The sequence below is a fragment of the Pseudoxanthomonas sp. PXM04 genome, assembly GCF_014851695.1.
Lineage (GTDB): Bacteria > Pseudomonadota > Gammaproteobacteria > Xanthomonadales > Xanthomonadaceae > Pseudoxanthomonas_A > Pseudoxanthomonas_A beigongshangi.
On the sequence record NZ_JACVAG010000004.1, the window covers coordinates 281214 to 337806 of the forward strand.

A 56593-nucleotide genomic window follows, 5' to 3' on the forward strand; every position below is an offset into this window, starting at 1 on the left:
GACGCGTTGGCCGGCACCCATTCGTTGAGGAAGGCCACGGTCAGCGCCTCGGCCTGGCCCAGGCTGACCTGGCTGTCCAGGACCCGCTGCCACAGCCCGGACTTGCGATGCTGGTTGCGGTTCCAGTCGTCCATGGCTTCCAGCGCCTCCAGCGGATGGGCGATGGCCAGTTCCGGCCCCTCGGCCAGCACGTTCAACTGCGAATCGGTGACCACCGTGGCGATCTCCAGGATGGAGTCTCCGCCCGTGTCCAACCCGGTCATTTCCAGGTCGATCCAGATGAGTCGGTCGTTGTTCGCGTTGCTGGCTGTCATGCACCTGTCCGTCGGGGAATGAGGCCGGGAATCCGGCGCGTTGCGGGAAATCCGCGTGATGTCATCATAACGCAGACGCCCACCACGACCGGCCCATGAACAATTTCGCGCACTATGCCGTCCTGACCGCGATGCTGGCGCCCGCGTTCTTCCTGACCGCCACCGCCTCCCTGCTGCTGTCGGCCAACAACCGCCTGGCCCGCATCATCGACCGCGCCCGCACCCTGCTGCGCGAGCTGGTCGACGTCGAGGACGAGCACGAACGCCAGCTCTACGAGATGCGCATCCGCCTGCAGCGCCGCCGCAGCCTGATCATCCTGCGCGCCGGCCAGCTCCTGTACGCCGCGATCAGCTGCTTCGTCGGCACCAGCCTGGCCGTGGCCGTCGACACCTTCCTCGAACACCGGCTGGGTAGCCTGCCCACCTGGCTGGCGGCGGTCGGGGTCCTGGCGATGCTCGCCGCCAGCCTGTTGCTGGCGCGTGAATCCACCCTGGCGGTGACCGCCATCAACGAGGAAATGGACCACCGCCACGTCAAGCGCCGGTAGAGCGGAGCTTGCTCCGCTGACGCGGTGCTCTTTCCTCCCGGACAAGCTGCGGAAAGCAGCGGAGCAAGCTCCGCTCTACAGGAGCGGGCGGCCGCGCTTGGCGCGGAAATAGTTGGTCAAGCGACGGCTGGCTTCTTCTCCCAGCACGCCGCCCTGCACTTCAACGCGATGGTTGTGGCGCGGGTTGGTCAGCAGATCGAACACGCTGCCACAGGCGCCGGTCTTCGGATCGGCCGCGCCGTAGACCACCCGCGCCACCCGCGCGTGCACCAGCGCCATCGCGCACATCGCGCAAGGCTCCAGGGTGACGTACAGGGTCGTGCCGATCAGCCGATGGTTGCCCAGCGCCTGCCCGGCGCGACGCATGGCGACGATCTCCGCGTGCGCGGTGGGGTCGTGTTCGGCCAGGTTGCGGTTCCAGCCCTCGCCCAGCACCTGCCCGTCGGCATCCACCAGCACCGCGCCCACCGGAATCTCGTCATCCTCGCGTTCGGCACGCTCGGCCAGCGCCAGCGCATGCTGCATCCAGCGGATATCGTCGTCGGGCGTGGCCATCTTGCGGGGTGGATTTCGGCGAGAAGTGCGCCATCGTGGTCGAAGCGGGCCACGAACGTCAATGTGATGGCCGGTACGCGGCCCATGGCGCGCGCGCCATGCCATCCCCTATATACGCAGGTATATCCCGGCCAAACCACCGCAGCCTAGGCGTGCCGCGATGGCGCGCGGATAATTCCACCATCACGCAACGGCGGTCGATGACCGCGCCGATGCGTCTCCCGCTTCCGCGCACAGGTGCGCTTCCCGGAGATTTCCCATGGACCCCGACCCTGACGGGCGCTTCGCCGCGTCCCCAACCACATCGTCCCGCACACAACCGGCGCCGCTGCCGGGGTCCCTTCGCGCCTGATCGCCTGTGACCCCGCGGGCGTCGTCCCGGAGGTCACCATGAATCGCACGTTCCTCTATCCCGCGCTGCGCGGCGCCCTTTGCGCACGCGATGTCGTCGCCTTGCGCCGCCTCTATGCAGAGCATGGCGCCGCCGCATTCGCCGGCGCGCTCTCCACCTGTTCCTCGCGCGTCTCGGCCGATGCGTTGTCGTTGCTGCCGTTGCGGGGCCGGATCCGCGTCCTGCCGCATCTGCCGCCGCCAGCCCGCGCGCAGTTGGAATCGCTGTGCCGTCCCACGCGCGCCACCGCATTGCCAAGCGCGTCCATCCCGCTGTCCGGTGGATATGGCCCATGAAGACGCGCCCCTCGCAGGCGTCCGTCGCCCCGCCGAACTTCCATTTCTTCCGTGTCAGCCTGCGCCTGCGCACCGGCTGGAGCGACACGGTCGAAGCCCGCATCCGACGCGCGCGCGGCCTGCATCTCAGATTCGTGCACCGGCGCGAACAGGCCATCGTTCTCGGCATCGACGCGCCCGGGGAAGGACGCCGCGAGCTGGCCCGGCTGGTGCGGCTCATGTCCTGCCATCCCGGCGTGCGCGCCGTGCGCTGGGAAGTCGTGCCCACCACCGCCGATGCGTTCGAACCCCTCGCCTGAATCGTCCGGCCGACATCGCGTCGTCGTGCGGTTGCCCTTCCCTTCCAGGAGTTTCCCATGAACCTGCTCAAGACCTGGTTCGATGCCTTTCTGCGCAGCCGCCGCGCCGCCGGCCTGTTCGGCCGTCGCGCGATGCCCGAGGCCGGCTTCGGCCGGGCCGATGCACGCACGGCTCCCCTGCTTCCGTCCCGGACCCTGTCGCAGGTGGCGCGGGACGATCTGCCCGCCGCGCTGTCGCGGCTGGCGTCCCACGAGGACGGCCTGAGCCTGGCCGAAGCCGCGGAGCGCCGCGCGCGCTTCGGTCTCAACGAGGTCGATCACGAAAAACCGCTGCCGTGGTGGCGACACCTGTGGCAGTGCTACCGCAATCCCTTCAACCTGCTGCTGACCGTGCTGGCGGCCGTTTCCTACCTCACCGAGGACGCCAAGGCGACCGTTGTCATCGGCATCATGGTGCTGCTGTCCACCCTGATCCGGTTCTTCCAGGAAGGGCGCTCCAACCGCGCGGCCGAGCGACTCAAGGCGCTGGTCGGCAACACCGCCACCGTGATCCGGCGCGACCTGGGCACCGAAGCGGCCGATGTCGCCGAGCGCTACTTCGGCACCCGACTGCATTCGCGCCGTCCGCCCAGCCGGCAGGAAGTCCCGATCCGCGATCTGGTGCCCGGGGATCACATCGTGCTGTCGGCCGGCGACATGATTCCCGCCGACTGCCGGGTGCTGGTCGCCAAGGATCTGTTTGTCGCCCAGGCGGCGATGACCGGCGAATCGCTGCCGGTGGAAAAATTCGCCGAGGCCAGCAGGGTCGAAGGCGGCGCGCTCGAACAGAACAACCTGTTGTTCATGGGCACGAACGTCGTTTCCGGCACCGCCACCGCACTGGTGGTGGCGACCGGTGCGGAAACCTGCTTCGGCGCCGTCGCGCATCGGGTCACCGCCAGCGACCATGCGCCCACCGCGTTCCAGGCCGGCGTCAACAGCGTCAGCTGGCTGCTGATCCGTTTCGCCCTGGTGATGGTCCCGTTCGTGCTGCTGATCAACGGCTTCACCAAGGGTGACTGGATGGAGGCGTTCCTGTTCGCCCTGTCGGTCGCGGTCGGGCTGACCCCGGAAATGCTGCCGATGATCGTCACCTCCACCCTGGCCAAGGGTGCGGTATTGCTGGCGCGGCGGAAAGTCATCGTCAAGCGGCTGGACGCGATCCAGAATTTCGGCGCGATGGAGGTGCTGTGCACCGACAAGACCGGCACCCTGACCCAGGACCGGATCGCGCTGGAACGCCACACCGACGTGTTCGGGAACGATTCGGAGGACGTGCTCAAGTTTGCCTACCTCAACAGCCACTACCAGACCGGATTGAAGAACCTGCTGGATCGCGCGGTGCTGGAGCACGTGGAACTGCAGACCGAGCTTCGGCTCGCCCAGGACTACCGCAAGGTCGACGAAATCCCGTTCGACTTCGAACGCCGCCGGATGTCGGTGGTGGTGTCCGAACGCGAGGATCACCACGAACTGATCTGCAAGGGCGCGGTCGAGGAAATGCTGGCGGTCTGCACGCAGGTCCGCGACGGCGAAACCGTGGTGCCGCTGGATTCCCGGATGCTCGCGCGGGTCCGCCGGGTCACCCAGGAGCTCAACGAGGAAGGCCTGCGGGTGGTCGCGGTGGCGATGAAGGAAACCCCGCCCGCCCGCGACGCCTATTCCGTCACCGACGAACGCGATCTGATCCTGGTGGGCTACGTGGCCTTTCTCGATCCGCCCAAGGAATCGGCGGCGCCGGCCCTGCGCGCCCTGGCCGACCATGGCGTGGAGGTGAAGGTGCTGACCGGCGACAACGAACTGGTCGCCGCCCGGGTGTGCTCGCAGGTCGGCCTGGAAGGCGACGCGGTGATCACCGGTCCGCAACTGGACCGGATGACCGACGCCAGCCTGACCGCCGCCGTCCAGCGCTACCGCGTGTTCGCCCGACTCACCCCGCTGCACAAGGAGCGTCTGGTGCGCGCCCTGCGCGGACAGGGCAAGGTGGTCGGCTTCCTCGGCGACGGCATCAACGACGCGCCGGCGCTGCGCGCGGCCGACATCGGCATCAGCGTGGACGGCGCGGTGGACATCGCCAAGGAGGCCGCCGACATCATCCTGCTGGAAAAGAGCCTGATGGTGCTGGAGGAAGGCGTGATCCAGGGCCGTCGCACCTTCTGCAACATGCTCAAGTACATCCGCATGACCGCCAGTTCCAACTTCGGCAACGTGTTCTCGGTGCTGGTGGCCTCGGCGTTCCTGCCGTTCCTGCCAATGTTGCCGCTGCAACTGCTGGTGCAGAACCTGCTGTACGACGTGTCGCAGATCGCGATCCCGTTCGACCACGTGGACGAGGAACTGGTGCGCCGGCCGCTGAAGTGGAACCCGGGCGACATCGGCCGCTTCATGGTGTTCTTCGGTCCGATCAGCTCGATCTTCGACATCACCTGCTTCGTGGTGATGTGGCATGTGTTCACCGCCGACACCGTGGCCGAACAGGGCCTGTTCCAGTCCGGCTGGTTCGTGGTCGGCCTGCTCACCCAGACCCTGATCGTGCACATGATCCGCACGCCGCGGCTGCCGTTCGTGCAGAGCTTGGCCGCGCCACCGCTGCTGGTGATGACCGGCGTGATCATGCTCATCGGCGTGCTGTTGCCCATGAGTCCATTGGCCGGCTACTTCAAGTTGCAGGTCCTGCCCACGGGCTACTGGCCGTTCCTGGTCGCGATCCTGCTGGGCTACGCGATCCTGACCACGCTGCTGAAGCGTTTCTACATCCGCCGCTTCGGTTGGCAATGAGCGGGCGCGAACGCCGCCCGCGAGGAAGTCCCCATGAATCTGGACCTGAATCTGCCCCCGTTCGACCCGGGGGCCACCCTGAGCTCGCTGATCAGTCTGGCGACGGCATTCCTGCTCGGTTCTCTGATCGGCTTCGAGCGCCAGGTGCGGCAGCGCACCGCCGGGCTGCGCACCAACACCCTGGTCGCCGTGGGCGCGGCCGTGTTCGTGGATCTGGCCGTGCGTTTCCATGCCCTGTATGGCGGCACGCCGGGACCCTTGCAGGTGGTCGCCTATGTCATCTCCGGCATCGGCTTCCTGGGTGCGGGCGCCATCATGAAGGAAGGCGCGCAGGTATCCGGCCTCAACACCGCGGCCACCCTCTGGGGTTCGGCGGCGGTCGGCGCCTGCGCGGGCGCCAAGCTGCTGCCGGAAGCGGTGATGGCCGCGCTGTTCGTGCTCGTCGCCAATACCGTGCTGCGACCGGTGGTCAATCGCATCAATCGCCGCCCGTTGCAGGAGGAGTTCAGCGAAGCGATCTATGCCATCCACGTGATCTGCGAGCGGGCGGCGCAGGCCGGCGTGCTGCAGCGGACCACCGATCTGCTGGAGGACGCGCACTATCCGATCCGTTCGCTCGAACAGCAGCCCTTCGGCACCGATGAGGTCGAACTCGAAGCGGTCCTGTATGCGACCGCCGTCGAGGCGGACGAACTGGATGCGGTGATGGCCACGCTTTCACGTTTGCCCGGCGTATCGCAGGCCTTCTGGAACGCCAGCGCCGAGGAATGAATCCCAGCTCGGTGCCCGCGGGGCGGTGCTATCCTGCGCTGCCGGCCGCGCCTGTGGCGCCGCCTCCGGGACACTGATACCAAGGATCATGCGCTCCCCCTCCTCCCGCCTGAGCCTCAGCATCGCCATCGCCCTGGCGATCATGGCGGCCATTTTCATCGCCGATACTTCCACCGACTACGCGGTGGCCGCCGCCGGTTTCTATACCGTGGTCATCCTGGCGGTCGCCCATCGCCTGTCCGCGCGCCAGCTTGTCCTGCTGGCCAGCGCCTGCATCGGGCTGACCATCCTCAGCTTCGCTCTGACCGGGTTCGGCAGCTACCGGGTGGGCCTGATCAATTCCGCCATCGGCATCGTGACCATCGTCGTCACGACGTACCTGGCGCTGAAGATGGAGGCCGCCCGCGCCACCGCGCAGGAAGCACAGGCCCAACTGTTGCGGGTAGCGCGCGCATCCACTCTGGGCGAGTTGACCGCGTGCATCGCCCACGAGGTCAACCAGCCGCTCGCCGCGATCGTCACCAGCGGCAACGCCTGCCAACGCTGGCTCGCGCAGGCGCCCCCCAATGTGGACAAGGCGCAGCAGGCGGTCGAGCGCATGCTGGGCGACGCCCAGCGCGCCAGCGAAGTCATCGTCCGCATCCGCGGCATGACCCGCGGCCAATCGCTGCAACCGCAGGCATTCGCGATCAATCCGGCCATCGAGGAGATCCTCTCGCTCTCGCGCGCCGAGCTGGAGCGCCATCAGGTGGACATCGCCCTCGATCTGGCCGACGACTTGCCGCCGGTGTTCGCCGACCGCGTGCAGGTGCAACAGGTACTGGGCAATCTGGTGCTGAACGCGGTGGAGGCGATGTCAGGCCTGCCCGACGGACCGCGCACCCTGGGTCTCGCGACCGCACGCGGCGCGGCCGGTCATGTGCTTGTCAGCGTTTCCGATACCGGCGGCGGCCTGCCCTCCGCGGCGGCCGATCAGATTTTCGAGGCGTTCTGGACCACCAAGGCCGATGGTCTCGGCCTGGGCCTGAGCATCAGCCGCAGCATCATCGAGGCCAACGGTGGCCGGATCCAGGCGCGCAACCAGGCCGAAGGCGGCGCGCTCTTCCAGTTCGAACTGCCCGTGGTACCGGGGGCCTCCGCATGAATCAGCGACGTTCCAGCACGCCCGCCGAACCCGCCCCGCTCGTCCACCTGATCGACGACGATCGTTCCGTGCGCGCGGCGCTGGAGGATCTGCTGGCGTCCGTTGGTCTGCGCGTGCGCGCTTTTGGTTCTGTCAGCGAGTTCCTTGGCGCCCCGCGCGAGGATGTGCCGGGCTGCCTGATCCTGGACGTGCGCATGCCGGGCCAGAGCGGCATGGATTTCCATCGGCAGATGGGGGAGCTGGACATCCATCTGCCGGTGATCTTCATCACCGGCCACGGCGATATCGCCATGGGCGTGGAAGCGATGAAGAACGGCGCCGTGGAGTTTCTGACCAAGCCGTTCCGCGATCAGGATCTGCTGGACGCGATCCAGCAGGGCATCGAACGGGACCGACAACGCCGCCGGGAGGAAGGGGCCATCGACGAGCTGCGCCAGCGCTGGGCTTCGCTCAATGCCGGCGAGCTGGCCGTGGTACAGGGCGTGGTGCGCGGGCGGCTCAACAAGCAGATCGCCGCGGACCTCGGGGTCAGCGAGATCACCGTGAAGGTCCGCCGCGCCCAGGTCATGCGCAAGATGCAGGCCAGAACGCTGGTCGATCTCGTACGGATGTACGACCGCCTGCAGGCGTCGTAGCGATTCACTTCCGCGCATCCGGCGCTGCCGCATCCACATGGTTGCCGGACCGCCGTTGCCCGCCTGGACCGGCCACGGGCACGGAGGCATCACCGCGACCTCCCAGCCTCCGCGCCCGCCGCCGCCCCGGCTTTCTCGTCAAGGCGCGCGGCGTGTTGGCGACATCAGGCGACGCCCAGCTTCCCGCGTTCTCCCTCACGGGGCGCGGCGAGTTCCTCGGGGCTCACGAATTCGGCCAGATCCGCCGCTTCGTAGAACGGCCGGATTTCGATTTCGCTCGGGCCCGACATCGGCGCGCGCCTCGCCCAGGCCATGGCCTCGTCGATGTCCTTGACCTCCCAGATCGAGAAGCCGGCGATCAGTTCCTTGGTCTCGGCGAACGGTCCGTCGGTGACCGTCAGGTGGGCGCCGTCGTAGCTGAGGCGCTTGGCCTCGTCGTTGTTCTTGAGGCCGGCGGCGGCCACGAAGACGCCGGCCTGGACCAGTTCCTCGGTGAACCGATCCATCGCCGCGAAGGCTTCAAGCGCCTCGGGGGTGGGATCGCCAATCCTGTCGCCACCCTCGATGGCTTTCACGAAAACCAGTACGCGCATGTCTGTCTCCAGATGTAGTCCGCCCCATTGGCGTCTCATCTGGACGACGAACCAGCGGAGCGGCTATCGACGCACCTCGAAATCTACCCAACAACATGTAGCAAATGATTGTTTCAGAACGTTTCTTTAGGGAAACCCTCATTCCCACTCGATCATCAACGGGGCTTATAAATCCGCGCATTTGAAAGGATTTGCGGTGATTGACATAAGCTTTAACGTCGCCGTATACCGTCAAAAAACCGCGCTTAGCACTCGCGCGGGAGATGGATCGATTTGCGGGAGGAGCAGGGTTTTCGACTGCATCGTCAATCGATTCCTACATTACCTCGCCAAGACCCGAAACCACCGCGCTACACCACTTACTTCGACCATGCGTTCGACAGTGATTCCGCCTGCTTCAGCACCAGTTCGATTGCGGCATCCTCACCTACCGGCGGGTACTTCCATTTCTTCAGGGTACGTCGCACCAGAATCCTCAGCTTGGCGCGGACGCTCTCGCGCACTTGCCAATCCACCGTGGTGCTGTTGCGCAGTTTTTCGGTGATTTCGACAGCGATCTTTTTGAGGATATCGTCGCCCAGCTCCCGCACGGCGCTTTCGTTGTTGGCCAGAGCATCGTAGAAGGCAATTTCGTCCGGGTTCAGCCCCAGCGCCGCTTCGCGTTCCAGCGCAGCCTGGAAGTCCTTAGCCATCTGGATCAGTTCCTCGATGACCTGTGCCGTCTCCACCGCCCGATTGTGGTATTTGCGTAGGGTTTCCAGCAGGCGGTCGCCGTACTTCTTCTCCTGCACCACGTTGTTGCGCGCCCGCGCCTTGATCTCGTCACGCAGTAGCTTTTCCAGCAGTTCCACCGCCAGGTTACGGCTCTTCATCTGCCGAACGTCTTCCAAGAACTCTTCCGACAGCAAGCCGATGTTGGGTTTGTCCAGGCCCGCCAGGGCGAAGATGTCCGCCACCCCATCCGCCACGATGGCGTTGTCCAGGATCTGCTTGAGCGCACTGTTCTTGTCCGCGTCGGAACGCTTGCGGTCCACCGTGGTGAACTTGACGATGGCGGCCTTGACGGCGGCGAAGAAAGCAATCTCCGTGCGCAAGGCGGCGGCCTCGTCCAACGTGCTGCACAGAGAAAACGCCTTGCTCACGGCCAGCATGGCATCAAGGAAACGCTGCTTGCCGTCCTTCAGGCCCAGGATATGGTTGGCTACCGGCACCAGCAGTTTCAATGCATCGGTCTCGAAGCCGCTGTAGTCGAAGCCATGCATCAGCCCGCGCACGATGTCGAGCTTTTCCAGTAGTACCGCCAGGGCCTCGGCTGCGTTGTGCGCCGGGTCGCCCTTGCCCTTGGATTCGGTATAGGTCTTGAGCGCCGCTTTCAGTTCGTTGGCAATGCCGATGTAATCCACCACCAATCCACCGGGCTTGTTGCGGAACACCCGGTTGACGCGGGCAATGGCCTGCATCAGGTTGTGGCCCTTCATGGGCTTGTCTACATACATGGTGTGGCAGCAGGGCGCGTCGAAGCCAGTCAGCCACATGTCGCGCACGATCACCAGCTTCAACGGGTCTGCCGGGTCTTTGAAGCGCTTTTCCAGGCGTTTCTTCACCTGCTGGCTGTACAGATGCGGCTGCAGCAAGGGCTTGTCCGCTGCCGAGCCGGTCATCACTACCTTGATTGCGCCCTTCTCCGGGTCGGCATCGTGCCAGTCCGGGCGCAGGGCGACGATGGCGTTATACAGCTCGGCGCAGATGTCGCGGCTCATACACACGATCATCGCCTTGCCTTCCAGCGTGGCCGTGCGTGTCTCGAAATGCTGCACCAAGTCGGCGGCCACCTGTTCCAGACGCGGCTTGGCGCCCACCAGCTTGGTCAGTGCCGCCCAGTCGCTCTTGGTCTTTTCACGGGCAGTGATGTCTTCCTCGTCCTCGATGACCTCATCCACCTGGGCATTGAGCGCGTCGATCTCGGCCTGGTTCACGTTCAGTTTGGCCAGGCGGCTTTCGTAGAAGATCGGTACCGTGGCGCCATCGTCCACAGCGTCCTGAATGTCGTAGATGCTGACGTAATCGCCGAACACCGCACGCGTGTCCTTGTCTTCCAGCGCGATGGGCGTGCCGGTGAAGCCGATGAAGGTGGCATTGGCAAGGGCGTCGCGCATGTGCTTGGCATAGCCGAACACGTATTTGCCGGTCTTGGTATCCAGCCGCCCCTTCATGCCGTACTGGCTGCGGTGCGCCTCGTCGGAGATCACAACAATATTGCTGCGATCTGACAGCAACGGGTGAAGTGCCTCATCGTCCAGCAGGGCGAACTTCTGCACCGTGGTGAAGATGATGCCGCCGGCCTCACGCGAAGCCAGCATCTCGCGCAGCTCCTCGCGGCTGCCGGCCTGCTCCGGCGCCTGCCTAAGGAGGTCCTCGGCGGCGCAGAAAGTGCCGAAAAGCTGACCGTCGAGATCGTTGCGGTCGGTCACCACCACCAGCGTTGGATTCTTCATCTCTGGCTGCTGCAACAGCTTGCCCGCGTAGCAGGCCATGGTGATGCTCTTGCCAGAGCCTTGCGTATGCCACACCACACCGGCCTTGCGGCTGCCGGGCTGTACTTCCTCACCATAGGTGGCACGCGGCTCTTGCACTTCCAGAAGACCCTTGTTCGGGTTGCTGGCGGCGATCACCGTGGCTTTCACCGCTTCGCGTACCGCATGGAACTGGTGGTAGCCCGCAATCTTCTTGATGATCTGATCGGCATCCTGCTCGAACAGCACGAAGTGGCGGACATAGTCCAGGAACAGTGCAGGTTCAAAGAAGCCACGCACCATGGTTTCCAGTTCGAACTCCAGCAGCGGCCGGTTGTCCTCATTGGCAATCGCCCGCCAAGGCTGCATGCGCTCCTGGTTGGCCGTCAGCGAACCCAGGCGCGCCGTGAAGCCGTCGCTGACCACCACCGCCACGTTGGTGTTAAAGAGGTCGCCGATCTCTTCCTTGTAGGTCTGGATCTGGTTGAAGGCATCCCAGATGTCGGTCTGCTCGTTGGCCGGGTTCTTCAGCTCGATCACCGCCAGCGGCAGGCCGTTGACGAAGGCCACCAGATCGGGACGGCGCGGCTGCTTGGTACCAGTTACGGTGAATTGGCTGACCAGCAGGAAGTCGTTGTTGCGTGGGTCAGCGAAGTCGATCAGGTTAACCAAGTCGGTGCGTTTTTCGTCGCCTATGGAGAACTCGACCGGAATGCCAGCCAGCAGAAGTCCATGCACACGACGGTTGCGTGCGATCAGCAGCGGCTCGCTTACCGTAAGAAGCTCGTGTGCTGCCTGCTCCAGTGCCACAGCGGGGATGTGCGGGTTGATGCGGGTGAGCGCGACTAACAAGCGCTCCCGGAATACGGTCTGGCGATAATCAGTCCGCGCAGGGCCCTCTCCATCGGGCGCAATGCTTGAACCCTGAACGTACTGCCAACCAAGCTCCTGAAACCAAGCGACGCTGTGGTCTTCGAGTTGCTGCTCCGTGATCATGCCCCATCCTCCATCAGCGCCAACAATAGGGCTTCGATAGATTCATCATGCTCTCCTTCCGGATACCAGATGGGAAATATGTTGGCTCTTGCCAAATCCTTTTTCCGCTCCACACGATCGATCCCATCTTTTAACTCAAGGAAAGCGTAGTGCTGTGGAAGCGTGTGGGAACCTTCGGCTGAGACTACTTCTTCCATTGCCCGTAGCGTGCGATCCGTCAAAAGGCTGCAACCGATAAATAACAATGACTTCCCAAACAAGAAGCGTGAAAAGAATCTTTTAACAACCCCTGAGTCGCTATAGGCGTGCTCATACTCACCATGGAGTAGCACGCGATTTGCAATCGATTCACATGAACCATGCAGCTTTAGAAGGTATCTTCCACCAGTACTCAAAATACGCAGTGCCTCTTCCAGGTTAGTGCCAAGCACCACTTGGTCAAAGCCTTGTGATTGTCCAGAAAAGACAGACTCAAGCAATTTGTCGAAATTAGTGGTAATGATATTTGATTCTGGAAACACAAGCGGGAGCAAATTTATTGCGCCAGCAGTCGTGCAATTTCTATCAAAGCACTCATGTAGCTGCTTGCTGAATAACGCAGAGCCAAGATCATCGTAAATCAGCTGAGCTGCGCCTTCATAGTCTCCAGAATTTAACAACAACTCCAGATCATTCTCTTTGACGTGCGACTCAGACTGTAGATCCCATAGAAATTTCGTCCACCCCGGATAGCCACTAGGTATTGATATGCCCGCACCAAGAAATGGAACAACATTCCGAGCCTCATATGCCCTCTTGAGAGCCTTGAAACGGTTTTCGTTGTCGTGTGTCGTCAGTACTTGACCAGCCAACTCATGTAAGCCAGTCTTTCTCTCTTCAACCCAATCTTCAAAAGATAGCTGATAAGTTTCAGGCTCTAAATCTTTGAGTATTCGACTCCGCTGAAAGGTAGAACCAATAATGGTCACATCTCCTTCGGAATTGAGATATTCATGGTACTTGGGGCGCCAAAATTCCATGGTCATCCCTCAAGTGATTCAGAAAGCTCAACTTCACCCGACAGCAATTTAGGCAGTAAATTGTCGCGAGTATCTGCGAGAGTTGAACTTTGTTCCGTCAGTGCCTGCATCATCGAAAAAATCGAGGATGCTTTCCGCTCAAAATCACAACCGACGTCGTGCGACGGACGAACAATAGGGATCTTCTTAAGGTCAGAAACATTGAGATATGGCAAAGCAGTGCCTGAAACCAATGTATTGAAATCAATCGTGCTAAGCATCGAGTACAAAAAATATGCTCCCGACTTACCGTCAACAGGACTGGCTGACATCAAATTGTTGTCAATGATTGTTGGGGTAGTCAGTAATCTTCGACGATTCGAAATCAGCGCCACGCCAATCTTGGCAAAAACTGTCGCCCCTATTGGGTGAAGTTTGGCTTTCATTTCAGACTGCTGTGCTTTGCTCACATAGTTGTTAGCTGACTGAATGAATACATCGTTGCCAGCAAGGTTCATATCACTAACCTTGATGAACGGATAGTCTCCCTCTGTGCTTCCCTGATGTTCCGGCTTAAATGCGCTACCAGCCGTAAAGCTGCAAACATCACCCAGAACACCGTGCGTCCATCCCTTCGGAATATCTCCTAAATCCGACTCTTCCATGGCATCGGGAAACAGTGCGGCGGTGGCGGCAAGTTGGTCATGGTACTCGCGAGGCATCTGGTCGAGTTCGGCGTCGATCTTGCCGCTGATGGCGCGCATGGCGGCGCGTAGCGGGTCTTCGCCTTGTTCGATGGCAGTGATCTTAGCCTTTACCGGATCGAAATCAACAAACCAGGACTTGAAGATGGTCTGCGCCATGGCTTCGAGGTTTTTGTTGATGTGGCGGCTAAGGTATATTTTGTCGTCGATTTTTCGAAGAATTGACCCAATGAATTTCCTCTGATCCGGTGATGGAAAAGAAAATGAAAAATCAGAAAGAGCTTGCCACGAAACACGCTGCCTTCCTGATGTTCCCTCCATCCGCGCTTCGGCAAAAGCTCTGAAATCTGGATGGCGTGCCAAGTAATATACGTAGTCCTCATCGTACTCAGGAGCTTTGGCGGCCATGACAATGAACTCAGTCGATCCATGCGCGATAGATCCCGGAGGCAAAGAAGTCACTTTGGCTGTCTTGCCGTTTTCGAGGCAAGGTGTGATACGAGCGAATAGAGTGTCTCCGTTCTGAAAGCGTGATCCTGCGCCCGAAAATTCGCGTTCAGACACATACGCAATATCGCGTTGGTTCCCGGCTAGAGCCGCCATATCCACGAACGGTGCAACGGCACCTCGCTTGATAACTCTTGGTGGGTTGAAGTCAACCACCTCGGTAATTTTCTGGTCAATGGTCATAGCCCAACCCCGCCAAATTATTCTTAATCTCCTTCTCTAGCTTGGCGCTCTCGGCAAACTGATCCGCGAGTTCTGTCGTCAGCCGCTGCATCTTCTCGGCAAATGGTTCTCCGTCGTCTTCTTGTTCTGCCGCGCCCACATAGCGCCCCGGCGTCAGCACATGCTCGTGCTTGCGCACGTCCTCCAGCTTGGCGGAATAGCAGAAGCCGGGCATATCCGCATAACCCTCGCCCTGTCGCCAGGCATGGAAGGTATCGGCGATTTTCTGAATGTCGTCCAAGGTAAAGTCGCGCAGCACGCGATCCTTCATGTAGCCCAACTGGCGGGCGTCGATAAACAGGAACTCACCGCGCCGGTCGCGCTTCTTCTTGTCCAGCGCAAAGCCGTTCTGCTTATCGCGGGCTAGGAACCAGATGCAGGCAGGGATTTGGGTGTTCGTGAACAACTGGCCGGGCAGCGCGACCATGCACTCCACGTAGTCGTCCTCGATCAGCCGCTTGCGGATTTCGCCTTCGTTGTTAGTGTTGGAACTCATGGAACCGTTGGCCAGCAGCAGCGCCATGCTGCCGGTGGGCGCCAAGTGCCAGAGCATGTGCTGCAACCAAGCGAAGTTGGCGTTGCCTTGTGGCGGCGTGCCGGCGATCCAGCGCGGATCGTTGGCCAGCTTCTCATTCCACCACTCCTTCATATTGAAGGGCGGGTTGGCCATGACGAAGTCGGCGCGCAAGTCCGGGTGCAGGTCGTTGAGCAGGGTGTCCGCTGGACCGCTGCCGAAGTTAAAGTCGATGCCACGGATGGCCATGTTCATGGCGGCTAGCCGCCAAGTGGTAGGGTTGCTCTCCTGCCCATAGACGCTGATCTGCCCGCTCTTGCCGTTGGCTACCTTGCCTCCGTGTTGTTCGATGAACTCCTCGCTCTGCACGAAGAAGCCGCCGGAGCCCATGGCCGGGTCATAGACGCGGCCCTTGAACGGCTGGAGCATTTCCACGATCAGGGTGACGATGCTCTTGGGTGTGTAGTACTGGCCGCCCTTCTTGCCTTCGGCCAGGGCGAACTGGCCCAGGAAGTATTCGTAGACATGGCCGAGGATGTCCTTGGATTTAAGGTCCAGCGGCTGGCCCTTGTACTCCTTGGCGCTGAAATCGGTATCCGAGAAGTAGCTGATCAGCCCGGCCAGCTTGCTGGAGTCGAGCTGCACGCGGGCGAAGTCCTTGTTGAGCACGTTCTTCAGGCGGGCGTTCTCGCGCTCGACGGCTTCCATGGCGTTGTCGATCAGCCAGCCGACCGAGCGCATTTCCTCGGGTTCATCCTTACCGGGCTTGTTCCACGGCAGCGCCGCCTTGGGCGGCAGTTGCGCGCAGTCGCGCAGCGTCTGCCAACGGGCTTCCACCGGCACCCAGAACACGTTCTTCTCGGTGTAGTAGTCGCGGACTTCCAGCTCGGCGGTGATGTTCTCTTCGTGCTCTTGCGTGCCCGCGCCACCGTATTCGTCCGGGTCCATGTAGTAGTCATGGTCTGGATCGGTGAACTGTTCGCGCAGTTCGCGTTGCCGTTCTTCGAAGGCATCGGAAACGTATTTGAGGAAGATCAGCCCGAGCACGACGTGCTTGTACACGGCGGCGTCGAGGTTGGAGCGCAGCTTGTCGGCGGCGGTCCAGAGCTTCTTTTCCAGGTCGTTGAAGAATAGTTGTTCGATGGGTCTCATGTTTTTGTCCCGTGTTGCGTCATGCTTGTCTTCCTTGCGAGCCTCGTTGGCTTGCCGCTTGATGGCCGCTGATGGTTCGGTGGCGGGTTTGGAAAAGGATGAAATGTTCTCGGCCAAGGCAACTGAGCCGCCGCGTCCGCGCCCTGGGCGGATGAGGGCGTCGTCGAGTAGTTGCTGCTTGACGCGTTGGTAGATATTGTCCTGCCAGCCTAGCGCTTCGAGAAGACGTTGATTGCTCGCGCTGCCGCCAAGTGAAACCAATGTGCTGATGAATTGCTCGAACTGTTGTTCTGTGGAAGTCACTTGCTAGTCCTACGGCGTCAGGCAGGCCAGTACAGCCGCTTCAGCGGCACGATTCGTTTGGTTTCGGCATCGGTGGCGTCGTAGTGCTCGATCAGGGCGCGCACCACATGGTCCAGCGTCCACATGGCTAGCGGGATGGATGCTCGATCTGCTTCGTACTGGGCATCTTTGGTGAAGCCACCGGTGCTGACATACAGCCCACGATCATCCTTATGGCGACCGCCGAGGAAGCTACGGATTTCCTGACTGCCCATCTGGCCCTTGCGGTGCTTGACCTCCACCACTATGCGCGGGTGTTCAAAGCCAAAGCCATCCGGTGACGCGACGATATCCTTACCTCGGTCGGAACCCGGCGGCGAAACCTGGGTCTTGTAGCCCATGGCGCGCAGGATGCCAGCGACTAATTGTTGCATGTCGTCCCAGTCGAGTTCGTTGACCCGGTCCTTGATGCGTTCCAATGCCTGGGATTCAATGTCGGCTAGAGGGTCTGATGCAGAGGCTTCTGAATCGTCTACCTCTGACAACGGACGCTCACCTTTCGATACTTCTAGCACTTCGGTAGCAGCATCGAGGGGTACTTCGAACAGAGTCAGCGTCGAACCCAAGATGTTCTTGGTGCTCGTGTTCAACTTATCTCGTGAGATTTCTTGTGATTGCCATTGCACTTTGCGCGCCAATGGCATTCCTTGTTCCGCCCATTCGGGGTGATGCTCGGCTGGTCCCGATACCTTCCCGATTGAGTAAAGGCGATTGGAGGGTGAATAGGTGACAATCCAATCTCCGTCCTGGATATCGTTAACGAAGCGCCAGACTTGTGAAGCGCCCGAAACTATTGTCCCATGCTTTGTTTGTGGCTCGGCGGTTTGATACAAAGCAATCAACTGTTTCCGCTCAACACCAGGCTTGGCATGGGGTGCCAGCTGATTCCAGCCCACGGCGACCACACCGCGCTCTCTGAACGAATCGTACAAACTTCCGCCTTCACCACGAACCATCCACATCCGAGCCATTCTGTTCCCCTTCCTAGTTCTGGCTATTCAATCCAATGCAGCAAGGAACACAGTCACCAGCTGGCCAACCGAATCCCTGATACTTCGTTGCAGCTAAACAAACCTTAGTCTGCTACTGGCTACGTGAGAGTGTTGGACACTTAGAGTCATCCCTGGTCGTTCTGCGGCGACTTGGCTCGTCTTTCGAGAACTCACTCCAGCGGTCGTCAGCTATCGAAAGCACCGCCGCGAGAGAGTCAAATAAGAGAATCAGTTATCTGGAGTTTCACGACCGCACCCGCGGAGCGCGGTCTGGCCTCCGTGCGGCGGATACCGACAATGCGTCGCTTCATGCTAGACCCCGTGGCACTACCGGCCCGAACTATATCAGCGTCTGCTCATCGCTGACTCACCACCCTCTGGATGCGGTCAGCCACAGGTGCGCATGAGGCGAAAATCAAGCTCGCCCATCCAGTATTTGTAGAACTACGCGTTCCTGCACCATGGCGTCGCCCCGGGGCTTACGGTTGCCAACCACTCCGATGACCAGAGCGTATAGATTCAGAATCCCGAAAAGCGCTTTGCCTTCGTGAACTCTTCAAGTCCGCTAGTAACCTGACATCGAGTCGTCAGAAACTCCATCCTGCTCGAACTTTATCCATCTATGCGACGCCAGGGTCTGAGCTTGCGTAGCGGAGTCATGTGCGGGCGAGTTTTACTCCCACTCGATGGTGGCGGGCGGTTTCCCACTGATGTCATAAACGACACGAGAAACGCCGCGCAACTCATTGATAATCCTGTTTGAAACAACGCCCAACAAGTCGTACGGCAGGTGCGCCCAATGGGCGGTCATGAAATCGATGGTCTCGACCGCGCGCAGCGCGATCACCCACTCGTAGGCGCGGGCGTCGCCGACCACGCCGACCGACTTGACCGGCAGGAACACCGCGAACGCCTGGCTAACCTTGTCGTACCAGTCGGCCTTGCGCAGTTCCTCTATGAAGATGGCATCGGCGCGCGCCAGCAGGTCGGCGTACTCGGCCTTGACCTCGCCCAGGATGCGCACGCCCAGGCCGGGACCCGGGAACGGATGGCGGTACACCATCGTGCGCGGCAGGCCCAGCTCCACGCCCAGCCGGCGCACTTCGTCCTTGAACAGTTCGCGCAACGGTTCGACCAGGCCCAGCTTCATGTGCTCGGGCAGGCCGCCGACGTTGTGGTGGCTCTTGATGACGTGGGCCTTGCCGGTCTTGCTGCCGGCCGACTCGATCACGTCCGGATAGATGGTGCCCTGCGCCAGCCACTTGGCGTTCTTCAGCTTGTTCGATTCTTCCTCGAAGATTTCGACGAACAGGTTGCCGATGATCTTGCGCTTGGCTTCCGGATCGCTGACGCCTTCCAGCGCCTTGAAATAGCGCTCGGCGGCATTGACCCGCACGATCTTCACGCCCATGTGCTCGGCGAACATTGCCATCACCTGATCGCCTTCCTGCCAGCGCAGCAGGCCGGTGTCCACGAACACGCAGGTCAGCTGTTCGCCGATGGCCTTGTGCAGCAGCGCGGCCACCACCGAGGAATCCACACCGCCGGAAAGGCCGAGGATGACCTCGTCGGAGCCGACCTGCTCGCGCACGCGGGCAATCTGGTCGTCGATGATGTTGGCGGCGGTCCACAGGGTCTTGCAGCCGCAGATTTCGGCGACGAAGCGGCGCAGCAGGGTCTGGCCCTGCTTGGTGTGCGTGACTTCCGGATGGAACTGCACGCCGTACCAGCGCTTTTCCTCCAGCGCCATCGCGGCAACCGGAATGCGGTCGGTGACAGCGGTAATCGTCCAGCCCGGTGGCGCCTTGGCAACGTGGTCGCCATGGCTCATCCACACGTCGATGCGCGGATCGCCATCATGGTCGGTCAGCCCGCCCAGCAGCGCGTCATGCGCCACCAGCTCGACTTCGGCGTGGCCGAACTCGCGGGCGTCGGCCGCTTCGGTGGCGCCACCCAGTTGCGCGGCCAGCGTCTGCATGCCGTAGCAGATGCCGAGAATCGGCAGGCCGGCGTCGAACACCTGCTGCGGCGCCTTCGGCGCACCCGGCAGCGTGGTGGATTCGGGGCCGCCGGAAAGAATGATGCCCTTGGCACCGAACTTCGCGATTTCCTCGGGATCATGATCCCAGGCCCAGATTTCGCAATAGACACCGATCTCGCGGATGCGCCGGGCAATCAGCTGCGTGTACTGCGCGCCGAAATCGAGGATGAGGATTTTGTCGTCGTGAAGCCGGGATTGGGGATTGGAGATTGGGGATTCGGAAACGCCGGACATACTTCCTCGCACTGGTACTGGTTCTTTTATCGAATCTCGAATCCCGAATCACCTCATCCCATCGGATGGGTTCACCCCATCCGATAGTTCGGCGGTTCCTTCGTGATCTGCACGTCGTGGACGTGGCTCTCGCGCTGGCCGGCGCCGGTGATCACCACGAACTTCGGCTTGCTGCGCATCTCCTCGATGGTCGCGCAACCCACGTAGCCCATGGTGGCGCGCAGGCCGCCCACCAGCTGATGGATGATGCCGCCAACCGAACCGCGGTATGGCACGCGGCCTTCGATGCCTTCGGGCACCAGCTTGTCGGCGTCGCTCGCATCCTGGAAATAGCGATCCTTGGACCCCTTCTCCATCGCGCCCAGGCTGCCCATGCCACGGTAGCTCTTGTAGCTGCGGCCCTGGAACAGCTCGACTTCGCCCGGGGCTTCCTCGGTGCCGGCGAACAGGCCGCCGATCATCACCGTGGACGCACCGGCGGCGATCGCCTTGCCGATGTCGCCGGAATAGCGGATGCCGCCGTCGGCGATCAGCGGGATGCGGTCCTGCAGCGCCTCGGCGACCATGTCGACCGCGGTGATCTGCGGCACGCCCACGCCGGCGACCATGCGGGTGGTGCAGATCGAACCCGGGCCCACGCCGACCTTGACCGCGTCGGCGCCGGCGTCCATCAGCGCCAGCGCGGCGTCGCCGGTGACGATGTTGCCGCCGATGACCTGCAGCGACGGGAAGCGCTTCTTGACCCAGGCCACGCGATCCAGCACGCCCTGTGAATGGCCGTGCGCGGTATCGACGATGACGACGTCAACGCCGGCCGCCACCAGGGCTTCCACGCGCTGATCGGTATCGCCGCCGACGCCCACCGCGGCGCCGACGACCAGGCGGCTGGCGCTGTCCTTGGCGGCGTTGGGATTGTCGGTCTTCTTCTGGATGTCCTTGACGGTGATCAGGCCACGCAGTTCGAAGCCGTCGTTGACCACCAGCACCTTCTCGATGCGGTGCTTGTGCAGCAGTTGCAGCACTTCGGCGTCGCTGGCGCCTTCGCGGACCGTGATCAGCCGGTCCTTCTTGGTCATGATGTGGCGGACCGGATCGTCGAGCTTGGTCTCGAAGCGCATGTCGCGGCTGGTGACGATGCCGACCAGCTGGCCGCCGTCGACCACCGGCACGCCGGAAATGTTGCGCGCGCGGGTCAGCTTGAGGACTTCGGCGATCGTCGTCTCGGGACCGACGGTGAACGGTTCCTTGATGACGCCGGCCTCGAACTTCTTGACCTTGGCCACTTCCGCGGCCTGCTGTTCGACGGTCAGGTTCTTGTGGACGATGCCGATGCCGCCCATCTGCGCCATCGCGATGGCCAGGCGGGCTTCGGTGACGGTATCCATGGCCGCCGAGACGATCGGCAGGTTCAGGCGGAGTTCGCGCGTGAGGCGCGTCCCCAGGCTGACGTCTTTCGGCAGGACGATGGAGTGGGCGGGGACGAGCGAGACGTCGTCGTAAGTCAGTGCTTCAGCCTGGATGCGCAGCATCGGCGGACCCGGAGTGTGGGGAAGCGCGATATTGTAGCCCGTTGCGGCCCTGATTGTCAGCGGCCAGCGGGATTCAGCGTGCCGCCAGCGCGGCTTCCGCCGCTTCCAGGGTGTTCTGCATCAGCGTGGCCACGGTCATCGGCCCCACCCCGCCCGGTACGGGCGTGATCCAGCTGGCCCGCGCGGCGGCGGCGTCGAAGCCCACGTCGCCCACCAGGCGCCCGTCGTCGAGCCGGTTGATGCCCACATCGATGACCACCGCGCCCGGCTTGACCCACTGCCCCGGAATCAGTCCCGGCCGGCCCACCGCCACTACCAGGATATCGGCGTCGCGGACCCGCGCTTCCAGCACGTCCGGCGGGGTGAACTTGTGGCAGCTGGTTACCGTGCAGCCGGCGATCAGCAGTTCCAGCGCCATCGGCCGGCCGACGTGGTTGCTGACGCCCACGATGGTGGCGTTCTGGCCGCGCACCGGCCGGTCGGTGTAGGCAAGCAGGGTGGTGATGCCACGCGGCGTGCACGGGCGCAGGCCGAACTGGCGCAGGGCCAGGTGGCCGACGTTGGCCGGATGGAAACCGTCCACGTCCTTGCGCGGGTCGATGCGCTCGATCAGCCGGCTGGCGTCGGGGATGCCCGGGAGCGGCAATTGCACCAGGATGCCGTGGATCTTCGGATCCGCGTTCAACTGGTCGATCAGCGCCAGCAGTTGCGCCTCGCTGGTGCCTGCGGGCAAATCGTAGTCGTAGGCGTGGATGCCGACCTTTTCCGCCGCCCGGCGCTTGTTGCGCACGTACACGGTGGACGCGGGATCGCCGCCCACCAGCACCACCGCCAGCCCCGGCCGGTCGCCGCCCGCGGCCAGGCGCGCGTCCACCCTCGCCTTCAGTTCGTCGAGCAGGTTTTCGGCAACGCGGCGGCCGTCCAGGATTCGGGCAGTCATCGGGATCGGAGGGGATCGGAGCGGTGTAGAGTCCGCATATTCTCCCCGATTCCGGCATTCCTGTGTGAGCGGCGACGCGGCCGCCCTGAGGAAACGCCGCCACAGGAACCCGCATGAACGACACCACCGCCATCGAAGCCGCCGCCTTCCGCCGCCTGCTCCAACACCTGAACGAGCAGCGCCCGGACGTGCAGAACATCGATCTGATGATCCTGGCCGGCTTCTGCCGCAACTGCCTGGCCGACTGGTACCGGGAGGCCGCCACCGAGCACGGACAGCCGATGGACAAGGAGCAGGCGCGCGAGCGCGTCTACGGCATGCCGTTCGCCGAATGGAAAGCGCGCCACCAGCCGGAGGCCACGCCGGAGCAGCTGGCGGCGTTCGAGGCCGCCAGGAAGCGGCATGGCTGACGCGCGGAGGCGCCGCATGTGGCCGTGGCTGGCCCTCGCCGCCCTGCCCCCGCTGCTCTGGTTGGCACTGTGCGCCGGCATGTACGCGCAGCAGCGCCATTTCATCTATTTCCCGCAGGCCACGCGCACGCCGGTTGCCGGCACCGATTTCGAACTGCGGCGCGGCGATCTGACCCTGCACGGATGGCACCTGCATCCCGGCCAGGCCGACGCGCTGATCTACTTCGGCGGCAATGCCGAGCGCGTGCAGGACAACGCCGCCGATTTCGACCGTGCGCTGCCGGACTGGAGCGTCTACCTGCTGCCTTATCGCGGCTATGGTCCCAATGCCGGTACTCCGGACGAAGCCACGCTGGTGGCCGACGCGCTGGCCCTCCATGACGAAGTCCGCAAACGTCATCCGAACGGCCGCATCGCGGTGATCGGGCGCAGCCTCGGCAGCGGCATCGCGGTACAGGTCGCGGCGCGGCGGCCGGTCGATCGGCTGGTGCTGGTCACGCCCTTCGACAGCCTCGCCGCGGTCGCCGGCACGCACTACCCCTGGTTGCCGGTGCGCTGGCTGCTGCGTGATCGCTACGAGTCGGTCCATCACCTGCCCGCGCATCGGGGCGAATGGCTGCTGCTGCGCGCCGGGCACGATGCCGTGGTGCCGCCCGCGCACACGGACCGGCTGATCGCGGCGGCAGCGACCCCGCCGCGCGTGATCGCATTCGCCGATGCGGGACACGATGATCTGTCCACATCGCCGCGCTACTGGTCGGGCATCGCCGATTTCCTGCGTGAAGGCTCGCAGGCCCCCATGCGCCGGGAAACTACTCCTCTTCCTCTTCGCCGATGACCTGCGCGGCCTCGTCGTTGAGCGCCCGCGCCTCGCGCCGGGGCGGCGTGAACGGCGTGGGGCTCGGCTTGAACGGCTGGTTGCCGCGCATCAGCGGGATGCCGGCGCGCACATCGCCCGCGGCGATTTCCAGTTCGAACCGCTCGGCGTCCAGCCGACGGACTTCCGCGGCGATCTCGGCGGCTTCGTCCTCCGGCACGCCCAACTGGATCAGGGCCGCTTCGCCGAAGTTCACGGCGGACTCGAAGGTCTCGCGGATCTGGTAATCGACGCCAGCGGCGACCAGCGCCAGCGAATGCTCGCGATCGAACGAACGCACCAGCAGCTTGGCCTGCGGAAACTCCTGCCGGGCCAGTTCGACAATCCGGCTGGCAGACTCGCGCTTGTCGATGCAGACCGCGATGGCGCGGGCGCTGTCGGCTCCGGAGGCATGCAGCACATCCAGGCGGGTGCCGTCCCCGTAGTAGATCTTGAAGCCGAATTCCTCGGCGCTGCGGATCATCTCGATGTCGTTGTCGATGATGGTCACGTCCACGTCGCGCGCCAGCAGCGACTGGCTCATCACCTGGCCGAAGCGGCCGAACCCGATGATCAGCACGCTCCCGCTCAGGCCTTCGGCCTTGTCCACGCCCTCCAGGTTGGCCTGGGTCTTGGGCGCGAAGCGGCGAAACAAGGTGGCGAACAACGGTGTCAGCGCCATCGACAGGACCACGATCGCGGTCAGGTTGGCGGCGATCTCCGCATCGATGACATGCGCCGCGGCGGCGGCGCCGAACAGCACGAACGCGAACTCGCCGCCCTGCGCCATGACCACCGCGCGATCCAGCGCCTCGGCATGGCAGGTCCGGGTCAACCGCGCGACCACGTAGATGGCGATGGCCTTGACCAGCATCATCGCCAGCACCGCGCTCAGGATCAGCGGCCAATGGCCCCAGACCACGCCCAGGTCCAGGGCCATGCCCACGCCGAGGAAGAACAGGCCCAGCAGGATGCCGCGGAAGGGCTCGATGTCCGCCTCGATCTGGTGGCGGAAGGTGGATTCGGACAGCAGCACGCCGGCCAGGAACGCGCCCATCGCCATCGACAGGCCGCCCAGTTGCATCAGCAGCGCCGCGCCCAGCACCACCAGCAGCGCGGCGGCGGTCATCACCTCGCGCGCGCGCGCCGCCGCCAGGATCCGGAACAGCGGATTGAGCAGCCAGATGCCGGCCGCGACCAGTCCGGCCACCGACGCGGCGGCGATGCCGATGCCGACCCAGCGGGATTCACCGCCACGGGCGGCGACGTCCGGCGACATCAGCGCGACCACCGCCAGCAGCGGCACGATCAGCAGATCCTCGAACAACAGGATCGACACGATCCGCTGTCCACGCGGCAATGCGATGTCGCCACGCTCGCCCAGCAACTGCATGACCACCGCGGTGGAGGTCAGCACGAAACCCATGGCACCGATGAAGGAAACCGGCAGCGAATAGCCGAAGGCCAGTCCCACGCCGGTCAGGGCGAGCCCGCAGGCCAGGATCTGCAGCGTGCCGAGTCCAAAGATCTCGCCGCGCAGGCTCCACAAATGCGAGGGCCGCATCTCCAGGCCGATCACGAACAGGAACATCACCACGCCCAGTTCGGCCACGTGCAGGATGGCCTGGGCATCGGAGAACCAGCCCAGCCCGAACGGACCGATCAGCAGGCCGGCGGCGAGGTAGCCGAGCACGGAGCCCAGGCCGAGGCGACGGAAGATCGGCACGGCGACAACGGCCGCGCCCAGCAGGGCGACGACCTTGACCAGGTCGCTGGTGGTGGATTCGACGGACATGTGCGCCAGTCTAGCCGCACTCCGCCGGATCAGGATCCCGCGATAGGCGTGGCCGCCCTGCCCCGGCGCAACGCACGCGTCTCCCACACCGCCACGATCACCATCACCGCCGTGGTGCCGATGCCCAGCGCCAGCGCGGAGGGATGCGCCCACACAGCCCAACCGGCCATCAACGCCAGCAGGACGAGTCCGGCCAGGTGCGACAGCGGCGGGAAGCGCCGGTCCCAGGTCAGCCACTTGAACAGCGCGTTGCCGGCCAGGTACAGCGCGGGTCCGCCGAGGATGGCGACGACGCCCGCCGGGGTGGCGTGATCCGGATGCATCAGCACCAGTTCGTCGGCCACCGCGCACACGATGATGCCGGCGACGATCAGCAGATGCAGGTAGGTATAGGCGATCCGCGCGATCCGGCCCGGATCGTCGGAACCGGCGATGCGATGGCTGCCGTGTTCGGCGCCCGAGTCGAAATAGATCCACCACATGGCCACGCTGCCGAGGAACGCGGCCAGGAAGGCCGCCATCGTCGGCGGCGTCCACGCCAGTTGCGAGAAGGTGGCGCCGGTGACCAGCAGCGATTCACCCAGCGCGATGATCACGAACAGCATGCAGCGTTCGGCCAGGTGCGCACCGTCGACGTTCCAGTCGCTGGTCCGGGAGCGACCGAGTCCGGGAACCCGGAAGTACAGCGCGGGCGAAACGTATTCGATGCCCAGCGCGACGCACCAGCAAAGCACGCGCGCCTGTCCCTCCAGCAAGCCGCCGGCGAGCCAGAACGCCCCCGACACCAGCAGCCACAAGGCTACCCGCAGGAAGTTGTCGCGCTGCTCCCGGTGTCCGCGAAAGGCGCGCACCATGAACAGCGAGCGTCCCACCTGCATGATCGCGAACAGCAGTCCGAACGCCAGCCCCGCCGCGCCGAATGCCTGCGGAATCGACGAGGACAGCACCAGCCCGCCCAGCATCAGCGCGAACAGCAACAACCGCACCGCGGTCGTATCCGGATTCAGCCAGTTGGTGCACCACGAAGTGAAGATCCACAGCCACCAGACCGCCAGGAACAGCACCGACGTCCGCAGGAACCCGCCCAGATCCAGATGCTCGAGCAGGGTGTGCGACAGCTGGGTCACCGCGAACACGAACACCAGATCGAAGAACAGTTCGGTCATCGAGACCTTGCCGCTGTCCCGCTGGCCACGCGTGCGCAGCCATGACCCGTTCGTTTCCATGCGGCGCGGCCTCGATGGGTTCAGTGGGGACGCGTGCGCAGCCACCACGCCAGTGCCGCGGCGACGGGCACGGCATAGATGAGCAACTGGATGGGCAGTTCCTCGCCCAGCGAGTAGCCATGCGACAGGCCGGTGCGCAGGTTCCAGCCCACCACGCCCAGCCAGGCCAGCGCGAAACCGCCGGCCCACAGCCCCCGCTTGGCGGCCGGCGCGAAATGCATGGCCAACGTGGCCAGCACCAGTCCCAGCACGATCAGGATCAGCGTACGCATCCCGTTCCCCTTCGAAGTGGAGATTGCCGTGACCGGCCGTGGCGTCCGCCAGGCCCCCACGGCGCGAACATAACCCAAGGTCCACCGCCGCGCCACGGCCGGGGCGGCGGACCTTGTCGGCGCGTCAACGCGTGGTGTAGCCGCCGTTGGCGAAGATCGTCTGGCCGGTGATCCACCAGCCGTCGGTGACCAGGAAGCGCACGATCGGAGCGATGTCCCCGATATCGGTCAGGCCCTTTTTCGAGTAGGCGCTGAGCGCCGCCGCGGTGCTGTGATAGGCGGTGGACTCGGCGGTTTCCTGGCCGTAGAAGAACGGCGTGTCCATCGGTCCCGGGCCGATCGCGTTCACCGAGATGCCGCGTGCGCCGAATTCCTTGGAGGCGGCGCGGGTGTAGTGTTCCACCGGCGCCTTGCTGCCCGGATAGACCGCATAGAACGGGGTATAGGCGGCCAGCAACGAACTGACGATGGTGACGATCTTGCCGCCGTCCGACAGCGACTTGCCGGCCTGCTGGATGAAGAAGAAGGCCGCTTTCGAGTTGGCGGCGAAACTGCGGTCGTAGTCGTCTTCCGTGACCTCCAGGATCGGCTTCTTGATGACCACGCCAGCGGTATTGACCGCGATGTCCGCGCGACCGAAGTGCTGCACGGCGCGCTCGAACAGTTCGACATTGTTGCCGACCACCGACAGATCGCCCTGGAACAGGATGGCGTCGGTGCCGCCGGCTTTCAGCTCGTTGACCGTGCGCTCGGCGTCGGCGCGGGAAGCATCGCTGTTGTAGTGGATGACGATGCCCGCGGCGCCCGCTTCCGCGAACTGGCGGGCAATCAGGGCGCCCAGGTTCTTGCCGCCGCCGGCGATCACGGCGACCTTGCCTTGCAGGGAATGGCTCATGACGTGCTCCAGGAGTGAGGGGGAGCCGGCAGTTTGAATTCTCGGATTTCTCTGATAAACAGAGCGGAATCTCAAAGTCTTTTCGGCGTGACCGAACAATCGATCATGGACCTGCTCCAATCCCTGGCGATCTTCCAGCGCGTGGCCGAGACCGGCAGCTTCACCCGCGCCGCTGACGGCCTGGGCCTGGCGACCTCTTCGGTGTCCGCCGCCATCCAGAAACTGGAGGAGCGGCTGGGCGTGGGCCTGTTCCAGCGCACCACCCGCCGGGTCCGCCTGACCGGCGAGGGCGAACTGCTGTACGAACGCGCCGGCCGCCTGCTCTCGGAGGCCACCGAGGTCGATGGCCTGTTCCGCGCCGAACAGCCGCCCGAAGGGCTGCTGCGGGTGGAGGTGCCGGCGCGCATCGCCCGCCGCCTGATTGCGCCGGCGCTGCCCGACTTCCTGCGCCGCTACCCGGATGTCCGCCTGGAACTGGGCAGCACTGACAAGTTCAGCGATCTGCTGGAGGAAGGCATCGACTGCGTGCTGCGGGTGGGCGAATCAGGTGAGCAGGATCTGGCCAGCCGCCCACTGGGCCGGTTGCCGCAGACCACCTGCGCCAGCCCCGCGTTGCTGGCCGAACACGGCATGCCCACCGATCTGCAAGGACTGGCCCTGTTGCCCGCGGTCCATTTCGGCCGCGTCGCCGCGGGCAAGCCGGAGCTCTGGGAGTACCTCGACGACCGGCACGGGCGCACGCACGAGCTGGCCATGCATGGACGCGTGGCGGTGAGCAACGCGGAGGCCTACATCGCCTGCTGCCTGGCCGGGCTGGGCGTCATCCAGGTACCGCGCTACGACGTGGCGCACCTGATTGCGCGCGGCGAACTGCGGGAAATCTTCATCCCCGGCTTCCAGCCGCCCAGCCTGCCGGTCGCGGTGCTGTATCCCCCGCGCCGGCGCCAGTCACGGCTGCTGCGGCTGTTCGTCGACTGGCTGGAGTCGCAGATTTCGCCGCATGCCCAGCCGCCCTCCTCTTCCGGTTACACCCGTTGAACCCGCGGCGCCATCGCGCTATCGCGGTGGTGCGCGATCACCCCACCCCGCAGAACCTGGCGTAGTCGATGTAGCCGGGGAACGCCACGCCGGGCGCACAGACCGGGCAATGCGGATCGGCGCGCAGACGGGTCTCGCGGAACCGCATGCCGAGCGCATCGAAATGCAGCAGGCGCCCGCTCAGCGGTTCGCCCGCGCCCAGCAGCAGCTTGATCACTTCGGTGGCCTGGAGCAGTCCGATGACCCCCGGCAGGACGCCGAGCACGCCGGCCTCGGCGCAGTTGGGGGCGAATTCCGGCGGCGGCGGTTCCGGGAACAGGCAGCGGTAGCACGGCGCCTGTCCGCGATGGCGGCCCGCATCGAACACGCTCACCTGCCCCTCGAAACGTTGCACCGCGCCGTAGACCAGCGGCTTGCCCAGCTTCACGCAGGCGTCGTTGAGCAGATAGCGCACCGGGAAGTTGTCGGCGCCGTCCAGCACCACGTCCACGCCTTCCAGCAGGCGCTCGACGTTGGCCGAAGTGACCCGTTCCTGCACCGCTTCAATCCGGGTGCCGGGATTGAGCGCGTTGAGCGTGGCCTGCGCGGAATCGACCTTGGCCTGGCCGATGCGCGCCTCGGTATGGAGAATCTGCCGCTGCAGGTTGCTGCGATCGACGACGTCATCGTCGGCGATGCGCAGGTGGCCGATGCCGGCCGCGGCCAGGTAATAACCGGCCGGCGAGCCCAGGCCCCCGGCCCCGATCATCAGTACCCGCGCCTCGCGCAGGCGACGCTGCCCTTCCACCCCGACTTCCGGCAACAGCAGGTGGCGCGAGTAGCGGTCGTAGAAATCGGCGGCTTCCGCGTCGAGTTGCGGCTTGACCACCGGCAACCCATCGGCGATCCAGCGACTGGTTCCGCCGGCGACCGACAGCAATCGCGCATAGCCGGCCGCCTGCAACGACCTGGCCGCATCCATCGAGCGGCCGCCGCGCTGGCAGATCAGCACGACCTCGCGTTGCGGATCGGGAAGATGGCGGGACGGGTCGGCCAGCAGGTCGCCCTTGGCCACGCCGATGGCGCCTTCGGCCTGGCCGCCCACCCGCTCGTGTTCCTCGCGCACGTCGATGAAGACGGCGCCGTGGGACAGATGTTCGCGCACCTGTGCCGGGGTGATTTCACGGATGTCCATGCGCGGATTATCGCGCAGTTCGCCGACGCCGGCGTCCGCGCCGGTCAGTACGGCAGGATTTCCACCACGTCGTCCACGGCGTACTCGCGCTCGCCTTCCGGCAGCACGATCAGCGCGTTGCTGTCGGCGGCGCCACGCAGTCGATGCGAGGCATCGGCGGCGTTCGGAACCACGCGCAGCACCCCATCCGCATCCGGTTGCAGCCGGCCTCGCAGGAACTCGTGGCGAACATGGTTTTTCCGCCAGGGCGCAGCCAGTCGCGCATGCCAGCGTGGCCGGGCTTCGCTTCGACCTTGCAGGCCGTCCAGCAGCGGAACGCCCAGCGCAAGGAAGGTCGCCAGCACCGAGACCGGATTGCCCGGCAACGACAGGAATACCGCCTGTTCCCGTTCGCCGAACAGGACCGGCATGCCCGGCTTCATCCGCACCCTCCAGAAATGGATCCGCCCGCTGCCGGCGAGGAAAGCGGGCACGAAATCCTTCTCGCCGGCGGAAACCCCGCCGCAGGTCAGCACGACATCGAATGCCGACGCGGCGTCTTCCAACTGGCTGCGGACCCGTTCGGGGTCGTCCGGCAGGGTCGGCCACGCGGTCGGTTCGAGTCCTTGCTGACGGAGCAATCCCATCAGCAGTTCGCGATTGCTGTTGTAGATGCGCCCCGGCGGCAGCGGCATCCCCGGTTCGACCAGTTCATCGCCGGTGGTGAACACCGCCACCGTCGGCCGTCGCCTCACCGCGACATCCGCGATGCCCAGGGCCGCCAGCAGGCTGGCCCGGACCGGGCTCAGCACCTGTCCCGCGGCCAGGATCGGTTCCCCGGCCGCGACATCCTCGCCCGCGCGCCGGATGTCCGCTCCCACGACCGGCACATCCGCCAGTTCAATCCACCCGCCGTCCTCACGGACATCTTCCTTGATGACGACCGTGTCCGCGTCGGCCGGCAGCGCCGCGCCAGTGGTGATGCGGACGCAGGTGCCCGCGGCGATCGCCGCATCACCCAGGCCGGCACCGGCGTATTGTTCGCCGGCGATGCGCAGGCGCGGCGGCTGTCCGGCGCCGGCAAGATCGGCATGACGCAGCGCGAATCCGTCCATCCGGCTGTTGTCGAATGGCGGCAGCGCGATGGGCGCGGTGATGGGTTCCGCCAGGATCCGGCCTTCGGCGCGGCGGACCGGGACGCGTTCGGCCCCGAGCGCACGCGCCATGGCCACCGTGCGGACGATCGCCAGCGCTTCATCGAACGCGAGCCGGCCGGGAATGTCCGCAGGCATGCCGGGAATGGCCTACTTGCCGCGCTTGACGTGCCGGATCAACCGGCGCTTGCGCGCGATCTGGCGATCGGTCAGCTCGTTCTTCTTGCCCTCGTAAGGGTTGGTGCCTTCCTTGAACACGAACCGCACCGGCGTGCCGACGAGCTTGAAGCGTTTGCGGAAGAAGTTCTCCAGATAGCGCTTGTACGAATCCGGCAACACCTTCAGGCGGGTGCCGTGGACGACGAAGGTCGGCGGATTGCTGCCGCCCGGATGCACGTAGCGCAGCTTGGAGACATGGCCGCGGATGCTCGGCGGCGGATTGGACTCGTATGCCACCTCCAGCGCCTTGTTGATCTCGCTGGTGGCGAATTCGCGGGTGGCCGAGGCATGCGCGCGATGGATGGCACGGAACAGTTCGCGCAGGCCGGAACCGTGCTTGGCGGAAATGCGCACCGCCTCGGCCCATTCGACGAAATTCAGCTTGCGCGACAGCAGGGCTTCGGCCTGCTCGCGCTGGTAGGTGGTCAGCCCGTCCCACTTGTTGATCGCCACGACCAGCGCGCGGCCGGCGTCGAGGATGGCGCCCAGCACGCTGGCATCCTGATCGGTGACGCCTTCGCTGGCGTCCAGCAGCAGCACCGCGACCTGGCACTGCTCGATGGCCTGCAGGGTCTTGACCACGCTGAACTTCTCGACCGCCTCGTCGACGCGCGACTTGCGGCGCAGGCCGGCGGTGTCCACCAGCCGGTACTGGCGCCCGTCGCGCTCCAGGTCCACCGCGATCGAATCGCGGGTGGTCCCCGGAACCTCGGAAGCGATCATCCGCTCCTCGCCCAGCAGGCGGTTGACCAGGGTCGACTTGCCCACGTTGGGACGGCCAACGAACGCCACCCGCATCCGGTTGGGATCGTTGTCGAGGGTTTCGGCTTCGCCCTCTTCCGGCAATCGCTCCAGCACCTGTTCGAGCAGGTCGTCGATGCCCTGCCGGTGCGAGGCGGAAATCGTCATCACGTCGTCGAAGCCGTAGCGGGCGAACTCGGCGCGCGCACCCGGTTCGTCCACACCGTCGATCTTGTTGATTACCAGCAGGGTCGGCCGTGCCGCCTTGCGCAACCAGCGCAGGATGTCATCGTCCAGCGCCGACGGCCCCTCGCGGCCATCGACGATGAAAAGCACCAGATCCGCCTCCTCGGCCGCCGCGCGCGCCTGCCGCGCGGTCGCTCCGGCCAGGCCTTCTTCCTCACCGGCGATGCCGCCGGTATCGACCACCACGAAGGACTGCTCCGCATCGGGTCGGCAGACGCCGTAGTGGCGGTCGCGGGTCACGCCCGGCTGGTCGTGGACCAGGGCGTCGCGACTGCGGGTCAGCGCATTGAACAGCGTCGATTTACCGACATTGGGACGGCCCACCAGGGCGACGAGCGGAAGCATGGATTGAACCGGAAAAGGATGGGAAGGCAGGAATACGGGGATGAAGGGCGGCGGGGCCGAAGCCTTCCGGCTCCTGCCGGGCCGGTTCCGCATGATGCCGAGCCGGCCCGGAAAAGGGAACTCGTAAACGGAAAGCGGCCCGGTGCATTCGCTCCGGACCGCCCTGGTTCGGCACCGCGCTGGCTTACTTGAAGCGGAACGCGGTCAGCTCGCCCTCGACGTTCTGGATGAGCAGGATGCCGTCGACCACCACCGGCTTGGCGCGGATGGCCTTGCCGCCGGCGCGCGCGCGCGCGGCTTCCTCGCCATTGTCGAGCTTCAGCCAATGCACGTAGCCGTCGAAATCACCCACCACCGCAAAGTCGCCATGAATCGACGGCGCGGTCAGCGAGCGACGGAGCATTTTCGGGTTGGACCAGGTGGCGTTGCCGCTGTAGCGGTCCAGGCCCCACACCGTGCCGCCCTGATCGGCGACCACGACATGGCTGCTGGTCACGCCCAGGCCACCCGGGCCACCGTTGTCACGCTGCCACAGCGGCCGCCCGCTGGGACCCTCGATGGCGACGGTTTCCTTCTTGTAGCTGGTGGCGAACAGGGTGGTGCCGTCCAGTACCGGCGGACCGTCGACGTCCGCCATGCGATCCAGCTCGCTGCGACCATCCGGGCTGCCCACGGTCTGGCTCCAGACCTGGCGACCATCACGCAGCGACAGCGCCGCGACCGTGCCGTCGTCGTTGCCGACGAACACCACGCCCGGCCCCAGCGTCACCGGCGCATTGCCACGCACGGTCAGGCTGGGCAGTTCGCTGGTCCAGAACCAGCGGCGTTCGCCGCTGGCGGCGTCGAACGCGCTCACCCGGCCGTCATTGGTGCGCACCAGCACATAGCCCTGGCCGATCGCCGGTGCCGTGATGACCTCGTTGGGCACCTTGGCGCGCCACTTCTCGGTGCCGTTGCTGGCGTCCAGCGCGATCACGCGGCCGTCCAGCGTGCCGATCACGACCAGTCCGTCGCCCGCGCCGGGACCGCCGGAGAAGCGCCATTCGATCTTGCGCTTGGCCGCCTTCTTGGCCAGCTTGGCGGCTTCCTTGCGGGCGCGCTTGGCGGCCTTGGTTTCCTCTTCGCCCTGCGCCGGTTCCTCGGCGACCTGATCGGGCTGGGCGGCATCGCCGGCCCGGGTCTTCTCCGGCTTGAAATGCCAGACTTCCTTGCCGGTCTGCAGGTCGAGCGCACGCACGCCGCCTTCGACGGCGGCCGCATACACCCGGCCATCGGCGACCACGGGCGCCTGCTGCAGGCCCAGGCGATCCTCGCCCTTGCCCACGTTGGCGCTCCAGACCTTGGCCACTTCCACCGACGGGGTGAACTCGACCAGTTCGGCCGGCTCGGTCGGCTTCTCGTCCTTCTTGTTTCCGCCGAACCAACCCTTGATGGTGCTGCAGCCCGACAGGACCAGCACCAGTGCCGCCACCGCCAGCAACCGCTTGCCCGTTGCGTTCCTCGCCATCATGCAGACTCTCCGGTCTTCGGCGGAGTGCCGCCCGCGTCGGTCAGTTTCAGTTCCACCAGGCGGCGCTGCGGCGAGGCCACGTCGAGACTGGTCAGCGCCTTGGTATAGGCATCGCGCGCCTCGGCCTGCTTGCCGCCGGCCATCAGCGCGTCGCCACGGATCTCCAGGCTGGTCGAATCCTTGGCATCGGCCAGCAGCTTCAAGGCCTCATCGTGCTTGCCGGCGTCCACCAGCAGTCGCGCCAGCCGCTGCTGGACAATGGCATGAAGGGAGGAATCGGCCTGGATCGCCCGCAACGTGGTGATGGCGGCATCGCGTTGTCCGGCGTCCACCTGGGCCTTGGCCAGTTGCAGCGCGGCCAGGTCGCCATAGACCCCGTCCTTGCCGCCCAGCGAGGCGACCGCCGCTTCGGCCTTCTTCAGATCGTTGGCGGCAATGCCGTCGATCGCCTTCTCGTAATTCAGGTTGGCCTGCTCGTCCTGCTGCTGGCGGTTCTTCTGCCACCACTGGCCGCCGAAAATCACCGCCAGTCCCAGCGCGACGCCACCAATCAATCCGGCGCCATTGTTCCTCAGCCAACTGCGGACGCGTTCGCCCTGTTCGTGCTCGTCGAGCAGATCATCAATCGCCATGCGTACTCTCGCCCCGTCCGAGCGGGGTCTTGATTTTGGTTGGACAAACCCGCGCTCGGGTCAGTCGGCGACCGGTGCGAGGGAACCGTCAGAGGATACCGTAAAGCGCGCGACATTCGCGCGCCGGTACGGCGTCAGGTCCACCGTACTACCGGCTTGCTGAACCTCGACCGCCGCCGCGTTGCCCAGGACAATCCGCCCGACCTGGCCGGCTGGATAGCTGCGCTGGTCCCCCGCTTTCAGCAGGGCCTGCTCGATGCCGCTGCCATCCGGAGCGACGATCTGGACCCAGCTGTCGCCCTTGAACACCAGGCTGAGCGCTGCCTCCGGTGCCCGGCTGATGGGTGGTGTCAACGACGCCACGTAAGGCGTCGCGGCCGGACGCTGCGCGGGCGCCGCGGTACCACCCGCGGTCCCCGTGGCGGCCGATTTCTGCGGGATCACGTCCAGCGATGCGGTGGTCTGGCCGCCGTTGCCACCCAGGTGCGGCCGGGTCGCCATCCATACCGGCGTGGCGATGACCGCGGTGATGACCACGTACACGGCCCGCCGCTTGGCGCTTTCGAACAGGCGCTGCGCCTTGGGCGTGTAGCTGTGGCTCACCAGTTCCGCCGGACGGACGGTTTCCAGGTCGGCCTGCGCCAGGAAGGGATCGATGTCGACCTTCAGCAGCCGCGCATAGCTGCGCAGTTGCCCGCGGACGAACACCGGTGCCCCGAGCTGCGACCACTGTTCCCCTTCCAGGGCCTGCAGCACCTTGAGCGGCATCTTCAGCCGATTCCCCACGTCCTGCAGGCTGAGACCCGCCTTCTCGCGCGCATCCCGCAGGAACGCGCCGCAGCCCTGCAGGCGCTGCGTATCAATCGAGTTGGAACCCGTCATTGTTCTGCCTTTCCCCCAGTTTGAGCGTCTGACGCGTCGGGGAACTCCGCCCGAAGTTGCTGAACATATCGACCGGCAGCAGTCCTGTCGCCGAGTCTTTCTTCGATTTGTGATGCAAGTTTTAGCACGTCGGCGCTGGCGGGTGCAGCCGCCAGCCTGCGTTCGACGAACGCCCGGGCTTCGAAATAACGCCCGGCGCGGTACTCGTGTTCGGCCATGGAAAGCAGCCCGAAGGCATTGCGCGGATCCAGCGCCAGCGCCTGACGCAGATCGCGCTCGGCCCGCTCGCGCTGCCCCGCCTTGTCGGCGCAACCGCCGGCGTTGGCGAGCACCGCGGCCGGGGTCTCGTACTCGCTGTCCTGCAGTGCGCGGTCGAACCACACCAGCGATTCGGCCGGATAGCCGTTCGAGCAGAGCCAGGCACCGTAGTTGTTCTGCTCGGCGCCCCGCCCCGGTGCCAGTTCGGTGGCCCGCCGGTAATGCTCGCCCGCAGCCTTGGCCTGGCCGCGCTGCTCGGCCACGACGGCCAGGATGGTCTGCGCGTCGGCGGACTGGGGATCGGCCTTCATCGCGGCCCGGGCGCCGCGCTCGGCGACATCGAGGTCGCCGGCCTGCAGCCGCTGGGTCGCCAGGGCCAGGGCACGTTCGACTTCCATCCTGCGCTTGGTCTCGGCGCTGTCGCTGACCTGGTAGGTCGGCGCGATTTGCTCGCCGTCCTTGCGTTCCATCTTGGGTCTTATGAAGGTCAGCCGGCTGCAGCCGGTCGCCACCAGCACCAGGGCCAGCAGCAGCAGCCAGGGCTTATGCCGCCGCATCACCGATGCCCTGTTCCTGCAACTGGCGGCGGAACTCGGCCTGGCGACGGGTGCGATCCATCACCTGCCCCTTCAGCTGTCCGCAGGCCGCATCGATGTCGTCGCCGCGGGTCCGCCGGACCATGGTCAATACATGCGCGTCCAGCAACAGCTTCTGGAAGGCACGGATGTCTTCCTCGCCCGAACGCTCGTAGCGCGTGCCCGGGAAGGGGTTGAACGGAATCAGGTTGACCTTGCCCGCATCCTTGAGCTGGGTCGCGTTGCTGAACTTGCGCATCAACTGGGCGAGCTGGCGCGCATGCTCGGGCTGATCGTTGACGCCCTTCATCAGCGTGTACTCGAAGGTCACCGAGTCGCGCTTCTTGTTGGCCCGCAGGTAGCGCGCGCACGACGCCATCAATTCAGCGATCGGATACTTACGGTTGAGCGGCACCAACTGCTCGCGCAGCGCATCGTTGGGCGCATGCAGCGAGACCGCGAGCGAGACGTCGGTTTCGGTCGAAAGTCGATCGATCATCGGCACCAGTCCGGACGTCGACAGGGTCACGCGCTTGCTGGCCAGGCCGTAGCCCAGATCGTCGCGCATGATGTTCATCGCACGCACGACGTTGTCGAAATTGAGCAGGGGCTCGCCCATGCCCATCATCACCACGTTGGTGAGACGGCGGTTCTGCGCCGGCACGTTGCCCAGGTGGCGCGCGGTAATCCAGACCTGGCCGATGATCTCGGCGGTGGTCAGGTTGCGGTTGAACCCCTGGGTCGCGGTGGAGCAGAACGTGCAGTTGAGGCCACAGCCCACCTGCGAGGACACGCACAACGTGCCGCGGTTCTTGTCCGGGATGTAGACCGTTTCGACGGCATTCTTGCCGTCAACGCCCATGCCCAGCAGCCATTTGTGGGTGCCGTCGGCGGAGGGCTTGTCGAACACGATGCCCGGGACGACGACCTCGGCATGTTCCTGCAGCTTCGCGCGCAGGTTCTTGCCGAGATCGGTCATCTGCTCGAAATCGGTGACGTAGCGGTGATGAATCCACTTCATCACCTGGTGGGCGCGGAACTTCTGCTCGCCGAGTTGTTCGACGAAGAAACGCTCCATGCCGTCCCGATCGAGGTCCAGCAGGTTCTGTTTCGCAGACACGCCCGCGCCGCTCACCGCCGGCTGCGCATCCGCGGCCAGCTTCAGTTCAATCGGCGCGAGTTCGTGGCTGCTCATCGCTGGCTCAGCGCGAGAACACTTCGGTGGCGGCGAAGAAGTACGCGATCTCGATGTTCGCGTTCTCGACCGAATCCGAACCGTGCGCCGCATTGGCGTCGATGGAGTCGGCGAAGTCGGCGCGGATGGTACCCGGCGCGGCTTCCTTCGGATTGGTGGCGCCGAGGATCTCGCGATGCTTGAGCACCGCGTTCTCGCCTTCCAGCACCTGGATGGCGACCGGACCGGAGATCATGAATTCGACCAGCGCGTTGAAGAACGGACGCTCGCGGTGCACGGCATAGAAACCTTCGGCCTCGCGACGCGACAGGTGCTTCATCTTCGCGGCGACGATCTTGAGACCGGCCTTTTCGAAACGGGCATAGATTTCGCCGACGACGTTCTTGGCAACGGCATCGGGCTTGACGATCGACAGGGTGCGCTCCAGCGCCATGGGGATTTCTCCGTTGGGCGGGCCACTTTCGGCCCAAGGTTAACATGAAAAACCCGCGTCGAAACACGGGCTTAGCCTGAATTGCGGAGCGAGATTCTAACGTATTGGCCGCAATTGCGCACCTGGCCGGAGACCGGATTGCTGCAAGGCAGCATGACAACCATACGTGAGCGGATGGACAATCAAACAAGCGTTTGATTAGCAGGACCGACCGCATGGGCAACACCCCCCACTTCTCCACCAAGGAGCGCATCCTCGGCGCCGCCGAGGAACTGTTCGCCCAGTTCGGCTTTGCCGGCACCTCCCTGCGGCAGGTGACCAGCCGGGCCGACGTCAACATCGCCGCCGTCAACTACCACTTCGGCTCCAAGGAAAACCTGGTCAACGAGGTCTTCCGGCGACGCATGGACGAAATGAGCGGCCAGCGGCTGGGCCAGCTTCGGACCGCCCTGGAGCAGCATCCAGGCGAACTGGAGCCGATCCTGGCCGCGTTCGTCGAGCCCGCCCTGGCCCTGGCCCAGGACCGCCACGGCGGCGGGGCCTTCGTCCGGGTCATCGCACGCGCCTATGCCGAGAAGAACGACGGCCTGCGCAAGTTCCTGTCAGACCACTATGGCCATGTCCTGCGCGAGTTCGGCAAGGCCATCGCCGGCTGCGTGCCCGGCCTGAGCAAGGAAGAGCTGTACTGGCGGCTGGATTTCCTGTCCGGCGCGCTGACCTATGCCATGGCGGACTTCGGGCTCATCAAGCGTCCCCATGGTGTCACCGAGGTGGTGCACCGTGAGCGGGCCGCCCGCGAACTCATCCGTTTCGCCGAGGCCGGCCTGCGCGCCGACCACGTCAAATAACCCCCTGACATCCAAGGATTCCCGAAATGTCCAATCCATTGCTTGTGCGCAAGGCGGCCGTGCTGGGTGCCGGCGTGATGGGCGCGCAGATCGCCGCCCACCTGACCAACGCCGGCGTCGACACGGTGCTGTTCGACCTGGCCGCGAAGGAAGGCCACCCCGACGGCGTTGTCCTCAAGGCCATCGCCAACCTGGGCAAGCTGAGCCCCGCCCCGCTCGCCAGCAAGACACTGGCCGAGGCGATCAGCCCGGCCAATTACGATACCGGGCTGGACCAGCTGAAGGACTGCGACCTGATCATCGAGGCCATCGCCGAACGGATGGACTGGAAGCAGGACCTCTACAAGAAAATCGCCCCGTTCGTCGCCGAGCACACGGTGCTGGCGAGCAACACCTCGGGCCTGGGCATCAACAAGCTGGCCGAAGTACTGCCGGAACAACTTCGCCATCGTTTCTGCGGCGTGCATTTCTTCAACCCGCCGCGCTACATGCACCTGGCCGAACTGATCCCGGCCAGGACCACCGACGGCACCGTGCTGGAAGGCCTGGAAACCTTCCTGACCACCACCCTGGGCAAGGGCGTGGTCTACGCCAAGGACACCCCGAACTTCATCGGCAACCGCATCGGCGTGTTCTCGATCCTGGCCACCATCCACCACACCCAGCAGTTCGGCCTGGGCTTCGATGAAGTCGACGGCCTGACCGGGCCGCTCGTCGGTCGCCCCAAGTCGGCCACCTACCGGACCTCCGATGTGGTCGGCCTGGACACCATGGCCCACGTCATCAAGACCATGGCCGATACCCTCCCCGAGGATCCCTGGCACGGCTACTTCAAGTCGCCGGCATGGCTGGATGCGCTGATCGCCAAGGGCGCGCTCGGCCAGAAGGCCGGGGCCGGCATCTTCCGCAAGGTCGGCAAGGACATCGTGGTACTGGATCTGCAAAAGCAGGACTACCGTCCCGCCGACCGTGCCGCGGCACCGGAAGTGGTCGAGATCCTCAAGCTGAAGAACCCGGCCGAGAAGTTCGCCCGCTTGCGCGAGAGCCAGCATCCGCAGGCACAGTTCCTGTGGGCCGTGTTCCGCGACCTGTTCCATTACAGCGCCTTCCACCTGGCCGACATCGCCGAAACCGCACGCGACGTCGACCTGGCCATCCGCTGGGGCTACGGCTGGTCGCTGGGTCCGTTCGAGACCTGGCAGGCCGCCGGCTGGAAGCAGGTCGCCCAGTGGATCGCCGACGATATCGTTGCCGGCAAGAGCATGAGCAATGCGCCGCTGCCGGACTGGGTATTCGATGGTCGCGAAGGCGTGCATGCCGCCGACGGCAGCTACAGCCCGGCGCGCAACGCAAAACTGCCGCGTTCGGCGCTGCCGGTGTATCGCCGCCAGCGCTTCCCGGACCCGCTGCTGGGCGAATCCTTCCCGCAGGGCGAGACGGTGTTCGAGAACGACGGCGTGCGCCTGTGGACCGATGGCGACGGCGTGGGCGTGGTCAGCTTCAAGACCAAGATGAACACCGTGTCCGACGCCGTGCTGGAAGGCGTGCAGCAGGCCGTGGCCATCGCCGAGCAGAAGTTCAAGGGCCTGGTGATCTGGCAACCGAAGGAGCCTTTCTCCGCCGGTGCCGATCTGGCCGGAGCGCTCGGCGCCCTGCAGGCCGGGAAGATTGCCGAGTTCGAGGCCATGGTCGCCAACTTCCAGGCCACCAGCCAGCGCATCAAGTACTCGCTGGTGCCGGTCGTGGCCGCGGTGCGCGGCCTGGCGCTGGGCGGTGGCTGCGAGTTCCAGATGCACAGCGCCCGCACCGTGGCTTCGCTGGAAAGCTACATCGGCCTGGTCGAAGCGGGCGTGGGCCTGCTGCCTGCCGGCGGCGGCCTGAAGGAAATCGCGGTACGCGCCTCGCAGGCGGCCGGACCGGGCGGAGACGTGTTCGCCGAACTCAAGCGCACGTTCGAGACGGTGGCCATGGCCAAGGTCTCGGCTTCAGCCGTCGAAGCCAAGGAACTTGGCCTCATGCGGGCGAACGACCTTGTCGTGTTCAACGCCTACGAGCAGTTGCATATCGCCAAGCAGCAGGTGCTGGCACTGGCCGAGAGCGGCTATCGTCCGCCTCTGCCGGCACGCCGCATCCAGGTCGCCGGCGACGTCGGCATCGCCACGTTCAAGATGCTGCTGGTCAACATGCTGGAAGGCCGTTTCATCAGCGAATACGACTATGAAATCGCCACCCGCATCGCCACCGTGCTGTGCGGCGGCGAAGTGGATCGCGGCGCGCTGGTCGACGAGGAATGGCTGCTGGCGCTGGAGCGCAAGCATTTCGTCGAACTGGCCCAGCAGGAAAAGACCCAGGCCCGCATCGCGCACATGCTGAAGACCGGCAAGCCGCTTAGGAACTGAGATTCGTGATTCGGGATTGGGGATTCGTGCAAAGCGGATTCCCTTCCCTTCGAAATTCCATCATCGCCGGGAAGGCCGGGCACGGGGCGTTACGAATCCCCAATCCCGAATCCCCAATCCCGGCTCTCGGAGAAAGCCATGAAGCAAATCCAGGACGCCTACATCGTCGCCGCCACCCGCACTCCGGTCGGCAAGGCACCCAAGGGCGTGTTCCGCAATACCCGTCCCGACGACATGCTCGCGCATGTGCTGAAGTCGGTCATCGCGCAGGCGCCGGGCATCGACGTCAACCGCATCGATGACGCCATCATCGGCTGCGCAATGCCGGAAGGCGAGCAAGGCATGAACGTGGCCCGCATCGGCGTGCTGCTGGCCGGCCTCCCCAACACCATCGCCGCGCAGACCATCAACCGTTTCTGCTCGTCCGGCCTGCAGGCGGTGGCGATGGCCGCCGACCAGATCCGGCTGGGCAACGCCGACCTGATGCTGGCAGGCGGCACCGAGTCGATGTCGATGGTGCCGATGATGGGCAACAAGGTCGCGCTGTCGCCGTCGGTGTTCAAGGACGACCACGTCGCCATCGCCTATGGCATGGGCATCACCGCGGAGAAGGTCGCGGAGGAATGGAAGGTCTCGCGCGAAGAACAGGATGCCTTCGCCCTCGCCTCCCACCAGAAGGCGCTGGCGGCCATCGCCGCGGGCGAATTCAACAGCGAGATCTCGCCCTATGAGATCCTGTCGCACCTGCCGGATCTGGCGGGCAACACCATTCGCCTGAAGAAGCTGCTGGTCGAGAACGACGAGGGCCCGCGCGCGGACACCTCGCTGGAAGGCTTGGCCAAGCTGCGCCCAGTGTTCCGCAACGGCCAGTTCGGCGGCAGCGTGACCGCCGGCAACTCCTCGCAGATGAGCGATGGCGCCGGCGCGGTGCTGCTCGCTTCCGAACAGGCGATCAAGGACTACGGGCTGACGCCGCTGGCGCGCTTCGTCAGCTTCTCGGTTGCCGGCGTGCGTCCGGAAGTGATGGGTATCGGCCCGATCGCCGCGATTCCGAAGGCGCTGAAGCAGGCCGGCCTGAGCAAGGATCAACTGGACTGGATCGAGCTCAATGAAGCCTTCGCCGCGCAGGCGCTTGCGGTCATCCGCGACAGTGAACTCGACCCGGCCAAGATCAACCCGCTGGGCGGCGCCATCGCGCTGGGTCATCCGCTGGGCGCGACCGGTGCGGTTCGTACCGCCACCATCGTCCATGGCTTGCGCCGTCGCCAGCAGAAGTACGGCATGGTGACGATGTGCATCGGCACCGGCATGGGCGCCGCCGGCATCTTCGAGTCGCTCTGACGCCCTGACTCCGCTACTGCCGAAAAGAGGAATGGCGCCATCAGGCGCCATTCTTTTGTCCGTGTTTCAGGCGTCCACCCGCGCCCTACTCCAGATCGGTCACGCCCAGTTCGCTCAGCGCATCCTGCATCATGCTGCGCGCCGCATCGCTCAGCTTTTCATGATCCAGCGCATAGCGGATGGTGGCCTCGATGAGGCCGATGTGGGTACCGCAGTCGAAGCGCGTGCCCTGGAAACGGTAGGCATGGACCGGCTTCTGCGCGAGCAGGGTCGCGATGGCGTCGGTCAGCTGGATTTCCCCGCCGGCTCCCGGCGTGGTGTTCTCCAGCAGGTCGAAAATCCCGCCATCAAGAACGTAGCGCCCCACCACCGCCAGCGTGCTCGGTGCGACCTCGGGCTTGGGCTTTTCGACGATGGCATTGATCCGGCCGGATCGGCCCGAGAACGCATCCGTGGCGACGATGCCATAGCTGCCGGTCTGTTCGCGGGCCACGTCCTGCACCGCAATCATGCTGGCGCCGGTCGCCTCGGCGGCATCGGCCATCTGTTTCAGCGCGCCCGCGCCCCGGTTCCAGATGAGGTCGTCGGGCAGCAGGACCGCGAACGGTTCGTTGCCCACGATGGGCTTGGCGCACAGCACCGCGTGGCCAAGTCCCAATGCTTCGGCCTGGGTGACGAATACGGCGCGCACGCCCTCGGGCAGCACATTCCGGACCAGTTCGAGCTGCTCGTGCTTGCCGGCACGCTCCAGCTTCTGCTCCAGTTCGTAAGCCTTGTCGAAGTAGTCGGCCACCGCGTGCTTGTAGCGGTTGGTGACGAAGATCAGGGTGTCGCAGCCCGCTTCGATAGCTTCATCGACGGCGTACTGGATCAGCGGCCGATCGATGATCGGCAGCATTTCCTTGGGAACGGTCTTGGTGGCGGGAAGAAAACGGGTTCCCAGGCCTGCAACGGGAAATACGGCCTTGCGGATGCGTCCGGTCATCGGGTCCTGCGGGCTTCTCGAGCGGGGAAGGTCACGATGGTAGCCGAAGCGGGTTCAAGAGATTGTTCAAGCGGCGAGAACTCGGGTACCGCGATGCGCAGGATCTCCTGCATCTCGTCGACATCGTAGCGGCCATAGGCGGCCCGCAGGCGCTGCAAGGCCAGTTCGATGAAATCGGCCGACACGGTGCGCGCCTCGGCCTGCATGATCTTGGAATGGGAGGTCGGCCGGTAGGCCTCGTCCGCGTGGAAGAGGTTCTCGTGCAGCTTCTCGCCCGGACGCAGGCCGGTATAGACGATGGCGATGTCGCGGCCCGGCTGCTTGCCCGCCAACCGGATCATCTGCTCGGCCAGCAGCCGGATGGGCACGGCCTCGCCCATGTCCAGCGTATAGATGGCGGCATGCGCCGCGCCGGCGGCCGCCTGCAGGATCAACTGGCTGGCCTCCGGAATCGTCATGAAGTAACGGGTCACTTCCGGGTCGGTCACCGTCACCGGCCCACCCTTGCGGATCTGCTCGCGGAACAGGGGAACCACGCTGCCGGCGGAATCCAGCACGTTGCCGAAGCGGACGGTGACGAACCGGGTCCCGCCGGCATGGCCATCGTCCGTGGCCTGGCAAACCATCTCGGCGAGCCGCTTGGTCGCCCCCAGCACGTTGACCGGATCCACCGCCTTGTCGGTGGAGATCAGGACGAACGTCCCCACCCCGCTGCGACGGCAGGCCTTGGCCACCATATCGGTGGCCAGCACGTTGTTGCCTACCGCTTCGCGCAGGTGCTGTTCCAGCAGCGGCACCTGCTTGTAAGCCGCGGCGTGGAAGACCGCATCCGGCTCGGCCAGCGCCAGCGCGTGTTCGACAACCGCGGGATCTCCGCAGTTGCCCAGCACGGGAAGGACCTCCAGATCCGGAAACGCCCGTCGCAGATCGGCCTGGATGGTGATCAGGGCCAGTTCGTCGATTTCGAGCAGGGCGATGCGCTGGGCACCATGGCGCGCGCATTGCCGGCACAGTTCGGAGCCGATCGAACCGCCGGCGCCCGTCACCAGGACGGTCCGGCCCCCCAGCCAGCCACGGATCAGCTTCCAGTCCGGGGTCACCGATTTCCGGCCCAGCAGGTCCTCGATGGCCACCTCCTTGAGGTCGCCCGGCATGGCATGTCCCTCGAGGACATTGATCAGCCTCGGCACCATGCGGAACGGCAGGCCGGTACTTTCACAAATGGCGACAACCCGCTGCATGCTCGGCGCATCCAGCGACGGCATCGCGATGACCAGCATCCGCGCCGCGCTCTCGCGGGCGACGCTGGCGGCCTGGTCCAGGCTGCCCAGCACGGGCACCCCCAACAGCTTGGAGCCGTGCAGCTTGACCGCGTCGTCCAGGAAGCCGATCGGCTGGTAGACGCCGGTCCTGCGCAGTTCCCGGACCAGCGCCTCGCCCGCCCGGCCTGCGCCAAGGACGAGCACGCGCGATGCATTCTCATGCAGCCGGCTGGTCTGCAGGTCCTTCCAGGCCCGATACAGCAGGCGCGGCAAGCCCAGGAAAGCCACCAGCGCGAACGGATAGAACGCCAGCACCGCCCGTGGCAGGGAGCCGAAGCGGTTGTAGAAGAACAGTCCGACGACGATGGCCAGGAAGCCCAGGCCGCTCGCCTTCACGATGTTCCAGAGATCCGGCAGGCTGGCGAAGCGCCACAGCCCCCGATAGAGACCCATCCACCAGAACACCAGCCCCTGGCCAGCGACCACGATGGCGATTTCGTTCGACCAGAGGGGATAACCCGGCGACTGGGGCAGCATGGCGTAGCGCACGAAGTGCAGCAGTTGCCAGCACAGCCACACCATGAACAAATCATGGGTCGCCACCAGCAGGCGCGGTAGGAATGCCGTCGTCCGGTCCCGCCAAGATTGCATGCAACTCCTCCCTGACCCTATGCCAATCCCTTGCGCGACCATCCCCAGAGCGCAAGCGCGAATGCGTACCAAGCAACCAAGGCAATGAGCCCGGACCCGGCCCCGGCATTAGACAGCATCCACATTAACAAGAGCGTAACACCACTGAACAGGCCATAGAGCGAGGTTACGGCCACATGACCGTAACGTCGGGCGGCGCGCTGGTAGACATGCGTGACATGAGGCGTCCACCAGCGCTCGCCGTTAAGGATGCGCGTAGCGAGCGTGAAGCCGGCGTCGACAAGGAACGCGGCCAGCGGCAGCAACAAGAGCATTGGCGGCGTTGCCGCATTCTTTGAGGCGACGCTCAAGAGCGCCGCCAGTGCGAATCCCAGTGCTCCGCTGCCGACATCTCCCAGGAAAATCCGGGCGCGAGGGAAGTTGAACGGCAGAAAACCGCAACATGCCGCGAACAGCGCCGCCGCCAGCCAGGACCAAGGGCCCGGCAGGAAGAACGCGCCCGCCAGGCCGGCGATCAACGCCTGGCTAGCGGCCAGGCCGTCTATCCCGTCCATGAAATTCCAGACGTTGACCAGGCTGACAATGGCGATGATGGCCAACAGTACCTGCCATGCCGACGCCCCCTGGCGATGCAGGGCGGTGGCGAACACGAGGGCAGCGATCAGATGGGCCAGCAACCGCCAGGACGCCGGCAGCGGACGGTGGTCGTCCCACCAGCCCACGCCGGCAACCAGCGCCAGTCCGATTCCGAACGCGGCGAACAGTTCGCGCTCCCCCGGCGTCCGCCAGCCGAGCACGGCCGCGGCCAGCAGCAGCGCCACGACAATGGCGATCCCGCCCCCTCGCGGCGTGGCAATCGAATGGCTCCGGCGCTCGCCGGGCTGATCGACCAGGCGGCGATGGAGCGCGTAGCGGCGCGCCAGCCAGGTACCTGCCGCTGCCACCACGAAGTGCAGCATGAGCCAGGGGATGAATCCAGGCATCAGACGACGGCGTAGTTCAGCAACGGTTTGATGCTGCCCCATTCCTTGCAGCTGGGACATTGCCAGTGATGCGTGCGTGCGCCGAATCCGCAGCGGGTGCAGCGGTAGCTGGGATTGCGGACCAGCAACTGATCGGTGATGTGCTTGAGATCGTGCAGGGTCGCGGACGGGTCGGCGCCTTCGGCCAGGGTCAGGTCGATGAGGGCCGCCTCACCCCGCACCGAGGGTCGATCCTTGAGCTGCCTCGCCAGGTAGGCGCGCGCGGCGGCGACGCCATCCTGTCCTTCCACCAGCTTGGTGAGGGCCAGCACCGGCGCGATGCCGCGGTAGTGCTCGCTCATTTCCGACAGGAACGTCCGCGCACCCGAGAGATCGCCCACCTTCTCATAGTTGGCAAGCAACCCGGGCAGCACCTCGGGCAGATAGTCGGGATCGTGGCGCGCGGCACGCTCGTAGGCGCGGATGGCGGCCTCGTGATTGCCGGCATCCGATTCCAGCCGCCCCTCCAGGATGCCCGCGCGCACGCAGCCGGCGTCGGCCTGGTAGGCACGGGCAATCGCCGCGCGCGCCGCGGTGACATCGTTGGCGGTGCGGTGACGCTCGGCCAGTTCGCACTCGAACTGCGCGACCAGCTTGCCCATCGCCTCGCCGGTCACTTCCTCGTAGCGCATCGCGTTGTCGATGGCCTTTTCCCAATCGCGCTCGGCCTGGTAGATGCCGATCAGATGCTTGAGGGCCTGCGGCGCGCGCTGGTCGATACGGGCCAGGTCGGTGAACACGGTCTCGGCCCGGTCCAGCAGCCCCGAGCGCATGTAGTCCTCGCCCAGCGCGAGCAATGCCTGGACCTTCTGCTGGTCGCTCAGGTCCGGACGCTGCACGAGTCCCTGGTGGAGGCGGATCGCCCGGTCCACTTCGCCGCGGCGGCGGAACAGGTGCCCCAGCGCGACCTGGGTTTCAAAGGTTTCCTTGTCCAGCTCGGCGATGTGCAAGAACAGCTCGATAGCTTTGTCGGGCTGTTCGTTGAGCAGGTAGTTCAGGCCCCGGAAATAGGTGCTGGACAGGCGGCTGACCTGGGTGTCGCCATGGCGCTGGCCGCCGCGCCGGCCGATGATCCAGCCGCTCAGCGCGGCCAGCGGCAGGAACAGGAAGAACCAGAACCACTCGTTGAGGAATTCCATCGATCAGGGACCCATGCCAGGAGTTGGCGGGATGGAGGAGGAGGAAGCGGCGGAGGCCTGGACCTTGTTCGCCTTGCGCAGGCGCGCATAGAGCGGCAGCACCATGGTGGCCATGACGATCAGGCCACCGATGAGCACGCCGAACAGCAGCGAGAGGATGATCGCGACGCCGGAAGAGGTCGGAATCTCGGTGAACAGCAGTTTCAGCACGATCGGCTGGGTATTGAGCACGCCGATCACCAAACCGGCGGCGAGAAAAACCAGTGCGACAACCAGGCGGATGGTACTCATCGGGCGACTCCCTGCGCTTGCCAGTCGGGGCTAGCTTAGCCGAGCGCCGGCTCCGTGCGCAGCCGGGCGTGAGGCCGGCATCCCGCGCCGGTCCTGCCAGACGCCGTCGAAGACCTGAAAATCAGTCCGCGCTTTCTTCCACCGGGGTGACGTCGCTGACGCGTTCGCGCAGCTCCTTGCCCGGCTTGAAGTGGGGAACATGCTTGGCCGGAAGGGCGACCGAATCACCGGTCTTGGGGTTGCGGCCCATGCGCGGCGGGCGGTAGTGCAGCGAGAAGCTGCCGAACCCGCGGATTTCGATGCGATCGCCCTGCGCCAGCGCCCCGGCCATCATTTCCAGCAACGCCTTCACGGCCAGGTCGACGTCTTCGGCCTTGAGGTGCGGCTGGCGGCGGGTCAGGATTTCGATGAGTTCGGATTTGGTCATCGCGCAGGCTTTCGGGCGGGTACGTTCCGCACCGGCCCGGGTCATTGACCCGGGCCGGCCGGAAGCTCGTGTTGCTTACAACGGACTTGCTTGGCTTACTCGGACTTGTTGCCGTCCAGCTGTGCACGCAGCAGCGCGCCCAGCGTGGTGGTGCCGCCCGACGCGGACTGGTATTCCTCCAGCACTTCGCGCATTTCGGCTTCGTCCTTCGCCTTGATCGACAGCTGCAGGGTGCGGCCCTTGCGATCCATGCCGATGAACTTGGCTTCGATCTTGTCGCCGACCTTCAGGTGCTGGCTGGCGTCGTCGATGCGCTCGTTGGCGATGTCGCGAACCGACACGTAGCCTTCGATGCCGTCGGCCAGTTCGATCACGGCGCCCTTCGCGTCGACTTCCTTCACCACGCCCTCGACCTTCGAGCCCTTCGGATGCGCCGCCATGTACTGGCCGAACGGATCCTGCTCCAGCTGCTTGACGCCCAGGCTGATGCGCTCGCGCTCCGGGTCAACGGCCAGCACCACGGCTTCCAGCGTGTCGCCCTTCTTGAAGTTGCGCACGATGTCTTCGCCGGTGGTGTTCCAGCTGATGTCGGACAGGTGGACCAGGCCGTCGATGCCGCCGTCCAGGCCGATGAAGATGCCGAAGTCGGTGATCGACTTGATCTGGCCGGACACCTTGTCGTTCTTCTTGTGGGTAGCCGCGAAGGTTTCCCACGGATTGGCGGCGACCTGCTTCATGCCCAGCGAGATGCGGCGACGCTCTTCGTCCACGTCCAGCACCATCACTTCGACTTCGTCGCCGACCTGCACGACCTTGGACGGGTTGACGTTCTTGTTGGTCCAGTCCATCTCGGACACGTGCACGAGGCCTTCCACGCCCGGCTCGATCTCGACGAACGCGCCGTAATCGGTGACGTTGGAGACCTTGCCGAACACCCGGCTGTTGGCCGGATAACGGCGGGCGATGTTGTCCCACGGATCCTCGCCCAGCTGCTTCAGGCCCAGCGAGACGCGGTTGCGCTCACGGTCGTACTTGAGCACGCGGACGTCCAGTTCCTGGCCGACTTCGACCACTTCGGACGGATGACGCACGCGCTTCCACGCCATGTCGGTGATGTGCAGCAGGCCGTCGATGCCACCCAGGTCGACGAACGCGCCGTAGTCGGTGAGGTTCTTGACCACACCCTTCAGCACCACGCCTTCCTGCAGCTTGTCCATCAGCTGCTCGCGCTCTTCCGAATGCTCGCTCTCGACCACCGCGCGGCGGGAGACGACCACATTGTTGCGCTTGCGATCCAGCTTGATGAGCTTGAACTCCAGCTCCTTGCCTTCCAGGTAGCCCGGGTCGCGGACCGGACGGACGTCGACCAGCGAGCCCGGCAGGAACGCGCGGACGTCCTTGATGTCGACGGTGAAACCACCCTTGACCTTGCCGCTGATGCGGCCGGTGATGGTTTCGTTCTTCTCCAGCGCCTGCTCCAGCTCGTCCCACACCATGGCGCGCTTGGCCTTCTCGCGCGACAGGACGGTTTCGCCGAAGCCGTTCTCGATCGAGTCGAGGGCCACCTTCACTTCGTCGCCCACGCCCACGTCGATTTCGCCGGCGTCGTTCCGGAACTGTTCGATCGGCACGATGCCTTCGGACTTCAGGCCGGCGTTGATCACCACCACGTCGTTGCGGACTTCCACGACGACGCCGGTGACGATGGCGCCCGGCTTCAGCTTGGCCAGTTGGGTCTGGCTCTGTTCAAACAGTTCGGCAAATGATTCGGTCATTGTTGATTACTCGGTTGGACACACGGACGGGTGCGCGCCTCGCGGCGTTCCCCCGTCCACCCTTTCGGCACGTAGGAAAGTGCCGTGTGTAGTTGAAGTGGAAAAACCGTCGCCCCGGTGCAAGGCACCGGAGAACGGGCTCGTTTCTGCATGCTGATTTCCGCGGCGCGCCGGAACCGGAAGCCGCCGCGATGAATTGCGATCAACGACTCACGATGGCCAGCACGCGCGCCACGACTTCGTCGATGCCCAGGCCGGTGGTGTCGATGTGGACGGCGTCGTCGGCCGGCCGCAGGGGCGCCACCGTGCGCTGTGCGTCACGGGCGTCGCGGGCGAGAATCTCGCGTAGCAGACCGTCTAAGGTAACCGAAACCCCTTTGTCTTTCAACTGCTTATAGCGCCTTTCCGCCCTTTCCTCGGCGCTGGCGGTCAGGAACACCTTGTAGGGGGCGTCCGGGAAGATGACGGTACCCATGTCACGACCGTCGGCCACCAGGCCCGGAAGCTGCCGGAAAGCCCGCTGGCGCTCCTTCAGGGCCGAGCGGACCTCGGGGATCGCGGCGATGGCCGAGGCCAGCGCCCCGGTGGTTTCCAGCCGCAGTTCCTCGGTGGCGTCCACGTCGTCGACGATGACCCGCAGGCCCTGCGGGCCATCCTGGAAGCGGACCCGGGTATCGAAGGTGCAGCGGACCAGCGCCGCGGGGTCGGAAATGTCCAGGTCCGCCCAGCTCGCCGCCACCCCGACCGCCCGGTACAACGCGCCGGAATCCAGGTAATGCCAGCCCAGGCGGTCGGCGACGATGCGGCTGACCGTGCCCTTGCCGGCCCCGGACGGGCCATCGATGGTGAGGACGGGAATGCTCTCGGACATGGGGAATCCTGTGGTTTTCACACTATTATGCCGCGCCGCCCGCGGGCCGCGCCGGCCGGTTTCCCGTCTCGTCCGGCAACCACTTGATGTTGCTGGGGAAATGCATTTAGAATAGCGGGCTTCGTTTCGCCCCATATTCTTTTACGCCGAGGTTTCATCATGAAGGTCCTGTCCTCCCTGAAGTCGGCGAAGGCCCGTCACCGCGACTGCAAGGTGGTCCGCCGCCGCGGTAAGGTCTTCGTGATCTGCAAGTCCAATCCGCGTTTCAAGGCGCGCCAGCGCTGAGTTTCCGGCCGCGGGCGACCTTCCGGTCGAGCCTGCGCGGAACTCCCGGAAAACCGCCTTCGGGCGGTTTTTTGTTGCGCCGCTTTTGCTATAAAGGCCGCCTCTTTCCGGGGGAAATCCGCCATGAACCATCGCGTCCTCGTCATCCCGATGTATGTGCTGCTGGGCCTGGCCACCAACGCCTTCGCCGCCGACACCCTGCTGGTTGACCGCGTGCAGGAAACCGCCGCCCAGGCGGCGCCGGTGCGCGGCTGGACCAGCAACCAGGTGCAGGCGCGCTTCGGCGAACCGCAGCAGAAGCTGGAACCGCGCGGCGGCCAGAAGCGGCAATGGCCCACGATCCATCGCTGGGTCTACCCCGCCTTCACCGTGTATTTCGAACGCGACCGCGTGATCGACGTGGTCGCCAACCAGGCCGGCCCGGAAGAAATCGGGCCCAAGCCCCCCATCCGCTGACCCGCACTGACCGATTGGTACGATGACCGACGCTTTCCGTTTTCCCGCCGAGTGGGAACCCCAGTCCGCGATCCTGATTGCCTGGCCGCATGCCGACACCGACTGGGCCGAACGCCTGGGCGAGGTCGAGGAAACCTACGTGGCGCTGGTGGCGGCCATCACCCGCTTCCAGGACGTGGTGATCTGCGTCGCCGACGATGATCTGCAGATCTATGCGGAAGCCCGGCTGCGCTCGGCGCGGGTGGACATGGACCGGGTTCGCTTCGTGCCGGCCGAGTACGACGACACCTGGCTGCGCGACTCCGGCCCGATCAGCCTGCGCGACGGTGGCCGCTTCAAGCTGCTCGACTTCCGCTTCACCGGCTGGGGCGGCAAGTTCGAGGCCAGCCGCGACGACCGCCTGGTCGGCGAGCTGTCCGGCATGAACCTGTTTCACAACTATTTCGTCCAAAGCATTGATTTTGCATTGGAAGGTGGCGCCATCGAAACCGATGGCGAGGGCACGTTGCTGACCACGTGGCAATGCCTGCACGAGCGTCATCCGCAGGCCAGCCGCGAGGAGCTGACCGCGCGGCTGGGCGGCTGGCTGAAACAGGATCGGGTGCTGTGGCTGGATCATGGCTACCTGGAAGGCGACGACACCGACGCCCACGTCGATACCCTCGCCCGCTTCGCGCCTGGCGACGCCATCGTGTTCCAGGCCTGCGACGATCCGGCCGACTCGCACTTCGCCGAACTCCAGGCGATGGCGGCCGACATCGCCGCCCTGCGCACCCGCACCGGCGAACCCTACCGCCCATTCCCGCTGCCCTGGGCGCAACCGGTCCTGGACAACGGTCGCCGCCTGGCCGCCTCGTACGCGAACTACCTGATCCTCAATGGCGCGGTGCTGATGCCGGCCTATGGCGACCCGGCCGACGCCAAGGCGGCGGAAGTTCTGGCGGCGGCCTATCCCGGTCGCGAAATCGTGCAGGTGCCGTGCCGGGCGCTGATCTGGCAGAACGGCAGTCTCCACTGCATCACCATGCAGTTGCCACAGGGCCTGCTTTCCGCGGTCTGAGTGGCGGACTCGGCAGTTGGAAACGAACGGGGCGGATTCGCAGGAATCCGCCCCGTTTCACATTTCAGGTCGAAACATCGCGACTAGGTCTTTGGTTGGGGCGGCATTGAACGCTTCGTTTACACATGCGTGACACCAATCACTGATAACGCTCTCTTGCCCAGCGCGGAGGAGTCCACGGTGTACACACGACGCCAGTTCCTTGCTTCCACCGCCGCGGCCGCCGCGGGTCTTGGCCTCGCGGCCTGCCGTGACACCGCCGAGGCCGGGATGGCCCAGAGCGCGCCGGGCAAGACGCCGTCGGCAGCCAGCACCGCGCTGCCCGGACCGCTCAATACCCGGCTGATTCCACACACGCAGGAGCGCATTCCCGTCATCGGCATGGGCACCTCCGGCAGTTTCGAAGTCGGCGCCAGCGCCGCGGAACAGGATCCGCTGCGCGAGGTGCTGAAACGCTTCTTCACCGCCGGCGCCAGCGTCATCGACACCGCGCCGACCTACGGTACCGCCGAGGATGTGCTCGGTCCCCTGCTGGCCGAACAGGGCCTGCGACCGAAGGCCTGGCTGGCGACCAAACTCTCCGGCGTCACCGGACGCGAGGAAGGCCTGGCCCAGTTCAACGACAGCCTGCGCCGCCTGCGGACCGACAAGGTCGAGCTGCTGCAGGTCCACAACCTCGGGGATCTGAAGGCGCAACTGGCGCTCGCGCGCGAACTCAAGCAGCAGGGCAAGGTGCGCTACGTCGGCGTCACCCACTACGTCGAGCGCGCGCAGGACGAACTGGCCGACATCGTCCAGGCGGAGAAACCCGACTTCCTGCAGATCAACTATTCGGTCGTTTCGCGCGGTGCCGAGAAACGGGTGCTGCCGCTGGCGCAGGACCTTGGTGTGGGCGTGATGATCAACCGCGCGTTCGAGGATGGCCGCTTGTTCGCGCAGGTGAAGGACAAGCCGCTCCCCGGCTGGGCGGCCGAGGCCGGCATCACCAGTTGGGCGCAGGCGTTCCTGAAATTCGCGCTGAGCCATCCTGCGGTGACGGTGGTGATTCCCGCCACCGGCAAGCCCGATCGGCAGAGCGACAACCTGCGCGCCGGCGTCGGCGCGGATCTCGATGCCACCCAGCGCCAGTCGCTGATCGCCCAATTCGCCTGAGTACCCGATGAGCGACGCCTCGCCGCGCCCCAGCCTGATCGCCCGCCTGTTCAACGTCGAACCCCGCGAGACCGCCGCGGTCGTCGCGGGACTGGCGCTGTTCTTCCTGCTGTTCACCGGCTACTTCATGCTGCGTCCCGTGCGCGAGACGATGGGCGTGGCCGGCGGCGTGGACAACCTGCAATGGCTGTTCACCGGCACCTTCGTGGCGACCCTGGCGGCGATGCCGCTGTTCGGCTGGGTGGCGGCGCGGGTACGGCGGCGGCATATCCTGCCATGGACCTTCGGCTTCTTCGTGCTGAACCTGCTGGTTTTCGCCGCGCTGTTCGCGTGGAAGCCGGAGAACGTCTGGATCGCGCGCACGTTCTACATCTGGCTGTCGGTGTTCAACCTGCTGACCATTTCGCTGGCCTGGAGCGTGCTGGCGGACCTGTTCGTGGTGGCGCAGGCCAAGCGGCTGTTCGCGTTGATGGCGGGCGGCGCCAGTCTTGGCGGCCTGTTCGGCCCCATCCTCGGCACCCTGCTGGTCGCGCCGCTGGGGCATGCCGGGCTGGTGCTGCTGTCCGCGCTGTTCCTGGCCGGCAGCATCGCCGCCGCCAACTGGCTGCAGCGCTGGCGCGACGCGCATCCGCTTCCGATCCAGGATGGCGCCACCCGCAGCCGCCCGCTGGGCGGAAATCCGTTCGCGGGCGCGACGGCGGTGTTCCGCTCGCCTTACCTGCTGGGCATCGCCCTGTTCGTGCTGCTGCTGGCCAGCGTCAGCACCTTCCTGTACTTCGAACAGGCGCGGCTGGTCGCTGAGGTATTCCCCGACCGCATCCGCCAGACCCAGGTGTTCGGCTTGATCGACACCATCGTGCAGAGCCTGGCGATCCTGACCCAGATCTTCATCACCGGGCAGATCGCGCGCCGGCTCGGCGTGGGCATCCTGCTGGTACTGGTACCGCTGATCACCGCCGCCGGTTTCCTGTGGCTGGCGCTGGCGCCCACCTTCGCGGTGTTCGCGGTGGTGATGGTGGTGCGCCGCGCGGGCGAATACGCGCTGGTGCGGCCGGGCCGCGAGATGCTGTACACCGTGGTCGGCGCCGAGGACAAGTACAAGGCCAAGAACTTCATCGACACCGTGGTCTATCGCGGTGCCGACGCGCTCAGCGGCTGGGTGAAGCGGATGCTGGATCTGGTCGCGGAGCACCCCGCGCTGGCGATGTTCATCGGCGCCGGCATCGCCCTGGTATGGGCCGGCAACGGCGCCTGGCTGGGGCGCGCCCAGCGCCGTCGCGAGCAGGCCGGCGACTGACGGCGCCGCGCCCGCCGTTCACCCGCGGTCGGCCCGGGGCCGGGCCATCCGCGTTACCATGCGCGTCCGCTCAACACCGCCCCCGCCATGACCCGCAAGACCTCCCTGCCCGTCGCCCTGATCCAGGAAAAGAACCACGGCGATGCCGACGCCAACCTGTCGGTGATCGAGGAACGCGTGGCCGAGGCCGCCCGCCGCGGCGCGCGCCTGGTGCTGCTGCAGGAACTGCACAACGGCCCATACTTCTGCCAGCACGAGTCGGTCGGCGAGTTCGACCTGGCCGAACCGATTCCCGGCCCCAGCACCGAACGCCTGAGCCGCCTGGCGAAGCAACACAACGTGGTGCTGGTGAGTTCGCTGTTCGAGCGCCGCGCCACCGGCCTGTACCACAACACTGCGGTGGTGTTCGAGAAGGACGGCAGCATCGCGGGCAAGTACCGCAAGATGCACATCCCGGATGATCCGGGCTTCTACGAGAAGTTCTATTTCACTCCCGGCGACATCGGCTTCAAGCCGATCGACACTTCGGTCGGTCGCCTGGGCGTGCTGGTGTGCTGGGACCAGTGGTATCCGGAAGCCGCGCGCCTGATGGCGCTGGCCGGCGCCGAGCTGTTGCTGTATCCGACCGCGATTGGCTGGGATCCTGACGACACGCAGGAAGAAAAGAATCGCCAGCGCGATGCGTGGGTGCTGAGCCATCGCGGCCATGCGGTCGCCAACGGCCTGCCGGTGCTCAGTTGCAACCGCGTCGGCCACGAACCCTCGCCGCTGGGCACGTCCGGCATCCAGTTCTGGGGCAACAGCCACGTGCTGGGTCCGCAGGGCGAGTTCCTCGCCGAGGCCGGCACCGACGCCACCCTCCTGAGCGTGGAAGTGGACATGGAACGCAGCGAGCACGTGCGCCGGATCTGGCCGTTCCTGCGTGACCGCCGCATCGACGCCTATGGCGATCTGCTCAAGCGCTACATCGACTGAGGCATCACCCGCTTGCCCCTGCACATCCGCGACGCCACCGAGGCCGACATCCCGGCCATCGCCGCCCTGTACGCCGAGGAAGTGCGCGAGCGCGTGGCGACCTACGAATACGACGTACCCGACGAGGCCGAAATGGCGCAACGCATGCGCGCCGTGCAGGCGGCGGGCTATCCCTACTTCGTCGCCGAACGCGATGGCCGCTTCGCCGGCTACGCCTACGCCAGCAGCTATCGCAGCCGCATCGGCTACCGCTGGACCGTGGAGGACACGGTCTACATCGTTCCCGAGCACCAGGGCCAGGGCGTCGGCAAGGCGCTGCTGCAACGCCTGATCGACGCCTGCGAAGCCAGCGGCTTCCGGCAGATGATCGCGGTGATCGGCGAACCCGCCAACGGCGCCTCGGTCGCCCTGCATGAAAAGCTGGGCTTCCGCACCGTTGGCGTCTTCCAGGGCCTGGGCCGCAAGCACGGCCGCT

General features: G+C 65.2%; 52 protein-coding genes (2 of these 52 only partly in view). 20 read left to right on the top strand and 32 right to left on the bottom strand.

All coding sequences use genetic code 11. The features are described from left to right. Positions 1 to 314, bottom strand: partial view of an oligoribonuclease gene (gene orn, locus IB228_RS12080; protein ID WP_192198691.1) — the 5' portion only. It extends 247 nt beyond the left edge of the window; the window shows 314 of its 561 coding nt (coding positions 1-314); the start codon lies at positions 312 to 314; the stop codon falls past the left edge of the window. Positions 315 to 409: 95 nt separating this feature from the next. Between orn and IB228_RS12085 the strand changes: the two genes are divergently transcribed. Continuing rightward, entirely contained in the window at positions 410 to 862 is a 453-nt protein-coding gene (locus IB228_RS12085; protein WP_183636655.1) for a DUF2721 domain-containing protein, read from the top strand. A 75-nt stretch (positions 863 to 937) separates the two neighbouring features. Here IB228_RS12085 and tadA read toward each other — a convergent pair whose 3' ends face one another. Then, positions 938 to 1417: a tRNA adenosine(34) deaminase TadA gene (gene tadA, locus IB228_RS12090; RefSeq protein WP_192198692.1), complete on the bottom strand. Its 480-nt coding sequence runs from the start codon at positions 1415 to 1417 to the stop codon at positions 938 to 940. Between the two features lie 390 nt (positions 1418 to 1807). On the opposite strand from tadA, the gene IB228_RS12095 reads away from it, so the two are divergent. The 6 genes from IB228_RS12095 to IB228_RS12120 all read left to right on the top strand — a co-directional run bounded on the left by IB228_RS12095 (position 1808) and on the right by IB228_RS12120 (position 7770). Further along, the gene (locus IB228_RS12095; RefSeq protein WP_192198693.1) at positions 1808 to 2104 is read left to right on the top strand and encodes a hypothetical protein; all 297 of its coding nucleotides are present in this window, start codon (positions 1808 to 1810) and stop codon (positions 2102 to 2104) included. After that, positions 2101 to 2403 (top strand): hypothetical protein, encoded by a 303-nt coding sequence (locus tag IB228_RS12100; protein ID WP_192198694.1) that lies wholly within the window; start codon positions 2101 to 2103, stop codon positions 2401 to 2403. The genes IB228_RS12095 and IB228_RS12100 overlap by 4 nt, the downstream gene beginning before the upstream one ends. A 57-nt stretch (positions 2404 to 2460) precedes the next feature. Continuing rightward, the gene (gene mgtA / locus IB228_RS12105) at positions 2461 to 5220 is read left to right on the top strand and encodes a magnesium-translocating P-type ATPase (RefSeq protein WP_192198695.1); all 2760 of its coding nucleotides are present in this window, start codon (positions 2461 to 2463) and stop codon (positions 5218 to 5220) included. A gap of 33 nt (positions 5221 to 5253) precedes the next feature. Next, complete coding sequence (locus tag IB228_RS12110; protein WP_192198696.1) at positions 5254 to 5991, top strand: MgtC/SapB family protein; 738 nt, start codon at positions 5254 to 5256, stop codon at positions 5989 to 5991. Positions 5992 to 6079: 88 nt separating this feature from the next. Then, on the top strand, positions 6080 to 7135 hold the full coding sequence (locus IB228_RS12115; protein WP_192198697.1) for an ATP-binding protein: 1056 nt from the start codon (positions 6080 to 6082) through the stop codon (positions 7133 to 7135). Continuing rightward, the gene (locus IB228_RS12120) at positions 7132 to 7770 is read left to right on the top strand and encodes a response regulator (protein WP_192198698.1); all 639 of its coding nucleotides are present in this window, start codon (positions 7132 to 7134) and stop codon (positions 7768 to 7770) included. The genes IB228_RS12115 and IB228_RS12120 overlap by 4 nt, the downstream gene beginning before the upstream one ends. A gap of 164 nt (positions 7771 to 7934) precedes the next feature. Here IB228_RS12120 and IB228_RS12125 read toward each other — a convergent pair whose 3' ends face one another. The 9 genes from IB228_RS12125 to folD all read right to left on the bottom strand — a co-directional run bounded on the left by IB228_RS12125 (position 7935) and on the right by folD (position 22047). Further along, positions 7935 to 8363 (bottom strand): YciI family protein, encoded by a 429-nt coding sequence (locus IB228_RS12125; RefSeq protein WP_192198699.1) that lies wholly within the window; start codon positions 8361 to 8363, stop codon positions 7935 to 7937. Between the two features lie 359 nt (positions 8364 to 8722). Further along, entirely contained in the window at positions 8723 to 11872 is a 3150-nt protein-coding gene (locus tag IB228_RS12130) for a type I restriction endonuclease subunit R (RefSeq protein WP_192198700.1), read from the bottom strand. Beyond that, on the bottom strand, positions 11869 to 12897 hold the full coding sequence (locus IB228_RS12135) for an SIR2 family protein (protein WP_192198701.1): 1029 nt from the start codon (positions 12895 to 12897) through the stop codon (positions 11869 to 11871). Before IB228_RS12135 ends, IB228_RS12130 begins: the two co-directional genes overlap by 4 nt. Further along, a complete protein-coding gene (locus tag IB228_RS12140; protein ID WP_192198702.1) occupies positions 12894 to 14264 on the bottom strand; it encodes a restriction endonuclease subunit S in 1371 nt (456 codons plus the stop codon). Before IB228_RS12140 ends, IB228_RS12135 begins: the two co-directional genes overlap by 4 nt. Then, positions 14254 to 16272, bottom strand: coding sequence for a class I SAM-dependent DNA methyltransferase (locus IB228_RS12145; protein WP_343227075.1), 2019 nt, complete (start codon positions 16270 to 16272; stop codon positions 14254 to 14256). Before IB228_RS12145 ends, IB228_RS12140 begins: the two co-directional genes overlap by 11 nt. Positions 16273 to 16289: 17 nt before the next feature. Beyond that, positions 16290 to 17282: a restriction endonuclease gene (locus IB228_RS12150; protein ID WP_192198703.1), complete on the bottom strand. Its 993-nt coding sequence runs from the start codon at positions 17280 to 17282 to the stop codon at positions 16290 to 16292. A 694-nt stretch (positions 17283 to 17976) separates the two neighbouring features. Beyond that, positions 17977 to 19578 carry a glutamine-hydrolyzing GMP synthase gene (guaA, locus tag IB228_RS12155; protein WP_192198704.1) on the bottom strand — a complete coding sequence of 534 codons (1602 nt, stop codon included), beginning with the start codon at positions 19576 to 19578 and terminating at the stop codon, positions 17977 to 17979. A 71-nt stretch (positions 19579 to 19649) separates the two neighbouring features. Beyond that, positions 19650 to 21107 carry an IMP dehydrogenase gene (guaB, locus tag IB228_RS12160; protein WP_183636688.1) on the bottom strand — a complete coding sequence of 486 codons (1458 nt, stop codon included), beginning with the start codon at positions 21105 to 21107 and terminating at the stop codon, positions 19650 to 19652. A gap of 73 nt (positions 21108 to 21180) precedes the next feature. Continuing rightward, positions 21181 to 22047, bottom strand: a complete 867-nt coding sequence (gene folD / locus IB228_RS12165; RefSeq protein ID WP_192198705.1) for a bifunctional methylenetetrahydrofolate dehydrogenase/methenyltetrahydrofolate cyclohydrolase FolD — start codon at positions 22045 to 22047, stop codon at positions 21181 to 21183. 113 nt (positions 22048 to 22160) lie between these two features. Between folD and IB228_RS12170 the strand changes: the two genes are divergently transcribed. Together IB228_RS12170 and IB228_RS12175 are read left to right on the top strand one after the other, a co-directional pair. Further along, on the top strand, positions 22161 to 22457 hold the full coding sequence (locus IB228_RS12170) for a DUF1244 domain-containing protein (RefSeq protein WP_192198706.1): 297 nt from the start codon (positions 22161 to 22163) through the stop codon (positions 22455 to 22457). A gap of 16 nt (positions 22458 to 22473) precedes the next feature. Further along, entirely contained in the window at positions 22474 to 23295 is an 822-nt protein-coding gene (locus IB228_RS12175) for an alpha/beta fold hydrolase (RefSeq protein WP_192198707.1), read from the top strand. On the opposite strand, the gene IB228_RS12180 is transcribed toward IB228_RS12175, so the two are convergent. The 4 genes from IB228_RS12180 to IB228_RS12195 form a co-directional block, all read right to left on the bottom strand. After that, positions 23270 to 25108, bottom strand: a complete 1839-nt coding sequence (locus tag IB228_RS12180; RefSeq protein WP_192198708.1) for a monovalent cation:proton antiporter-2 (CPA2) family protein — start codon at positions 25106 to 25108, stop codon at positions 23270 to 23272. The two genes, IB228_RS12175 and IB228_RS12180, sit on opposite strands and share 26 nt — an antisense overlap. Positions 25109 to 25137: 29 nt before the next feature. Then, positions 25138 to 26334, bottom strand: coding sequence for a low temperature requirement protein A (locus IB228_RS12185; protein ID WP_192198709.1), 1197 nt, complete (start codon positions 26332 to 26334; stop codon positions 25138 to 25140). A 20-nt stretch (positions 26335 to 26354) separates the two neighbouring features. Next, positions 26355 to 26606 carry a hypothetical protein gene (locus tag IB228_RS12190; protein ID WP_192198710.1) on the bottom strand — a complete coding sequence of 84 codons (252 nt, stop codon included), beginning with the start codon at positions 26604 to 26606 and terminating at the stop codon, positions 26355 to 26357. Between the two features lie 124 nt (positions 26607 to 26730). Next, positions 26731 to 27501 carry an SDR family oxidoreductase gene (locus IB228_RS12195; RefSeq protein ID WP_183636710.1) on the bottom strand — a complete coding sequence of 257 codons (771 nt, stop codon included), beginning with the start codon at positions 27499 to 27501 and terminating at the stop codon, positions 26731 to 26733. Between the two features lie 105 nt (positions 27502 to 27606). Between IB228_RS12195 and IB228_RS12200 the strand changes: the two genes are divergently transcribed. Next, positions 27607 to 28539, top strand: coding sequence for a LysR family transcriptional regulator (locus IB228_RS12200; protein ID WP_192198711.1), 933 nt, complete (start codon positions 27607 to 27609; stop codon positions 28537 to 28539). Between the two features lie 37 nt (positions 28540 to 28576). On the opposite strand, the gene moeB is transcribed toward IB228_RS12200, so the two are convergent. From moeB to ndk, 9 genes are all read right to left on the bottom strand, one after another. Further along, entirely contained in the window at positions 28577 to 29713 is a 1137-nt protein-coding gene (gene moeB / locus IB228_RS12205; protein ID WP_192198712.1) for a molybdopterin-synthase adenylyltransferase MoeB, read from the bottom strand. Positions 29714 to 29757: 44 nt separating this feature from the next. Beyond that, positions 29758 to 30984: a gephyrin-like molybdotransferase Glp gene (glp, locus tag IB228_RS12210; RefSeq protein WP_192198713.1), complete on the bottom strand. Its 1227-nt coding sequence runs from the start codon at positions 30982 to 30984 to the stop codon at positions 29758 to 29760. A 12-nt stretch (positions 30985 to 30996) separates the two neighbouring features. Then, positions 30997 to 32397: a ribosome biogenesis GTPase Der gene (der, locus tag IB228_RS12215; RefSeq protein ID WP_192198714.1), complete on the bottom strand. Its 1401-nt coding sequence runs from the start codon at positions 32395 to 32397 to the stop codon at positions 30997 to 30999. Positions 32398 to 32581: 184 nt separating this feature from the next. Beyond that, entirely contained in the window at positions 32582 to 33904 is a 1323-nt protein-coding gene (bamB, locus tag IB228_RS12220; protein ID WP_225562413.1) for an outer membrane protein assembly factor BamB, read from the bottom strand. After that, positions 33904 to 34539, bottom strand: coding sequence for a tetratricopeptide repeat protein (locus IB228_RS12225; protein ID WP_192198716.1), 636 nt, complete (start codon positions 34537 to 34539; stop codon positions 33904 to 33906). Before IB228_RS12225 ends, bamB begins: the two co-directional genes overlap by 1 nt. A 60-nt stretch (positions 34540 to 34599) precedes the next feature. Next, on the bottom strand, positions 34600 to 35421 hold the full coding sequence (locus IB228_RS12230; RefSeq protein WP_192198717.1) for a RodZ domain-containing protein: 822 nt from the start codon (positions 35419 to 35421) through the stop codon (positions 34600 to 34602). After that, positions 35418 to 36236, bottom strand: a complete 819-nt coding sequence (gene pilW / locus IB228_RS12235; protein ID WP_192198718.1) for a type IV pilus biogenesis/stability protein PilW — start codon at positions 36234 to 36236, stop codon at positions 35418 to 35420. The genes IB228_RS12230 and pilW overlap by 4 nt, the downstream gene beginning before the upstream one ends. After that, positions 36223 to 37449, bottom strand: a complete 1227-nt coding sequence (gene rlmN, locus IB228_RS12240; protein ID WP_192198719.1) for a 23S rRNA (adenine(2503)-C(2))-methyltransferase RlmN — start codon at positions 37447 to 37449, stop codon at positions 36223 to 36225. The genes pilW and rlmN overlap by 14 nt, the downstream gene beginning before the upstream one ends. Before the next feature lie 7 nt (positions 37450 to 37456). Continuing rightward, a complete protein-coding gene (ndk, locus tag IB228_RS12245; RefSeq protein ID WP_141452680.1) occupies positions 37457 to 37882 on the bottom strand; it encodes a nucleoside-diphosphate kinase in 426 nt (141 codons plus the stop codon). 215 nt (positions 37883 to 38097) lie between these two features. Between ndk and IB228_RS12250 the strand changes: the two genes are divergently transcribed. The 3 genes from IB228_RS12250 to IB228_RS12260 all read left to right on the top strand — a co-directional run bounded on the left by IB228_RS12250 (position 38098) and on the right by IB228_RS12260 (position 42470). After that, positions 38098 to 38730 (top strand): TetR family transcriptional regulator, encoded by a 633-nt coding sequence (locus IB228_RS12250; RefSeq protein WP_192198720.1) that lies wholly within the window; start codon positions 38098 to 38100, stop codon positions 38728 to 38730. 26 nt (positions 38731 to 38756) lie between these two features. After that, positions 38757 to 41129 carry a 3-hydroxyacyl-CoA dehydrogenase/enoyl-CoA hydratase family protein gene (locus IB228_RS12255; protein WP_192198721.1) on the top strand — a complete coding sequence of 791 codons (2373 nt, stop codon included), beginning with the start codon at positions 38757 to 38759 and terminating at the stop codon, positions 41127 to 41129. A 138-nt stretch (positions 41130 to 41267) separates the two neighbouring features. Next, positions 41268 to 42470, top strand: coding sequence for an acetyl-CoA C-acyltransferase (locus tag IB228_RS12260; RefSeq protein ID WP_192198722.1), 1203 nt, complete (start codon positions 41268 to 41270; stop codon positions 42468 to 42470). A gap of 85 nt (positions 42471 to 42555) precedes the next feature. Here the strand turns inward: IB228_RS12260 and galU are convergent, their stop codons facing one another. The 8 genes from galU to cmk form a co-directional block, all read right to left on the bottom strand. Then, on the bottom strand, positions 42556 to 43455 hold the full coding sequence (galU, locus tag IB228_RS12265) for a UTP--glucose-1-phosphate uridylyltransferase GalU (protein WP_183636744.1): 900 nt from the start codon (positions 43453 to 43455) through the stop codon (positions 42556 to 42558). Beyond that, positions 43452 to 45368: a nucleoside-diphosphate sugar epimerase/dehydratase gene (locus tag IB228_RS12270; protein WP_183636747.1), complete on the bottom strand. Its 1917-nt coding sequence runs from the start codon at positions 45366 to 45368 to the stop codon at positions 43452 to 43454. The genes galU and IB228_RS12270 overlap by 4 nt, the downstream gene beginning before the upstream one ends. Before the next feature lie 17 nt (positions 45369 to 45385). Further along, positions 45386 to 46327 carry a lipopolysaccharide biosynthesis protein gene (locus IB228_RS12275; protein WP_225562414.1) on the bottom strand — a complete coding sequence of 314 codons (942 nt, stop codon included), beginning with the start codon at positions 46325 to 46327 and terminating at the stop codon, positions 45386 to 45388. A gap of 23 nt (positions 46328 to 46350) precedes the next feature. Continuing rightward, the gene (gene lapB / locus IB228_RS12280) at positions 46351 to 47529 is read right to left on the bottom strand and encodes a lipopolysaccharide assembly protein LapB (protein WP_183636750.1); all 1179 of its coding nucleotides are present in this window, start codon (positions 47527 to 47529) and stop codon (positions 46351 to 46353) included. 3 nt (positions 47530 to 47532) lie between these two features. After that, positions 47533 to 47820: a LapA family protein gene (locus IB228_RS12285; protein ID WP_192198723.1), complete on the bottom strand. Its 288-nt coding sequence runs from the start codon at positions 47818 to 47820 to the stop codon at positions 47533 to 47535. A 121-nt stretch (positions 47821 to 47941) separates the two neighbouring features. After that, positions 47942 to 48247, bottom strand: a complete 306-nt coding sequence (locus IB228_RS12290; RefSeq protein ID WP_141452670.1) for an integration host factor subunit beta — start codon at positions 48245 to 48247, stop codon at positions 47942 to 47944. Between the two features lie 95 nt (positions 48248 to 48342). Further along, on the bottom strand, positions 48343 to 50022 hold the full coding sequence (rpsA, locus tag IB228_RS12295) for a 30S ribosomal protein S1 (RefSeq protein ID WP_192198724.1): 1680 nt from the start codon (positions 50020 to 50022) through the stop codon (positions 48343 to 48345). 202 nt (positions 50023 to 50224) lie between these two features. Continuing rightward, entirely contained in the window at positions 50225 to 50893 is a 669-nt protein-coding gene (gene cmk, locus IB228_RS12300) for a (d)CMP kinase (protein WP_192198725.1), read from the bottom strand. Positions 50894 to 51052: 159 nt separating this feature from the next. Here cmk and ykgO point away from each other — a divergent pair, with 159 nt between their 5' ends. The 7 genes from ykgO to IB228_RS12335 form a co-directional block, all read left to right on the top strand. Further along, a complete protein-coding gene (ykgO, locus tag IB228_RS12305) occupies positions 51053 to 51178 on the top strand; it encodes a type B 50S ribosomal protein L36 (protein WP_010342887.1) in 126 nt (41 codons plus the stop codon). A 123-nt stretch (positions 51179 to 51301) separates the two neighbouring features. Continuing rightward, on the top strand, positions 51302 to 51634 hold the full coding sequence (locus IB228_RS12310) for a hypothetical protein (protein WP_183636762.1): 333 nt from the start codon (positions 51302 to 51304) through the stop codon (positions 51632 to 51634). Positions 51635 to 51656: 22 nt separating this feature from the next. Then, positions 51657 to 52694, top strand: a complete 1038-nt coding sequence (locus tag IB228_RS12315) for an agmatine deiminase family protein (protein ID WP_192198726.1) — start codon at positions 51657 to 51659, stop codon at positions 52692 to 52694. Positions 52695 to 52874: 180 nt separating this feature from the next. Beyond that, positions 52875 to 53846, top strand: coding sequence for an aldo/keto reductase (locus tag IB228_RS12320; RefSeq protein WP_183636768.1), 972 nt, complete (start codon positions 52875 to 52877; stop codon positions 53844 to 53846). A 7-nt stretch (positions 53847 to 53853) separates the two neighbouring features. Beyond that, the gene (locus IB228_RS12325) at positions 53854 to 55143 is read left to right on the top strand and encodes an MFS transporter (RefSeq protein WP_192198727.1); all 1290 of its coding nucleotides are present in this window, start codon (positions 53854 to 53856) and stop codon (positions 55141 to 55143) included. Positions 55144 to 55230: 87 nt separating this feature from the next. Next, a complete protein-coding gene (locus IB228_RS12330) occupies positions 55231 to 56118 on the top strand; it encodes a carbon-nitrogen hydrolase (RefSeq protein ID WP_192198728.1) in 888 nt (295 codons plus the stop codon). Between the two features lie 12 nt (positions 56119 to 56130). Further along, positions 56131 to 56593 carry the 5' portion of a GNAT family N-acetyltransferase gene (locus tag IB228_RS12335; RefSeq protein WP_183636774.1) on the top strand. The gene runs 68 nt beyond the window's last position, so only the first 463 of its 531 coding nucleotides appear in the window; the start codon lies at positions 56131 to 56133; its stop codon lies off the right edge, out of view.

What these genes read in the sequence shown, in the direction of transcription:
- IB228_RS12085 (WP_183636655.1), top strand. Translation starts at nt 410, where the DNA reads ATGAACAATTTCGCGCACTATGCCGTCCTGACCGCGATGCTGGCGCCC.
- tadA (WP_192198692.1), bottom strand. Translation starts at nt 1,417, where the DNA reads ATGGCCACGCCCGACGACGATATCCGCTGGATGCAGCATGCGCTGGCG.
- IB228_RS12095 (WP_192198693.1), top strand. Translation starts at nt 1,808, where the DNA reads ATGAATCGCACGTTCCTCTATCCCGCGCTGCGCGGCGCCCTTTGCGCA.
- IB228_RS12100 (WP_192198694.1), top strand. Translation starts at nt 2,101, where the DNA reads ATGAAGACGCGCCCCTCGCAGGCGTCCGTCGCCCCGCCGAACTTCCAT.
- mgtA (WP_192198695.1), top strand. Translation starts at nt 2,461, where the DNA reads ATGAACCTGCTCAAGACCTGGTTCGATGCCTTTCTGCGCAGCCGCCGC.
- IB228_RS12110 (WP_192198696.1), top strand. Translation starts at nt 5,254, where the DNA reads ATGAATCTGGACCTGAATCTGCCCCCGTTCGACCCGGGGGCCACCCTG.
- IB228_RS12115 (WP_192198697.1), top strand. Translation starts at nt 6,080, where the DNA reads ATGCGCTCCCCCTCCTCCCGCCTGAGCCTCAGCATCGCCATCGCCCTG.
- IB228_RS12120 (WP_192198698.1), top strand. Translation starts at nt 7,132, where the DNA reads ATGAATCAGCGACGTTCCAGCACGCCCGCCGAACCCGCCCCGCTCGTC.
- IB228_RS12125 (WP_192198699.1), bottom strand. Translation starts at nt 8,363, where the DNA reads ATGCGCGTACTGGTTTTCGTGAAAGCCATCGAGGGTGGCGACAGGATT.
- IB228_RS12130 (WP_192198700.1), bottom strand. Translation starts at nt 11,872, where the DNA reads ATGATCACGGAGCAGCAACTCGAAGACCACAGCGTCGCTTGGTTTCAG.
- IB228_RS12135 (WP_192198701.1), bottom strand. Translation starts at nt 12,897, where the DNA reads ATGACCATGGAATTTTGGCGCCCCAAGTACCATGAATATCTCAATTCC.
- IB228_RS12140 (WP_192198702.1), bottom strand. Translation starts at nt 14,264, where the DNA reads ATGACCATTGACCAGAAAATTACCGAGGTGGTTGACTTCAACCCACCA.
- IB228_RS12150 (WP_192198703.1), bottom strand. Translation starts at nt 17,282, where the DNA reads ATGGCTCGGATGTGGATGGTTCGTGGTGAAGGCGGAAGTTTGTACGAT.
- guaA (WP_192198704.1), bottom strand. Translation starts at nt 19,578, where the DNA reads ATGTCCGGCGTTTCCGAATCCCCAATCTCCAATCCCCAATCCCGGCTT.
- guaB (WP_183636688.1), bottom strand. Translation starts at nt 21,107, where the DNA reads ATGCTGCGCATCCAGGCTGAAGCACTGACTTACGACGACGTCTCGCTC.
- folD (WP_192198705.1), bottom strand. Translation starts at nt 22,047, where the DNA reads ATGACTGCCCGAATCCTGGACGGCCGCCGCGTTGCCGAAAACCTGCTC.
- IB228_RS12170 (WP_192198706.1), top strand. Translation starts at nt 22,161, where the DNA reads ATGAACGACACCACCGCCATCGAAGCCGCCGCCTTCCGCCGCCTGCTC.
- IB228_RS12175 (WP_192198707.1), top strand. Translation starts at nt 22,474, where the DNA reads ATGTGGCCGTGGCTGGCCCTCGCCGCCCTGCCCCCGCTGCTCTGGTTG.
- IB228_RS12180 (WP_192198708.1), bottom strand. Translation starts at nt 25,108, where the DNA reads ATGTCCGTCGAATCCACCACCAGCGACCTGGTCAAGGTCGTCGCCCTG.
- IB228_RS12185 (WP_192198709.1), bottom strand. Translation starts at nt 26,334, where the DNA reads ATGGAAACGAACGGGTCATGGCTGCGCACGCGTGGCCAGCGGGACAGC.
- IB228_RS12190 (WP_192198710.1), bottom strand. Translation starts at nt 26,606, where the DNA reads ATGCGTACGCTGATCCTGATCGTGCTGGGACTGGTGCTGGCCACGTTG.
- IB228_RS12195 (WP_183636710.1), bottom strand. Translation starts at nt 27,501, where the DNA reads ATGAGCCATTCCCTGCAAGGCAAGGTCGCCGTGATCGCCGGCGGCGGC.
- IB228_RS12200 (WP_192198711.1), top strand. Translation starts at nt 27,607, where the DNA reads ATGGACCTGCTCCAATCCCTGGCGATCTTCCAGCGCGTGGCCGAGACC.
- moeB (WP_192198712.1), bottom strand. Translation starts at nt 29,713, where the DNA reads ATGGACATCCGTGAAATCACCCCGGCACAGGTGCGCGAACATCTGTCC.
- glp (WP_192198713.1), bottom strand. Translation starts at nt 30,984, where the DNA reads ATGCCTGCGGACATTCCCGGCCGGCTCGCGTTCGATGAAGCGCTGGCG.
- der (WP_192198714.1), bottom strand. Translation starts at nt 32,397, where the DNA reads ATGCTTCCGCTCGTCGCCCTGGTGGGCCGTCCCAATGTCGGTAAATCG.
- bamB (WP_225562413.1), bottom strand. Translation starts at nt 33,904, where the DNA reads ATGGCGAGGAACGCAACGGGCAAGCGGTTGCTGGCGGTGGCGGCACTG.
- IB228_RS12225 (WP_192198716.1), bottom strand. Translation starts at nt 34,539, where the DNA reads ATGGCGATTGATGATCTGCTCGACGAGCACGAACAGGGCGAACGCGTC.
- IB228_RS12230 (WP_192198717.1), bottom strand. Translation starts at nt 35,421, where the DNA reads ATGACGGGTTCCAACTCGATTGATACGCAGCGCCTGCAGGGCTGCGGC.
- pilW (WP_192198718.1), bottom strand. Translation starts at nt 36,236, where the DNA reads ATGCGGCGGCATAAGCCCTGGCTGCTGCTGCTGGCCCTGGTGCTGGTG.
- rlmN (WP_192198719.1), bottom strand. Translation starts at nt 37,449, where the DNA reads ATGAGCAGCCACGAACTCGCGCCGATTGAACTGAAGCTGGCCGCGGAT.
- ndk (WP_141452680.1), bottom strand. Translation starts at nt 37,882, where the DNA reads ATGGCGCTGGAGCGCACCCTGTCGATCGTCAAGCCCGATGCCGTTGCC.
- IB228_RS12250 (WP_192198720.1), top strand. Translation starts at nt 38,098, where the DNA reads ATGGGCAACACCCCCCACTTCTCCACCAAGGAGCGCATCCTCGGCGCC.
- IB228_RS12255 (WP_192198721.1), top strand. Translation starts at nt 38,757, where the DNA reads ATGTCCAATCCATTGCTTGTGCGCAAGGCGGCCGTGCTGGGTGCCGGC.
- IB228_RS12260 (WP_192198722.1), top strand. Translation starts at nt 41,268, where the DNA reads ATGAAGCAAATCCAGGACGCCTACATCGTCGCCGCCACCCGCACTCCG.
- galU (WP_183636744.1), bottom strand. Translation starts at nt 43,455, where the DNA reads ATGACCGGACGCATCCGCAAGGCCGTATTTCCCGTTGCAGGCCTGGGA.
- IB228_RS12270 (WP_183636747.1), bottom strand. Translation starts at nt 45,368, where the DNA reads ATGCAATCTTGGCGGGACCGGACGACGGCATTCCTACCGCGCCTGCTG.
- IB228_RS12275 (WP_225562414.1), bottom strand. Translation starts at nt 46,327, where the DNA reads ATGCTGCACTTCGTGGTGGCAGCGGCAGGTACCTGGCTGGCGCGCCGC.
- lapB (WP_183636750.1), bottom strand. Translation starts at nt 47,529, where the DNA reads ATGGAATTCCTCAACGAGTGGTTCTGGTTCTTCCTGTTCCTGCCGCTG.
- IB228_RS12285 (WP_192198723.1), bottom strand. Translation starts at nt 47,820, where the DNA reads ATGAGTACCATCCGCCTGGTTGTCGCACTGGTTTTTCTCGCCGCCGGT.
- IB228_RS12290 (WP_141452670.1), bottom strand. Translation starts at nt 48,247, where the DNA reads ATGACCAAATCCGAACTCATCGAAATCCTGACCCGCCGCCAGCCGCAC.
- rpsA (WP_192198724.1), bottom strand. Translation starts at nt 50,022, where the DNA reads ATGACCGAATCATTTGCCGAACTGTTTGAACAGAGCCAGACCCAACTG.
- cmk (WP_192198725.1), bottom strand. Translation starts at nt 50,893, where the DNA reads ATGTCCGAGAGCATTCCCGTCCTCACCATCGATGGCCCGTCCGGGGCC.
- ykgO (WP_010342887.1), top strand. Translation starts at nt 51,053, where the DNA reads ATGAAGGTCCTGTCCTCCCTGAAGTCGGCGAAGGCCCGTCACCGCGAC.
- IB228_RS12310 (WP_183636762.1), top strand. Translation starts at nt 51,302, where the DNA reads ATGAACCATCGCGTCCTCGTCATCCCGATGTATGTGCTGCTGGGCCTG.
- IB228_RS12315 (WP_192198726.1), top strand. Translation starts at nt 51,657, where the DNA reads ATGACCGACGCTTTCCGTTTTCCCGCCGAGTGGGAACCCCAGTCCGCG.
- IB228_RS12325 (WP_192198727.1), top strand. Translation starts at nt 53,854, where the DNA reads ATGAGCGACGCCTCGCCGCGCCCCAGCCTGATCGCCCGCCTGTTCAAC.
- IB228_RS12330 (WP_192198728.1), top strand. Translation starts at nt 55,231, where the DNA reads ATGACCCGCAAGACCTCCCTGCCCGTCGCCCTGATCCAGGAAAAGAAC.